The organism is Lysinibacillus sp. RU7, assembly GCF_057837305.1.
Genome location: NZ_JBYQFK010000023.1, coordinates 1 through 57,671 on the forward strand (window position 1 = coordinate 1; position 57,671 = coordinate 57,671).

Genomic DNA, 57,671 nt, shown 5'->3' on the forward strand with positions numbered 1-57,671 from the left:
TTGATGTCCAAAATTTTGTTTCTTATTCAGAAACATTTATTGTTAACGTTTTGCTTGTTCAGTTTTCAAAGTTCATGTTCGCCTCGTTTTTATCGGCGACTGTTTTATACTTTAACATTGTTATTTTCGTTTGTCAACAACTTTGTTGAAGTTTTTTGTTTCGTTGTTTTGTTGTTTTCGTTTGTTTCGTAACAACGTTTTTAACTATACACCCCCTCTCCCTATTTTGGCAACCCTTTATTTAAAATAAAATTATTCTGACTCTTTATACAAAAGTACTCACTTATTTAATATCGAGTTTCTTCCTATTAATATGCTCCTTCAAAAACTCGTAAAGCTTTTTTACTTGTCACAACTAATAATCCGGCTATATTAACTAAGGAACACGATTAGATTATTAATTTGATAACGTTTCATTCAACTATAACGATTCCATTGAGGCATTAAATTCCTCCGAACAAACTCGAAAAAAAACAACCTCGTCGAATGATAGACGAGGTTGCTTACTGATTTTATAAGAAGATAAAGTAACAAAGGAAGATCACGAACAGACCATACATAATTGGATGAATTTCTTTTCCGCGACCTGCTACAAGCATTGTAACTGGGTAGAATAAGAAACCAATCGCAATCCCTGTTGCGATCGAGTAGCCAAGTGGCATACAAAGGACAACAAGGAATGCCGGGATAGCAATTTCGATTTTATCCCACTCAATCAGTTTCAGTGAAGAGACCATTAACGCCCCTACAATGATTAATACTGGCGCTGTCACGGCTGACGTAACAACGGCAAGTACCGGCGAGAAGAATAGCGCTAGTAAGAATAATACTCCTGTTACAACGGAAGCAAAACCAGTACGAGCACCGGCTGCCACACCTGCTGTCGATTCAATATAAGAAGTCGTTGTGGATGTACCGAAGATAGCACCTGTTACTGTTGCTAATGCATCTGCAAGTAACGCTTTCCCTGCACGAGGTAATTTATTGTCTTTCACTAAACCTGCTTGCCCTGCCACAGCCATTAATGTACCGGCTGTATCAAAGAAGTCAACGAATAAAAATGTTAACACAACGATTAAGAAATCTGTATTGAAAATTAACTCCATATTTCCAAACGCTTCGAACGCTTTCCCAAATGTCGGGGATACGTCTGGAATAGATGAAACGATCTTTTCCGGTAAATCGACTAAACCAAAAATCATACCCGTTACAGCTGTAATAATCATACCGTAGAAAATGCCACCGTTAATTTTCTTCGCCATAAAGATCGCTGTAACAAATACACCAAATACCGCAAGCAATGCATTACCAGATGTTACATCACCAAGTTTTACTAACGTTGCATCATCATTGACGATAATGCCTGAACCTTGGAAGCCTACAAATGTAATAAATAAACCAATCCCTGCACCGACTGCATATTTCAATTGTGCTGGAATCGCATTAATCACCGTTTCACGGAAACCTGTTAGAGAAAGGATAATGAAAATAAGCCCTGAGAATAATACACCTGTTAACGCCGTTTCCCAAGCCATCCCCATGCCAATGACTACCGAGAAGGCAAAGAATGCATTAAGCCCCATACCAGGCGCTAAAGCGATTGGGTATTTTGCAATTAACCCCATAAATAAACTGCCGACAGCCGCTGCTAATGCTGTTGCTACGAATACGGCATTTGCATCCATACCTGCTGCTGCAAGCATCCCTGGATTAACTGCTAAAATATAAGCCATTGACAAGAACGTTGTTAATCCACCGAGAATCTCGCGCTTATAATTCGTGCCGAGTTCATCAAACTGGAAATATTTTTTCATGCTGAAATGTTCCTCCGTTTATCGTCTGTACGGATGTCTATTGGACATTGGTTTCAAATAAAAAAGCACGCGATTAGTATTGGTCGCATGCTTCGTTTCATTCGTTAACAGAAAATACGATATTACTAGATTTATAGCAATAACGATTTTCCATCTCGTAGTCAAATCATTTACGGTGATTTGGTAGAAACTTACGGGCCCTATTCCCGACATTATACGACGACATATTTAATTATTTTACGCTTTGTACTATATCACTTCATTTTTTACATTTCAAGCTATTTCCGAACATTCATGCAGAAAAAATAAATAAAGTTCGTAAAATTTCCAACAAATTATATTAATGTAACGTTTTTAATACAAAATGTATCTGTTGTTCTTCACACCAGCACTGCACTACTTCTGCAAATAACAGAGGATTTTCATAGCTCCATGCATGTCCTACACTCGGTACAACAGCTGCTTTACTGTGCGCTACGTAGGAAAGAATATTATATTGGGAATTTTTCACTAACCCATTTTCTTTTCCTCCTGATAGGGCTAACAACGGCACTTGATTCAAAATCGGTAGTTGCACTTTAGACAGCAACGTATACATCCCACGTACTTGTTCGACACTAGCAGATTTGGTAGCCTGCTGAATATCCTTCTGAAATCGCGGTGGTATGTTAAAGCCTTTCATCGTTAACGTTGTCATCCATTCAGGCTTCAACAAACGATACATAGGAGCTATATATTTATTGAGGCGCGTCGTATTCTTCTCACTTAATAGCGTCGTCGTGCCGCTAATAACCGCGCTCTTTATGAATTGCGGGAAGCGGGATAAGGCGGTTAATACAATCGCTCCACCTAGTGATAGTCCGACAAGATGTACTCGCCCGTATTGCCGACATACATCTTCTAATCTATGTAATACCCCATCCATCGTTAATGGGATATGTGTACTTTGGCCGTGCATCGGTAAATCTACTGCCACACAATGAAATTCGTGCGATAAATGATGCATCACTTCTTTCCATTGTGTATGATCCAGTCCACCTCCATGTAAAAACAAGATCGTTTCATTCATCGGATTCCCCACTTCTACTTTAAACATGTCCATCACTCCTTTGCCTTATTGTAATTGGTTAATTTTAGAAAAACCAAATAAAAATACGCAAACCTATGATTTGCGTATTTCCTAACAATTATTTATAAAAAATAGCTGTACCATCTGCGAATAGATCATATTTGTTCCCTTGCTTTTGTACTTGTTGTAATGGCGGTAGCATTAGCTGCGCATCTTCCTGACCATTTAAAAATGCAAATACCTCTTCTGCGATGCCAAATTGTGCACGCTTAAATTGTTTATCCCACCCCTGTATCGTCTTAAAGAACAGGGAATTCTTTGTATCTAATACATAATACGTTTGTTTTTTGATAGTGGTCTTTTTTTTCGGTTTTTTTAGCATCATCGGTTCTCCATTTGCTAAACGCTCCGCTACCTCTTGGAAGCCAAGCAGCATAAACCAGCTCGCATAGTGCTTATAAATAAGCGGGCGACTATCATTTATACTCCGTTCCCCCTTGTGTAACGTGCACGTATAATGGATGGCCGCTGGGTAATCTGCATCTGCTTTTGGAATCGAAACAAATACCCCATAAAAATCTTCCGCCGTATAATCCATCAGTGTTGCGGCATTTTCACTTTGACATAAGGCATCCCGTAACTTCCCCTTATTGCGCATATCTTTTGACCCCTTCGATTCGATAAAGGACCATTCTCCGGTCGGTGAAGAGACGATTAAATCAGGGGCTGCTCCTTTCGCTGACTCATCCGTTAATAAGCTCGCAAAATCGACAACGAACGGTTTATTTAACTGTTCCTGCGCAAACAAATACCCTATCGCTGGTGCAAGCTCACCTGTGCGAGTAGATAAAATATAATCACGAATTTTGAAGTCGACATCTGCTTTGAAGCGGAACTCTTGATCGTCACTTATCAGCGGATAAAGCGCACTGTAAGAGCTAATCGCTTGGTACACTAACTCCCCATCTTTCGGGTTCATGGATATAATCGTTCTTGCAAGTGCTACAATGAGTTTCTGTGCTGAAAATAAAACACTTTGTACATCCCCTGCTTCTGTCAGTCGCACCCCTGCTTTTTTTACTGAATCTGGTACATACTCGATAATTTGAATTTCCTTTTTTCCTTTCAACATAGCCTCTCCCCCTTCATTTTATGTATGATACATAGTAGGAGCGATATACCTTTTTCCGTAAAACAAAATAGCGTAAAACGTCATTTCTTCTTTTCACCTCACGTTTTATATTGATAAAGCATCTATTATGCCCCCTTATAACACCCCTATCGAAAAGCAAAATAATAGACAAACGAAAATTACCTTTATACACTTAGTGACATATTGTAAGTTTTTTTTAAGAATCACGTGAGAAGATATATATAAGCGTGTTATGTATAAAAATTTAGATTTACCATCCCCTTCTGATATACCATCCAAATAGCTAGTGACATTATATGTAATATAAGAGGGACCATTTCGGTGTAGAAAGCAACACCATCAAGTAGCTACATCATTCAATAAAATAAAGGATTAAATGGTGATGAAAATGCAAAAGAAACTAGACATTTTACTTAATAAACTACAACTTATCTCGCGAAATGAGGGAGAAAATTTAAGTGTGGTCGGCCCTGTTCGTCTACCTGTGAAACAAGGTGATTTTGAAGCGGTGTTTCAATGGTACTCCTGGTTACCTGTCAGCAATACGCTATCAAAAGAGGAAGTCATTGATCACATTCCTTCTATGAACTTAGCATTTGGTCAGCAGTCTTCTGTTTTAGTATACGGAGATTTTGCTCATGCAGATGACGCACTCATTCGTATGCATAGCATTTGTCATACAGGAGATATTTTCGGTAGCCAACGCTGTGATTGTGGCTATCAATTGCACGAATCCATGAAAATGATTGTGGAGCATGGCTGTGGGGCTATCTTTTATTTAGCGGATCATGAAGGGCGCGGGATTGGGTTATTCTCAAAATCGCTTGCTTATTTATTACAAGAAGAAGGCTTAGATACAGTCGAGGCCAATCATGCACTCGGCTTTGAGGATGATACACGTTCCTATGAGGATGCCATTAAAGTATTAGCAACACTACGCGACAAGCCTGTCACACTCATTACGAATAACCCGAATAAACTCGTGGCACTAGAAGCACATGGTTTACTAGCTGATGGACATATCCCGCTATGGGGTGGTGTCACAGAGACGAACCGCTTCTACTTACAAACGAAAGTCGAAAAAGCGGGACATATTGTCAATGGAGGAACAGGTAATGAAGAACGATCAGTACTATATGCAACTCGCGCTTGATTTAGCGGCAAGTGCAACAGGTAAAACAAACCCGAACCCACTTGTAGGCTCCGTGATCGTGAAAGACGGCGCCATCGTTGGTACCGGGCTTCATCGAAAAGCTGGGGAGCCCCATGCGGAAGTACACGCCGTGCGGATGGCTGGGGACCATGCAAAAGATGCAACGATTTATGTCACACTTGAACCTTGCTCACATTTCGGGAAAACACCCCCTTGCGCTAATTTAGTAAAAGAAGCGCGAGTCAAACGAGTGGTCATCGCGATGGAAGACCCGAATCCAGCGGTGGCAGGGCGCGGCATTCAGCTGCTACGTGACGCAGGCATTGAAGTAGAAGTGGGGGTATTAGAAGCAGAGGCGCGTCGTTTAAATGAGCGCTTTATTCACAACATGCTCACGGCTCGCCCATTTGTCATCTCAAAGTTCGCGATGACACTAGATGGAAAAATCGCGGCATATAACGGACATTCGCAGTGGATTACAGGGGAAGAAGCCCGCGCAGATGTGCACGAACTACGAGATCAAGTAGACGCTATTTTAGTTGGCATTGGTACGGTGTTAACAGACAACCCGTCTCTCACAACACGTCTCCGTGACCGTGTCGGAAAAAATCCGATCCGCATCGTACTAGACCGTCAATTACGGACGCCACTGGATGCGACGATTTGTCAAACAGCTACAGCTAGAACAATCATTGTGACAGCAGAAGAACAGCAACATAAAGCCCCCGCATTTGAAAAATTAGGGGTAGAACTACTGTATGTCCCTGTCGTCAATGAAAAGCTCGATTTAAATACGATGCTAGATGAACTGTATAAACGCGGGATTACCGATATTTTAGTAGAGGGCGGCGGCGAGGTGAACGCTTCCTTCCTACGTGCTGGGTTGATTCAAAAGTTCCTTGTGTATGTCGCGCCAAAAGTACTTGGTGGTCGCAACTCCATTACACCTTTTACGGGCACAGATGTGGAAACCGTTGAGGCAGCGATGCTTCTTGATTTTGCAGAAGTTGAAAAAGTCGGGGCAGATTTACGCATTACAGCCTATCCGAAAGAAGGGTAATGTACATGCATCAAAAAGTAGATGTTTGCATTGTTGGCGCGGGTCCTGGCGGGGCATTACTCGCTTATTTATTAGCCCAGAAAAACATTGCGGTCTTGCTACTCGAACGAACAAATCAAATAGCCAAAGCATTTCGCGGGGAGCATATTAACGAAGAAGGCGAAGCGATTTTAAAAAAGTACGGCTTATTTGATACAGTCGAGGCACTGGGCATGTTGAAAATGGAACGTCTTGAATACTGGTTGGATGGTCAGCAAACAAAAACCATCCTGCCAGATGTGGCTGTTGGTCATTTAGGCATTCACGTACCACAAGCTCATTTACTACAAGCCATTTTAGAGGCAGCCACGCCTTATGACACCTTTCAATACTGCTTAAATTCAAGGGTGACAGAGCTTTTACAAGATGAAGATGGGCGTTATTGTAGTGTTCGAGTAATACGTGACGGGGAAGAATTCGTCATTGACTGTAGGCTAATCGTTGGGGCGGATGGTCGCTATTCGACTGTTCGTAAAAATGCGCACATTGAGACATCTATTCACAAACACGGATATGACCTACTATGGGCGCGTATTCCTACCCCAGACAATTGGTCTCCTGTCATTAAAATGGCCCTTGTGGATGGCATGCAAATTTCCCTATTCACACAAGTAAAAGGCTTTGTGCAAATTGGTTGGCATATTGCACAAGGCAGCTACCCTACTTTACGTAAGCAGCCTTTTGAGCCGTTTATCGAGAAGCTCATCAAAGCATTTCCTGAGTTAACAAAGACCGTGCAACAAAACATTACCTCCTGGCAAGATTTTGTGCTACTCGATGTATTTAGTAGCCAAACAGAAGATTGGGGACGTAATGGACTAGCACTGATTGGCGATGCCGTACACGCGATGACACCGACAGGAGCATTCGGCTTAAACAGTGCCATGAAAGATGCAGATGTACTAGCCTCATTGATTGAGCAACAAACGATTGAAACACTAGACTATTTAACATGTGCGACAAAGCGTAAACAAGAAATCGAAAAAATTCAAGCGCTGCAAATCGAAAAAGAACAAAGCTTTGCTTCACAATTTACTTTAATCGTCTAATGGAGGACTTTATGAAATTTGGCTTTGATATCGACGACACGCTCATTAACTTACGTGAGCATGCATTTCATTTATACAATAAAAAGTTAAACAAAGATTTAGGCATCGATGTATTTCAAACCATTCCGACTGTAGAAATCCATGCCCCGTTCGGCTTAACGAAAGAACAAGGGGGACAAATGTGGATCGAGTCGATGGAGGACATTTATTTTACAGACTGCCCCGCTTACGCAGATGCTATCGAAACATTGCAGGCGCTCGTTGCAGAAGGGCACGATGTTTTTTATATTACCTCTCGCCCGAAGCACTACTGCCGGCAAACACGCGACTGGGTAAAAGTACAAGGCTTCCCCGTCAAAGACGAACACTTCTTTTGCGGTATGGCCGATCACGAAAAAATCGACATTATCCAATCGCTGCATCTCGATTACTATGTCGATGACAAACCTGCCGTCTTGCAAACATTAGCGGACATCGGCACAAAAGTGATTGTAAAGGATCAATCATATAACAAAGACGTCAATCTCCCACGCTTAGTGAACTGGGCAGAGTTTAGACGTTTGCTGTAGTATTCGAAACGATAAAACTTAAAAACGCAACTCCTTCTTTCCAAGAGTTGCGTTTTATTATTCAAACTTTACTGGCAATACATAGGTTGCTTGACCTTGCGGGTAATAAGCGACAATTTCAATCGCCACGGGCTGTTCCCCTACGATATACTGTAAATGACTAAATAACTTGGATGACCCCTCCTCGTACCAGCCAAAAACGCGATAACGATCTGGCTGTACCTCAAACTGTAGCTCCATTTGTGCATCTTTTGCTAACGTGATCAGTCCCCGTTTTAGCGACTCATTCGGCGCCTCTGCATCAGCGATCGCTGTTTCCTGTCGCCCAAAAGCACGCTTAATCGTCCACTCATATCCACCGCGCTGCATCGTATACGTCGTTTCATCTGCTACCAACTGTACATTGGGCGGTTCTTTTAGTTGACCAGCTGGCTCTTTAGCCGTTTCACCTGCTACTAAATCCACATTAGGCAGTTTTTCAGAGGGCTCTCTCTCCGCACAAGCCGTCAATACTACGATGATCATAGCCAATAAAAACAAACGCACACCCTTCACCCCATATCCCCCCTTATAAGATTAGACGGATCTATATGGAAATTGTTTCAATATTTTGGTTGCGAATATGTCCCTTTTTTGAACTTCCATTTGGATAGTAGTAGTAAAAGGAGGATGATATACGGCTAAGTATAAAACGAGTAAAGTTGGCATGATGCAAAGCATATTTCACCAACAGATAAATGAATATGTTACAATCGGGACACTACTAGTGAAAAAAGATAGGAGGGAAACTATGCAGCCATTGTTTTATATAAGTGTCATAATAGCTGGACTGATTACCACTTTCGCATTTTTCTTTACAAACTTACTTACCGTATCATTTGATCCTGCTAATGATATGCTCGGTGGTGGTAACGGTAACCCTGGTCTCTTTTTCGTTGTTGCTCCTTGTTTGATTATTTTATATTTCTATTTTTCTATGCTCTTTGTGTTTAAACAATTCCATCAAAGATTCACCTTCAAGCAACAAAAGTGGTTAAAATATAGCTATTTGTTTGTTTTTCTTCTCTTGACCCTTTACACGTTTTATCGAGCAACAATGTACCGAAATTATATCAATGCAAACCATCCGTATATGGAGGTGGGCTTGTTAAGTCAGTTTTCAAATCATCTATTTTTTAATGTGTGGACATTTATTGCTCTACTATGCCTTATCGCATTTTTATCGTTTTTTGTGCAAAAGAAGGCGTAGTTTTAACAATATAAAAACGCCCTTCTTATGTAATCGAAAGGCGTTTGGATTTTACCTTCTAATTTAGCAAATGTGATTGCATCAAAAAAACACACAAACCTTTTCAGATTCATGTGTTTACTATACTTAATTCATTTGAATAATTTCGTCAACCTTATCGGATATATCACTAGCTGTTGTTTGCAATGTTGTTGCCAGTTCTTCATATAAAATGGCGGTCACATTTTGTAAAATTTGCGTATCTTGAGCAGGCAATTTTTTATCGATTGCTTCTAATTCTATCTTCTTTCGCAGTAACGTATTCGTCATTTGCGCAATCTCTAAATGACCTGCTGTTTTGATGATGGATTGATACGACTGATGACGTGTCGTCGTGCGATCGTTCCACGAATCAGCTGCATTTTCAAAGCACTGTAAAACTGCCTGTGCTTTTTCTTTTGTCATGAGTTTTTTGAGCTTAGAATTCACGGCATTTACAGGATAGTATAAAGTAAGACTCGTGCTATGATGCGAACGCAATATATAATAAGACTGCGCTTCACCACCAAATTTTTGCTCTTGAATATCCTCAATGGAACAAATTCCATGCGCACCGTAGAAAACTGTATCCCCTATTGAAAACAATATTTCACCCCCTAAGGTCAACATAGTTTACCATAATCCATTGTACCCTATAAAAGTTTTTCGGTCAACTCAATTGACCTTGAAGATCAAATTGTATATAGTGGATGGCAAAGGAGGCTTTATGAGCGAGACGATTGAATTATTACACAAACATTACAAGCAATTGCGGGATGCAGTCGCTTCTACGTGGAATCGCCAAAACACTATCCAAATTACGACTTCCGAATGGTATATTCTAAATTGTATATTCGAAGGCGCATCAACGATTCCAGATATATTAAAGAAAGTAGAGATTTCCAAACAAGCTGTACATAAATTTGTGAAAGCATTGGAAGAAAAACAATTAGTACAAACAGAGCTAGTGAAAGCACCTAAAACCCAAAAACGAGTAGAGCTGACACCTTTAGGAGAAGAAATATATTACAACAGCTTAGAAATCAAAAAAGAAATCGACAAAACCATTGAACAAAATATAGGGTCCGAAAATTTCAAGCAGCTACAAGCAATCTTGCAAATGAAATGGATGTAATATATGTAAGACATCCACCGGCGTCACAAACGCGGGTGGACGTCTTTTGTTTGTATATTTGACCGGCTCATGCTGGGGGTTTTGACCGGATACGGCGATGTTTTGCTCGGATACCGTAGCTTTTTGACCGGATACCATGGGGTTTTGCTCGGATACGGTACGGTTTTGCTCGGACCGGGGGGTTTTGACCGGATACGGCGATGTTTTACTCGGATACCGTAGCTTTTTGACCGGATACCACAGGCTTTTGCTCGGATACGGTACGGTTTTGCTCGTGCCGGGGGGTTTTGACCAGAGACAGGGACGTTGATATATTCCCCTGCATTTTAGCTAAAAAAGCTCGTTTTCATTGGAAAATAGACCGCTCTATTAACAACAAAAAGAGAAATTTACTAAAAAAATAGTGAGCATGCATCCTATTTTTTAAACAAACAAGCGCCGATTCGCCTAAAAAGCGAAGAAAAATGAATACTTTTTAGAAAAATAAAACGCCACCACAAACGGTTGATCTATGTCTTTCACATATCATGATTCATAAAAACAATAATTTCTTATCCATTATGATAAATAAAAATCCTACTCGCTATTTTTTTAACATGGAATAATAAAACGTTCATTTCAAAATTGAAAAAATCTTCCCTGCTCGATTTTGTTATACAACTTAAATAAAAATAAGCGCAAATTAGGTAAATAGAATTACTTTGACACTTATTGATAAATAAGTTGTATATCGATTTCAACATATGTCATCATCTCAGCATTAAAAATTATCGATTCCAATACAATAAAGTAAAAAACTTCCCTCTCTTCGAAACGTACGTGTTCGCTTTTTAGGCACACCGCAAAATCTTTTTACCAATACATCGATTGTGGGAGAAGTATAAGAAAAGCACCCCCTTCGTACTAGGAGATGCTGATCGCGAATATGCATTATTTGATTATAGGGTTATGATATTCCTGCTAATTTCCCTTCATTAGCGGATTGTGAAATTCATTTTAACGGATTTCTTTAACCCTTCTCCGTTTGTGCTTGTAATTTCTTTGCCAATATAAAGTGTGTATTGTGCACCAGCTTTGTAGGCTTGTGTCGGCGTAATGATGATTGATTTCTTCTGTGCATTATACGTCATCGTTGTTTCGACTAGGTTCTGTTGCTCATCATACACAACGACCGTTAGCTCAGATAACGCCTTTTCATCCAGGTGTTTGTTGAACTGGACTGTCCATTCTTTTTTAGGGTCTTTTGCTTCTTTTGCTGGCTTTACTTCAATCGCATGATCGTTTTTAATTTTTTCAATTACTTGATCTTGCACTTGCGTAATTTTAGCAACCGCTGCATCCAACTTTTCTTGAAGGGCAACTACTCGGTCATAACGTTCAGTTAGTAGCGCAGCATCTACCCCTTTTTTATTCAGCGCGTCTAATTGATGAACGACAGCGTTCAATCTGTTATGTAAAGCTTTAAACTTGCCAAGGTAATCATTATATTCTTCCACAGCCTCTTCAATTTCTTCTTCGAGGTCTTCTGTTGCATCTTCAGTAGCATCATCTTCCGTTACTTCCGTTTCCTCTTCAGCACCGTCTTCTTCTGTTGCTTCTGTTTCTTCTTCAGTACCTTCTTCTGTTGCTTCTGTTGCTTCTGTTTCTTCAGCGTTAGCGTTTTCCTCATTCACTTCTTCGGAATCTGCTTCCCCTGTATTTTCATTCGGATTGTTAGTAGGCTCCTGGTCGTCTTCCTTTATTTCATCCTCATCGTTGTCATCCAGGTCAGCAAACTTCTCATCATATTTTGTAATTTTTTCTTCTATCTTGTTTAACTGCTTATCAATGGATTCAAGCTTTTTCTCTTGACCTTTTAGATTTTTTTCATGCTCTTTTTGTTTCTTTTCCTCTAACTTTTTATCGTGCTCGATTTTCTTTTCAAGTTCTTGGTGTTTCTTTGAATTGTGCTGCTCTGCATTTTGACCAACATTTACTTCCTTATGTACATTGTCATTTGGCGCAGCAAAAGATGTATTGACTAAAATGGTACTCGATGCAAAAAGTGCTGCGATTGTGGCTGTGCTTTTCTTTAACATATTTCTTCCTCCCTCAACATTTAAATACCAATACTAAAAACCTATGTACTTACAATGAAATTTTATAGCTAATAGTCCTACACAACAATAGGGAGGATGAACGATTTACTAATAGTGATAATATTCACATTAATTACTTGTAGTTATAATTGGTGCTTAGCTTTCGGTGCAAAAATTAATGAAAACACAACATTAGAAGAATTAATGGAATATGCAAAAGCAGAGGTAGCTAATGTCTCCACTGATGTGAAATAATTCAATATAAGTGACTTATTTAAAGGATATGAGTGGAAACGTATACCCATTGGAAATTACACTAAATTAGGTGGACGCTTTTACGATTATGCAACAAAACAAGTGACAGACATTGCATCAAGAGGCAAAACACCACAAAATCAGCAAAAACATAAAGAAGTATAATAGCCAATCAGAGAGAGGTACCGTCAGGAAAATGCGGATTGACGTTTGCGCTTCCTGCATAAAGAGCTGTATAAATAATGTTCATAGGAAAAGCCACGAAACTGTTGGTTTTCACAACATTCGTAGCTTTTTGGTGTAGTTCCAAACTGTCATGTCATTTGGAAACGTTATTAGGTTTAGTTATGTATACGTTATAAATCCTTGTTTCACTAATGCACTCAAAAGAATTTTAAAAAAACTCATTTGTTCCAAGGAAGTAACTCTACCTTTACCTTCAATTTTATATCACTAGGAGGCTCTTCCTCTTCTACTAGGTAAGAGATGACATAAGCGCCTTCAGGGAATCCGTCAAATACCTTCTCATAACTTTCATTACTTTTTAAAATACCATTTGTTATAAGTATTTCTTTATCATCTACATTTTGAATTTTGAATACAAAGCTTTCAGTACCGGTATTTAATAAAGATATTTTAAATGGCACATCTCCAGGATAATGATAAGAAAAATAAGATTCACTTGCACCAATTCGAGACGCGATCTCTTCATCAATTAGAAGGGGCTTAAAACCTCCCATTTGGTCTTGATAATTTTCCATATACGTGTTGACATCTAAGATAACAGGTTCCTTTTTTACAACTTCTGACACTTCTTTTGAAGATGGTTCTTCTGTTGCAGCTGAAAATACATTACACCCTGATAAGAGTATAATAAATGCACCTATATAAGCTAATTTATAAATTTCCATGACTTCTCCCATCTAAAATTACTAATAGCGGTAATTGTACCATAAAGTGAAAAATGTCCAAAGCGTCGTTAGGGAACATAACAATCATTAGCAACCAAAATAACCCCTCATTCTTGAATGGGCGAGTATTACCTAACTTTTGTTTGGGAAGGCTTTAAGTATATATGTATATTTTTTATTCAATAATTTTTGTTTGGTTGTTTAATTTATATGAGCGAATAAAACTTACTGCGTACTTTGCTAAACACATTCCTAATACTCCGCCCAAAACATTAAATAATAAATAGATAATATCCGTATAACCAAAGTTACCTAGCGTAAAACCAGCCCACCCAAGTAAAAGACGAGCGACACCTATCACTAAACAACTTAAAATAACTATAGAAATGGCTATTTTGTCATTCTTCAAATTGAAAAGGAGTAATAAAAAAATACCTAATGGTAAAAATAAAATTACATTATAAATTAAAGCTGAATAACTCCAAATAGAGATATTTCGGTTCATCGTATCAAAGATCCCAAACCAGTCATTTGTTGAAATAAAGCTTCTACTAGGGTCTGCCGGATTTTGAAAAATTGTGAATCCACCAAATTTAATTTGAATTAAACTTATTAAGTAAAAGATAAAGCCATATAAAATAATTCGTTTCTTATTACTTTTTTTCGCTTTTCTAAAATAATCAAGAAATACATCAATAAAAATATATATCAGCAAAATTAAGAATGTTAAGGGAACAATATTGTAAAGAACGTATGTTGATTGCATTATTAGCACCTCTCTCTGTTTATAACATGTTATAGTTGTTATTTATTTAACTTATTTTTACAGTAACAAAACGAATGTAATTTGTTTTCTTACCTAACTTTCATTTGGAAATGTTTATTGATTTAATTTTGTTTACATTATAAAGTAATTAATTAGTTTCCAACCATAATTACACGTTGTTCTATTTCCTATTCAATACAATAGCCTCAGATTTTCCATTCCATTCAAGTACAGCTTCTAGTTTAGTATCTTCTTCTATTCTTACATTACAACTTTTACTGTTAATTGGAGGACCTGTACATTCACTATTACCTGAATTAATATTTTTATTTGGATGATTAAATTTTTCTTCCTTACTTGATATTTCAAACCAGTGACTTTTCAGATTATATCCAAACGTACTAGGTGGAGGTTCTTCGCCAATATATTCAAAGGAAATGTCTGACCACCCTGTACTTTCACTTATTTCAGTTTCGTACTTAACAACCCAGTTATTACTTGTTCCAGAAAAATTATATTCTTTTTCATCTGTCGAACAGACACTTAGGGTTAACGATAAAAAAATAAATATAACGCCTAATATCATATTTAATTTCATTGTTACTCCCCAAAATAATATATAACCTAATATTACCATTTAAATAAACTTTATGTAGTTATAGTTTGAGTGAACTGCCATGATATTTGAAAACCAAAGCATGGTTTGAGGACATACTGATTATAAGCAGCTAAAAGCAATCGCCCACTCAAATTGAATGGGCGATTATTACCTAACTTTTGTTCGTGAACGTTTTTAAATTGTTTTTTATACTTTATACAATGGTGAAAATCTGTTTAGAGTACTTAGGTTTTCTAACTAATTGCACCATTTTCATTACAGTGAAATTCTATTTCTATAATATGTGAAGAAATAATACCACTTTGCGAGTATTTGCCTCCCACTGCAATATTATATACAGTAGCACCATCAACTAACGATTCATCATAGTCTAGTTGAGTCCAACTTCCATTAGCGTCCTCAGCTTCCGAAGAAATTCCGTTAAATACTGAAAATAGTTGTCTTCCCTTTGGTGTATTTTCGTTTATTTGTGTATCAAAAGATCCTTTAAAAATAATGTTCGCTTTTTTCGAACCCATTTTTAACGTCACTGTCTTTGGTACTTCCGCTGGATGATAGCGTTCCTTATTTTCTAAAACAATAATTGACGCATTGGCTCTTTCTTTTGCTAGCTTTTCAAATTCATCTACTTCAATCCAATGTTCATCTAGAAGAGCTGTGATAGGCTCCAATTCTAAGTCTTCATCGCTTACTGCATTTACATTTTCTATGATAGCTACATATTTTTGATAATATTCTTCTTTTTGCTCTTGCGTTAAGTTTAAAGAAACCGGCGCTGCTTCTGCTTTCTTTATAGTATTAGCCTCGTTATTAATATCTATTGATTGCTCGGTATTCAATGATTCTTCTGTAACTTCTTTGTTATCAGCTTCATCATCAGTGCAAGCTGATAAAGCAAATGCCCCTAGTAACATGCTTACGTAAAAATATTTTTTCAACATTCACACCCCATTTAGTATTATGAAATAACTCACTTCAACAATACCACATATGGTTTTTATTGGATATTTTTATTCCGAAGCAGTTTTATTACCTAACCTTCATGTAGGAACGTCATTTTAATTGTAAGTAAATATTTATACACCAATTAAATTTGTCTTTTTTAAAATTTCATTATTGCTTTTCTAATAGCCTTTCTGCTTTCTCTAGCTCTATATTATAAACCTTGTAAAATTCCTCTCTTTTCCCCGCTTCTAACGGTGTTTCCATATAGTACCAAACTCCTCTTGAAGTGTGCATTACACATTGGCCACCCATATTAATCTCATAGTCTTGCCCGTAACCAGTTGTATGAGCTGTAGTGACTGTTCCAGTTTTGCTTTTAAAGCTATCTAGTTGATCTAAATCACACATGATATCGACGAGTGTGAAAAATAAAGGATATTTCAGTTCCTTTTGCTCCTGCTCCATTCGTTGAATCTCTTTCTCAGCTTGCTTGTATAAAGCTTTTCTGTCTGGCGAAACATCTGAAACATATTGGGTAGATAACAATTGTTTAATTCGCGCTATGCTGTCAGATTGCTCATAGTTGTTTGTATGCCTCATCATAGCTTCACGCTGCGCTACACTTTTGATTTGTTCGAGCATTTCTTCATTCGATAACGTTCGCCCACCTTTTGTAGGAATCGTTCGCCACTCTGGCTCAGGTATAGAACCAAATGCTGAATAGCTCCTTACTATCGGACTTTTTACTTCTTTCATTGAATAGCTCCACAAATCGCTTTTACCTGAAGAAGGAATAAATTCGACTGTTTTAGTAGTTGGCTGTGCCGTATTTTTAACTGTATTTCTTTGCTGCGTATGTTCCAAAAAATTACTAGATGTTTGACCTACTTTCCCTATCATTTTGTAACCACCTTTTCGCCTTTATTGATTTATCGGAGAAAAGGTAAATATTTGAATTCCTTAAAGCCCCTAAAGCATTGTTTCGGGACTTATAAGCAGCTAAAAGCACACCCCTGTTAGTTCAATAACTATTCCCCTTGCTTCTCTTTGTTCTTTTTTAGAGTTATCAGTTTTGACATAACAAAGTGAACGACTGCAATAGTAATTAGTAAATCTCTATAAGGTTCAATTGTTCCAGTAAACCACGATGTAATAGCATAAAAAATCCAAATGAAATTAAGAGTAGGATTGTAACATAATGTTCAATGTATAACTCCATTTAATTCTCTCCCCCTCTGTATTTCTATTCAGTTCTATATTTCTACAAGAAAAGTCCAATCTTCAACTTTACTGCTTCGTTAGTAAAAAAGCATCCCACACTCTCGATTGAATGAGGGATTATTACCTAACTTTTGTTTGGGAACGCTTTTTTGTATAACTATATGTGATTAATACAATTAAATAATTATATATTTTTAAAACGAATAAATATTATATTAAACCAAGTGATAATTGGTATAAAAAATAATAAAGTCATAATCCCTAAACTACTAAATATACCATCATTATTTTTATGAAATTCTTGTGGGTCTATTGAGTACAATACGAAAGAACTGAATGAGAAAAAAATAAAATTAAATATAAATGCGTATAGAATCATTCGCTTGTTGCTTATCTTATTTTCGAAAAAAATACATAACCAAGTTGATAAAAGTAAACCTGTTAATAGAATTATAAAATATACTATATTCAAAGACTCCCCCCTTTTTATCAATTTCTTTAATACACATTATTTCAAGTTTAAAGTACCCAAAGCGTAGTTCGGGGATATACTATTCTTAAGCAACTAAAAATAAACACCTCATTCTGAATGGGGTGTTTTGTTACCTAACTTGATTTGGGAACGTTTTTTAATAAACATTATACATCTATATACACCTGACAAGAACCTTATAAGAGGATTAACTACTTTTTAAGAAACTACTCTAAAGATGTTCTTGTATATTATAAATCCTATAAAACAACTTAGTAGATTTAGAATAATGTCATCTATATCAAAATTGCCTAAAAATAAGATTAGTTGAAGGATTTCTACAATGAGTATGAGTAAAAAGCAAGAAATCATCGTTTTGATTATATTTCTTTGAGAGGGAAAAGCCATTGGTATTAGAAATCCCATTGGTATAAAAGGAATGATATTACCTAAAATATTTCTAAAAGCTATTCCAAAATTCAAATCACTTATATAAGTTTCAATTGTCCTAAAAGGAACTAAGTTTGCAAATGATTCTCCTTGGTTTCTACGCTCCATATTCGATTGTATGGTATTGATAACGTCTTGTATGTTTCCATTGAACTTAATCACTATAAAATTTAGCACTAATAATATGTATATAGAAAAAAGAAACTTCCAAATATTGTTAAACATACTTAGAAACCACCTCAATTCGGAATTTGATTAGCTTGTTACGGCGATTTGTCTGATTTTATTATTTTGATATATAAATTGATGGTTCTTTTAATTACGTTCCCAAACGTAGATAGGGAATTTTTATTGAATAAGTAACCAAAGCAAACACCCTCCTCACAAATAGGGTGTATTGTTACCTAACTTTTATTTAGGAACGTTATTAAGTTTATTTATGTATACGTTATAAATCCTTGTTGCCACTAAAGCACCCTTTGGTTGAAATAACATTTTATTTTTTCTTCCAATGATTCCACCCTTTTTATTCTACATTAACATCAAAAACAAAAGTTTGTTTTCCTTCAAACCATATTGTTTTAAGTTGATAAATATAATATCCACTTTCCGATGGCATCGTAATTTCATTATCTTTCATTTCAACAATATCAGTTGTGCCATCTTCATTCAGTTTAGCCACCGTAATTAAAGAAGGATTTTTATCAATTTCAAATTTTAATGTATGGTCTTTTTCAACTTCTATTGTATCGAAAAGTTCAGCTAATTCGCTTATATCGGGAGAACTTAGTGTTCTAATTTCAACTTTGTCTTCTTTCCACTCATAATTACTTTGAATCATTGTATATTGTTCCCCATTAACAATCACTTTACCTTCTGGTTGAGTAAGAGTACCATTGCATCCAGTCAAAATAAGAACAATCAATATGGCTAAAATTAATTTATTCATTTCATTATTCACCTCACTTTTTCATTTTAACATATATATCCAAATTATCTGTTAGATGTTGCTAAAGTAAACTACTTTCATTAGTTCAATAAAAAAAGTACCCAAAACGTGGTGGGGGATATTATTACCTAACTTTCGCTTGGGAACATTATTTAAATAATGGGTGCATGCTGGATGGTGAGTATTGATTAACAAAGTTATGCACCAAAATGAATCATCCATTTATTTTCTTTTATTGCTTCATCAATTTTTTTCATCAAATTTTCAAGTTGTTCTGATTTGTAATCGTCGTTTGCTTCACGCACAATATTTAAAAAGTACGCATGAGAACTCGGTGGTATCAATGTTATTCCGAAATAGCAAAGATTGTTATAGGGTCTATTTATGCTGTGTGCGAATGTTTTTAGATTGTCTATTTTTTTACCAAAATCCGTAGTAGATAGTTCGTCAATAAAGTCGCCATCTACGGTTACGCAACCATATTTTTCAGGTTCATAATGAATATCATCTTTAACCTCTTCTATACAAGCAATTATTCCAAACTCGTGAACATAAGGCATATTAACAGCTCCCTCGTTTTATCTTAATATATATCTATTATCTTAGAGTCCACTGAATATTTATATTAAAGTTACCAAAGCGAGGTTTAGTAAATCTTTTTATGGATTTGTATAAAACAAATAAATTTAATCACTAAATTCTTTAAAAAGGATTTCTAATTCACTAACATCGTACATATCTTTATCGCTAATAAATTTTTCAATTTCAACAGAACCGTCGTCGAAAAATTCAATCTCCCATCGTTGACCTGGAACAACTACTGCCACCATAATGGTGTCAGTTCTAATTTTATTTAGCTTATAAAAAATCTCCTTTTCCTCTAACTTATTTAGAAAGGCGTTAAATTCTTTTAATTCCATAAAATAAACTTCCTCCTTTTTCGCTAAGTATCTCAAGTGTAATAAATCTTCCTAAAGCGAGATTTTGGGGACGTTATCTAGATTTGATTATTGTATATCAGGAGAGATTTCTCCAGACCACCCACAACTAATACACTCAACTCCCCACCCTTTAGCGGGCACTGTTATTTCATCTTTTTCTTTGGGATTAAAGATAAGTGCAGTAAACGCCTTTACCAACGAAGCGTCAGTAAATTTCATTCCACAGTTGGGACAATAGTTTGGTTTTTTCATAGGGATCTCCTTCTTCTATGTAATCATGATCCGCTCGTAGAATAACACACCAGACCATACCCCTGAATTTTTTAGCCATCTTATAAAGCAACTGTACTTTTAAGGTTGTTTGTATCCTTTAAGAACTTCTCCGGTAATATTTCTCAATGTTTATTGTTATATTTTCTTCGCTAATTGCTATGTTTTCTGTTGCATAAACATTTTTAATAGCATCTTCAACGATTTGTTGAATCATCGTATCATCAACTTTTGCATCATTTGGGAAACTTACTGATACATTAATAATTCCTTTAAAAGGACTACCACCTAATATTATTTTTATGTACTTACTATCAAGTTCCGTTTGTTCTGTAATAGATACTCTTATTTTATCTCCTAATTCTGATAATAAATTTGATTCTTCTGATGATAAATTTGCATCATTTCCCCCGTTTTTCGGAGCAACTGCTATTTCCTGCTCACTTTCTATTACCTCAGTCATTTTTGTTTGAACTTGTTCTTCTTTCTGCTCTCCATTACACCCAACTAACAAAATTGAACTAAATACAATTCCTGAAATTATAGCTTGTTTCATTATTTCTAAATTCCCCTTTCAAAAATAAAGTGCACATTCCACAACAATTCTCCATCCGTAATTTTGACGGTATATATTGGTAAAAGTTTCAATTTTAAATATACCCTTCTTCAACTAACCTACTTCGTTAGTTGAAGCATCTATTTCACAACTCGCATCTCGTTAACTTATACTCGGTCTATAATTTGTCTACTAAACAAATGTTCTACCATTGGCTTTTTCACGTTGCTATTCATATTGTCCCTCTCTCATTACAAGATCCTTGTTTTTCCATTTTAATAATATTCATCTTGGTATCACAAAATAAAAAAGCTCGGCGAACCTTATTTGGCGCTCCAAGCTTTTTCTCATTGCTATTTAATTGTGCGTCTGTCGTGAAAAATTTCTCTGGTGCAGTGGCTTAGAAGTAATGTCATACAGCACGTTCACCAACCATTGATACATAAGGGTTTTAATCAAAACAGAAAAATCCGTTCAATTCATGTAATTTTTGTCCTCAATTGTAGCAGGCGCCCCCTATTTACAACGTTATTTTTTTGAATAATGGTTATGTCGTTTCAATGTCAAAATCAATAAAAAAAGAACTTCGAATAAGAAGGGGCTGTCCGAAAAGTGTTACTTTTACGGACAGTGCTTCGTTCGTATGTTAAATATCCGCTGCAGGCGGTGCTTCTGCGGTGGTAGAAATATAATTTCCACCATCCTCGGCGCAAAGGGAGTATCCCAGAATTACTTCTCGGACACTCCCTTCATTCATATTATTTATCTGTTTGTTCTTGCTTTTTTTTCAAATACTCTGCACGTATTTTTTCAAGTTGCTGCTTTTTATCAAATTGGGCAGGCTTGTTTTTTTCATGATACTTTGTCACAGCCATCTTACCCTTGGTATCCAATTGATATTTCCCCACTTTGTTCACCTACTTTTCTTGTCTTTAAAGAGAATTTATTCAACAACTATAATATACCCTATTTTACTGAAGCAAATCTTTTTACTTTATTAGTGTACTGCCTAACCTTGCATATGTCCGTAAAAACTTAGTAAAAAAATTCATAGCCAAACTTCTCTTTACGACCTTAAATTTACTGATTCATTTTCAAGACATCAATTAAGTCGCTAATTTCAACTGAAAAAATACTCCAGTTATTTGTTATAAATAACTCAAAGAGCGTTTAATTTTTAAATTATGATACTTAACGAAGCTGTTATAGTCTGCTGTAATTTTTATAAACATAAAAAAAGTCCATTCCCAGTTTGAGAATTAACTCTAATTATTTCCATTCTTTTATAGTGCCTAATTCTTTAATGGAGATATGGGTTGTTAATTACGAATTAATCGCCTTCTTAAATAACAAATTCAAAACCTGTTGGCTTTTGGAACGGCATTTTATATTCTTTAAAGACTAATTTATATGTAGAGATATCATCGGGTAAAGCAGGTGAAACAATGAAAGTAAAGGTTTCATGACCAACAGTTCCTCCTCCCCCTTCATTCCGACAATCATAATGAGTTTCTTCGCCTTCTACGGAGAGTTCAAAATGGGTATGTTCTTTTTGATGCCATTCAGACACGTCACTAGTAGAAATACTATCAATATTCAAATGAACTACACTTGCGTTTTCGAATTGACGAATAAAGGTTACCGAATAAAATATATCATTATTTTCAAATGACTTTAATATCGGTATATTTTTAAGATATCCTATTGGCTCTACAACAGGTTTATACATATCTTCATTTAAGAAATGCGCAAAAACACCATTTAGAAAATCCTCATAAAAATTATATTTTATTGACCAATCCGTTATAAGTTGTTTAGTAGGGAAGCCGGGATTATTATCCGAGAGTTCTTTCCGTTTTTTGATTAAATCACATATTTGTTCATCTATTTCTTCCATATGCTTATTATAATGTTCTGTTGGCGGTTCAAATGGCATTCGCTTCATATTTTTCACTCCCCAAGGTAATAATAGGATTATTTTAACATAAAGGGGTACAGGCAGAAAAATGCGTATTTACAACGCTAAGAAATATGCACAATTTTATGCACACTAAACGGTAAGCTATACACGTGTAAATATTGATATATCAAGTATTTGCGCTTCTTGCATAAAAAGCTGTATAAAGAATGTTCATACAAAAAGCCACGAAAACCGTTTATTGTAACAACTGTGAACTGCACCCCAAATTTTGATTACAACTGTATAGTGTCAGGTTAACGAAAGAATGATTAAAATTGTTGATAGGGTTAGTATTTAAATGACTCTGTTATAGGAAATGTTTGATTTTATATTTAAAGAGATATTCTCCTTTATATTAAGAAAAAATTACTAGATAATATTATGTTAAAATGATTGAGAGACTATGAACTTATAGGAGGATACTATGGCTTTAAAATATAAATGTTTAATCTTGGACCACGACGATACGGCAGTAAAAAGTACACCAAAAATACATTATCCATCTTTTGTTGAAGCCCTAAAAAAAATACGACCAAATGAGAGGGTTATTACACTTGATAAATTTGTTGGATACTGTTTCAATCCAGGGTTCGTTTCTCTATGTAAAGACATAATTAAATTTACAGACGAAGAATTGCAACATCAGCAAGAAATTTGGAGGAAATATACCGAATCAACTGTACCAGATTTTTATGAGATGTTTCCTGAAACAATTAAAGAATTTAAAAAACAAGGTGGAATTGTGACAGTTATTTCTCATTCTGAAAAAAGCCGAATTGAAAGAGATTATTCTATCCATTGTGGTTTTATACCAGATGCAACTTTTGGGTGGGAACTTCCTGAACATCAAAGAAAGCCACATCCTTACCCTATAAAGGAAATTTTGAAACGCTTTAATCTTCAAGAAACTGAGGCATTAATGTTAGATGACCTTAAACCTGGACTGGAGATGGCAAGAAGTTGCAATGTAGATTTTGCCGCTGCTGGATGGTCTCACATAATTCCTGAAATCAAGGAACAAATGAAAAGGGAATCTAAATATTACTTTGAAACAGTAGAAGAATTCAATCAACTAATATTTAGTAAATAAATATGTGCCATTTATTAACGGGCGCTATCCTTAAATGAGGATAAGCGCTTATTTTCATTTAAGGGGCATTTACCGGATTAAAGACCGAGAAAAATGGACTGAAACAGTCTGTTTTTATACAAAATAATACCTATTTTTTAACTACCGTGTAGGAAAGGAGATATACATAAAAAAAGCGCAATTTGAAATATCTCAAATTGCACTCTTTGTTTTATAAGAAGTTTTTTTCTTACTGCTAATAGAAATGACGACAGTAATGAATGATAAAATTATGAATATTCCACCTCCAAATGGATTTACTTCGACTGAAAGTGTATCTACAATTCCAGCCCCAATCACTGAACCAACAGCAACACCTAAATGAAGAGCTGAATTATTCAAGCTTTGTTGAATTTCTGATGATTCAGGTGCTATTTCAATTAAATAAGATTGCATAGCCGGTGCAATCGCCCAACTGAGAATTCCCCAAATGATAATGACTATGAGAAATACTGGAAACAAATCTGTTGAATATGGAAATATAAAGAATAAAGCACTAAAAACGACTAGAGCAATAATCATTGTTTTTCTTGATCCCAATAAATCTGCCATTACACCGCCAAGCCCTCCACCAACTACAGCAGAAAAACCGAAAATGAAATAGATGACACTTATCCAAGTTGCATTAAAATCAGAGGTTGCTTCTAAATAAGGCTTAAAATAGGCATACATAATCGTATGGCCTGTCATATAGAGGAATGTCGTTGTTAGCCCTAATGTAGTTTTGTAATTTTTAAATGCTGCAAGCTGCTTCCTCAACGGAATTTGAGGTTTCGGTTGTATCCTTCCCATTAATACATGAACGCCGATAATTGACAATGCTGTTAAAATAGTTATAAGTACGAATGGTGCTCTCCAGCCAAAATTATCTCCTATGATAAGCCCAAGCGGTACCCCTAAAACTAACGAAGCACTTACTCCCACAGAGACAATCCCGATAGCCCTACCTCTATACTGTTCTCCTACTAAACTAGGAGCCATAACTAAACACAGTATGATTAATAGCGCTCCACTTAATGCTAAAATAATTCTTCCTATAAATAAAATAGAAAAAGTAGGTGCAAATACTGTTACGATACAACCAATTAAAAAAATGTACAAGCAAACTAAAGTTAGTCTTTTTCTTTCTATTTTAGCTGTCATGACAAGTAAAATTGGCGATGTAACTGCAAAAATGACAGCAAAAACAGTGATAAGCAAACCTGCTTGGCCGATGCTTACATGTAAATCCTCTGCAATCAAATCTAAAATCCCGCTAATGATCAGTTCAACTAGACCTATTATAAAGGATAGGATCATTAAAAAATAAATACGCTTATCCATGTTGTCTCCTTCCTAATTATATCCCAAACTATATACTAGCTTTTGATGAGTGTTTACTCAAGAATAAGATAATAATGTCACAATGGCATAATTAAATAAATCTGAAAGGACTGGAGAATATATGTAATTTAATTTGTCAGAAAGAATGAAATAAATATGGATGATAACGGAAAAAGTGGTATTCCTATATATTGGATTATCTCCTTATTTACGCTATATAGATAAAAATGGTGTTGCTCAACAATCGGGCGCGCTTGTTGAATAAGCGTCTCTATTCTTATTATACTAACAGGTGCTTTAGTAAAAGAAGAAAGGGTTCTACATATTAAATATATCTAATATGTAGAACCCTTTAATTTTTCTATCTTTTTTAAATTTAGGTCTTGATAATTAAATCAGTACTTGTCGCTTTTTGAAATGTTAACACGCTTTGATTTGGGGACGTTATTCTTATTAGATATGTATACTTAATACAAATTTCAGTTTTTCTTACTAAATTTATTTCTTTGTAAATTTAGTAATTAAACTTACGATAATTGAAAGTATTGTATAAATTATTACCCAAAAAAAGAATGTTTCATTGAAAAGGGTAAACGTAATAATAGTAAATACAATAAAAGTTACTATAGGTGTTACAAACCATTTTTTGACTAGGGAATAACCGATAATTGATGCAATAATAACAGCAATTGGGCATATAAGTAGTACGAGTATAAATTCCATTACTATAACACTTCCACTTCATTTTTATCATAAAGTATACCAAAATACATTATATGGTTAAGTGCAAACCTTTCCAAAGCGTGGTTTGAGGACATACTGATTATAAGCAGCTAAAAGCAAGCCCCTGTTAGTTCAATAACTATTCCCCTTGCTTCTCTTTGTTCTTTTTTAGAGTTATCAGTTTTGACATAACAAAGTGAACGACTGCAATAGTAATTAGTAAATCTCTATAAGGTTCAATTGTTCCAGTAAACCACGATGTAATAGCATAAAAAATCCAAATGAAATTAAGAGTAGGATTGTAACATAATGTTCAATGTATAACTCCATTTAATTCTCTCCCCCTCTGTATTTCTATCCAGTTCTATATTTCTACAAGGAAAGTCCAATAATCTTCAACTTTACTGCTTCGTTAGTAAAAAAGCATCCCACACTCTCGATTGAATGAGGGATTATTACCTAACCTTTGTTTGGGAACGCTTATTAGATTCATTTATGTATACGTTATAAATCTTTTTTGCACTAAAGCCCTCTGAATCTCGATAAACATTTTAAGAAGGATTTTTTTTCATTTTAGTTTTAATGAATGATAGACTTTGCATTACTTTGTATGTAATCCATAAAGATACCATCACTATAGCGGCTGATACTACAGAGCGAACATATGGTGATAATTCAGATAATGGATACGGATTTTTATACAACTGGTCCGAGTTTGACACTATAACATAATAAATCATTCCACGTTCCGCAATAATAATAGCTAATGCAATCATTATAAAAAATACAAGAACCTTAAATATTTTCATCATTTTCACTCCAGTAACAATTTTCCATTTCTAAGAGTAACGAAATCAATTGGTATAAGTTCCCAAAAAATCCTATTCATCAATTTTATTAGCTGGCATTAATAGTTAGTACTAAAAAATTCTTCTTTAACTAAACTGTGACGCTAGTTGAATAAAAAACTTACCTAAAGCGTTCTTTGGGAACATTTCATTGAGAGTCTATTTATATGTTACAGCCATTCAGAACAAGTGGATTGAACAGTCTTATTTAAAATTATTTTTCTCAGCGTCTCAGAGTGTTATTTTCTATAAAAAACAGCGACAAGCACTGATTTAACAGTACTTGTCGCTGTTTGAAATGTTACCAAGCTTTGATTTGGGAACGTTATTTGAATACAACTTGTATAAATTAGAACTGTTATTCATTAGACGATTCGACTCTAGAAATCACCCCACTATACGTAACTTTCCAGCTACCGTCTTCCTGCTTAACGCCTCGATATAATCTTAGAGTACCTTTATACAAATGCCCATCAATTTCTTTTGTAAATTCGATAAACTCGTGTTCTTGTACTTCATGGAAATGGGCATAAATTACTTCAGTTTCTTCAGTTACTTCAGTTTCTTTTGTAGTTAAATAGGACACATCTTGGGAATCTAAAACTGTTAGAGTTTGAACCCCCGTAGAATGATTGTCGTCTTTTAATTCTTTCATCTGATTGACTGCATAAGAATTATTTGAAAATGTAAAAATACCACAAGCCAATATTGTTAATAGTAAAAATACACTTAATTTCTTTTTCATCTATATCTCCTTTCCAATAATTGTATATACCTATATTATACTTAGTTTTACTGAATAATCAATTAATAATAAGTCTTAAAGTAAGACTTATATAGATTCAAAAACATTCCCAAAGCGTCGTTGGGGACTTTTCTTTGCTTACCGTTGTAAATCCGCATAAATCTGACGGGACACCTCGTTGAAGAAGAACCCATTCTACAACTCTCATACCATTAAGTTAGAACACCAACCATTATTTACTCTACTATTCCTTGTTTCAGTCTTTTATTCTTTAGTATCTAATTCATCATAAGTTAGTGTATAAGTCTTCTCTATATAATCGTTACATAGATCCGCTACTTCTTTAAAAAAGAAATTTTGTGGCCGGTTTCCTAGCTCATCTTTCATAAACTCCTGCCACCTTGTCAGCCGCCAAATACACATCTCTACATACTTCGGTTTCCTTCCTTGAATTTGCTGATTGAGCTTTAAATCGTCTATTAGCTCTAAAATTTTTGTCACAAAAAAAGACCCCCTTCATTCACAAATAGTGTGAATAAAAGAGAGTCTTATTTTGAAATAAAGTTGTTGCAGGTGAACAAGTAAATGATCACTCAGACAACCTTCAAACCCTTGATACAACCAGAATTGCTCGTTACTACTTAATTGTACATCTATCGTGAAAAATTTTTCTTGCCCTCGATACTCCGCCTATTTTAAACACAAAAACCACTCGATTGCTCGAGTGGTTCCTATCTACGTGTGTGCTCCTGCGCTGCTTACGCTGCTCGTCGCAAACGCCCGCTTTGCTGCGCAAAAAATTTCTGCGGTGCTAAAGCTCCTCGAAATTTGGCGAGCGTTTATTCCCACTCAATCGTCGCTGGTGGCTTCGAAGTAATATCATACAGCACGCGGTTTACGTGTTTTACTTCGTTAACGATACGTACTGAGATTTTTTCTAATACGTCGTAAGGGATACGTGCCCAGTCAGAAGTCATGCCGTCGATTGATGTTACGCCGCGGATACCGATTGCGTAGTCGTACGTACGGCCATCGCCCATGACGCCTACTGAACGGATATCTGGTAATACACAGAAGTATTGCCAAATGTCGCGCTCTAGACCTGCGTTTTTGATTTCTTCACGTAGGATTGCATCTGCTTCACGTACGATGTCTAATTTTTCTTCTGTTACTTCACCAAGTACACGGATACCAAGACCAGGACCTGGGAATGGTTGACGCCATACGACTGCTTCTGGTAAACCAAGCTCTAAACCTAGAGCACGTACTTCGTCTTTGAATAATGTGTTTAGTGGCTCGATTAATTCGAACTTCATATCTTCTGGTAATCCACCTACGTTGTGGTGAGATTTAATTGTTTGCGCTGTTGCTGTACCTGATTCGATGATGTCTGTGTAAAGAGTACCTTGAGCTAAGAAGTCCATGTTCTCTAATTTTGCAGATTCTTCGTCGAATACGTAAATGAATTCGTTCCCGATGATTTTACGTTTTTGCTCTGGATCAGACACACCTTTTAGCTTGTTCATGAAACGTTCACGTGCATCGATTTTGATTACTTTCATATCGAAGTCTTCTGTGAAAGTTTTCATCACTTGCTCTACTTCACCTTTACGGTTTAAGTTGTGGTCTACGAACATACAAGTTAATTGGTCGCCGATTGCTTTGTGGATTAATACCGCTACTACAGATGAATCTACGCCACCTGATAGGGCACAAAGAACTTGCTTGTCTCCAACTTGCTCGCGGATTTTAGCGATTTCGATTTCGATGAAGTTAGCCATTGACCAGTCGCCTTTTGCCTCACATACATTGAATACGAAGTTTTTCAGTAAGTCATTTCCGTATACAGAGTGACGTACTTCTGGGTGGAATTGTACTGCATAGAATTTTTTCTCTGCATTCGCCATTGCTGCGATTTCACAAGATGCGCTTGTTGCGATCACTTCAAAGCCAGCTGGTACTTCTGTTACGTGGTCACCATGGCTCATCCATACAACTTGCTCTTTTGGTAGGTCGCCGAATAGTAAGTTATCTGTTGTCACTGTTAATTCAGCTTTCCCGTATTCACGCGTTGCTGCGCTTTCTACTTTTCCGCCATTTGTATGAGCCATTAACTGCATACCATAGCAAATACCTAAAATCGGTAAACCTAGTTCGAAAATCGCTGGGTCTACTTTAAATGCGTTGTCATCGTACACTGAGTTTGGGCCGCCTGAGAAGACGATTCCGACAGCGTTCATTTCTTTAATTTCATCTGCTGTAATTGTGTGTGGGTGTAATTCTGAGAATACACCAAATTCACGAATACGACGTGTGATTAATTGGTTAAATTGGCTACCAAAATCAAGCACGACCACTTTTTGTTGCTCTTTTAATAAAGGAGTTGACACGTTTTCCACCTCTTCTAATATTGATTGCCTCATGTATAAAAGCTTGTTTAATTTGGCTAATAGCTTCCATCTATTCCTTTAGATTTCACCGTTTAGCTTATTGTGTGCTGCATCGCACAATTAAACACTTTATTATAAAAAAACGCGAAAGAATACATCCCCGCGTTCATCTACAAGTATATAAAGGTAGGCTGTCCATTTAGTCCATGCGACAGCCTACCGTCATAGATAAGTTATTTAAGGTAACTTAGTAGAAACATCCGAACCGTATTATCGGACTTATATGAAGGCACAGTGATTATTGATTTTCTCTAAATTTTACTCTTTAATCCCTGTAAAATCAACCGGTTGTGCGATTGATTAAATATTCCCAACTTTCTTTAATTTCATCAAAATTAAAGTGCGTCATGTCTTTACTGTAAATCGTTTTTTCATGTAAGTCTGTAATTTTAGACATATCGTCCGTACCGAAATAGTCGTCTACACGTACAGCAAAAGCTTGTAGCGTTTCACTAGACCCTCGTTTGAGTCCAACGCTTTCTAGTTGTTTTAACAACACTTTATACGATTTTTGGAGCGTTGTCGCGTTAGTCGGTTGTCGGCGCTGCCTGCTGACATGCATTTTCACTAACCACTTCCGTCGATTCCTAAATAATAGATAACCGACGCCTGCTAATGCGAGTAGTGCGAGCACAAGCCACTTCCAATCAATGCTGATGCTTTGTTGCTTTTTGGCTTTTTCTTGTTGTACCGCTTGTTCCTCGACTTGTTGTTCCTTCAGCTCTTGTTGCTCTTTCTCTTGTTCGAGTAATAATTCCTCTGACTCTGTTGTTTCCATGTCAAAGTTAATATCCGCCTGATTCACAAAGCCAATTGTTGGTTCAAATGGCATCCAGCCCACGCCGTCGATATACGCCTCTACCCAAGAGTGTGCGTCATTATTTTCAATTTCAAAAACACGTAACTCCTCGTCAAAGCGCCCTTTTTCTGTCCCATTGGCAAAACCTTTTACCCAGCGTGCCGGGATGCCGATAGAGCGAAGCATGACGACCATTGATGTAGAGAAGTTATCGCAATAACCAATTTTCGTTTCAAATAAAAACTGATCGACATAGTCTTGCGCTTCGGTTGGGATAGCGACATCTTTTATGTCATACGTAAAGCCGTTTCGTTTGAAATACTGCTCAATTGCCCGTGCTTTATCGTAGCCCGTTTGATGTTTTTGTGTAATATCAAAGGCTAATTGGCGTACACGTTCTGGCAATTCAGCTGGTAACTGTAAATAACGCTCGTCCACAGTCACTAGTTCCGACGCTGTCACCGGCGTTTTCAGCTCAGTATAGCTATATTCTGGCGTACTATACCACAAATCATAGGTCTCTACAGGTGTATCAGTACTGCCTAATTTTGTTGTTAGACGTTCCGTTATGCGATTGAACTGCAGTGTAATATCACTCTTTCTAGTATGAACACTTCTAATGCCATACGGTTGTAATATATAAGCCTTATCAACGACTGCCGGAAATACCTCTGCGCGTTTCACGTCCCCTTGCTCATTATAGCCGACCGAATTCATAACATTGCCATCTGTAATTTCAAACAACGAATATAAATCGGACGTCGACTCCCAGCCTTTCCCCGTGTATAAATCTTTCGTTTCCACACGCCAATATTGACGCTCTGGTGCGTGTACGTAAAATACGACCGTATCATCGCCCTCAAACGACCCGCCAAGACGGCTATCATCTTCCCCAAGTCCAACCTTGGAAATAGACGTACCACCAGAACCAGCAGTACCGGATAAACTTTTAATATACGGTACTGGGTCTGGCCATTGCGGTGCTGCTTTCGGTAGTAAAATAGCGACCATCCCTACCACACCAATGGCCAAGGTAATCGGTAAAATGTAGCGCATGTATTTATAAAATGCAAAGGAAGTCCCTGTTTCAACGATCAAACGTTTCATATACAGGAAAGCTGTCATAATAAGACCTAACAGCACGACTTTCACAATCGCCGCTGCACCGTTATACGATGTAAACGTATCGAGTGTCGCAATGAAAAATACCGTTAAAACGAAGAAATAAAATATCGTCATACGGACGGTTAGCCAATGATGGATTAAATAAATGAGCATCCACATGAGCAAGAAAAAGAGCACAGAGCGAAGTGGATCAGTCACACCCTCCCATTGCCCCGCGAATAATACTTCTACGTTACGCTTTATATCGATCTGTAAAAATTGTAAGCCTGCCGCGCTCCATAGCTTTTCCTCACTATAGACATGCACAATAAACCAAGCAATATACGTAAACTTTGCGAGCCACGATACAACAATCGGTGCCTGGAATAGATTTAACACAAACGCTAGAACAATAAATAATAATAAGAGATTTAAATGTCCTGTTGATGTTAATTCAACAACTGGTACTAACCATTCACGTAAAATAAAAAATAGAATGACATAGTACAAACTTAACTCCACATAATGCATCACATCTTTTTTCACGGCTTATTCACCTCCGCGAAGGCATGATTGAACATCTCTTTCGTTACATACACAACTTTCGCATTCATAAAGCGTGGCGCTGCGCCTTTTTGTGCTTTATATTGTTCCGTCGATACGACAACAAAGCATACAACAGCACGCGCATATTTTGAGCTATTCATTAAAAATGTTTTCAGCTCATCCGTTATGTGCCCTGTGATCAAAAGAAGAATCGAGTGATTTAATTGGCGTTCATTGCGAAGTAGCATGTCCATGGAAGATTCTGTATTCGGGGTAACTTTCGCTAAATGCTGCATTACATTTTCGAATTGGGCTTCCGTTCGTACCGCCGGGTAAAATACACACCGCTCTGCTTCAGACAAGAAGGCGACATCGCCATGCCTTTTCACAATCGCCTTTAACATCGAGGCAGTCAATTCGACCACTTCCTCAAAATGCTGTGTTGTAGCACAATCCATATACAGAAATAAGCTTTGCGATTGTCGATCCTCAAACTCTTTCGTACGAAGCTCCCCATTTTTCGCAAATGACTTCCAATGAATCCAAGAGAAACGATCCCCTGGTTGATAATCACGAACCCCTGTCACCATCGTCGTATCCTTTACAATAGCATATTTCGTTGCGACAGCACCTTGGTCGTACTGCATTTGCAACGACGTATACGGCATATCGACCGTTTTCGGATACACGAGCAAACGGTCTCGTTGTTCAATGACTTTTTTTCGAACAACCCAACCAAAAAAATCTGTGAACGTCAGCTCTAAAGCTGAAAACATATGCTCCCCGCGTTGCAAGTTTTCTAGCTCATATGTCCACTCGAAGTGTCGCTTCCAGCCGACTAAAAATAAGTTACTCGAACGCCCGCCCGCAATATGGTAAAATCGCTCATCCATATCGAGTTCCCGTACGACAAGGAAAACAAACGGGAAAAGCGACTTATTGTCAAAACGGACGGTAATCGTAGCAGTATCGCCGCGCTCGCGTGTTGCTGGTGTAATATCACGTATTACATTGTCAATGCGTAGCGGGATGATCGCAAGCACGAGCGAGTACAGCAAGAAAGGCAACACCGTAAAGAAAATAAACCAACTAACAAAGCCACCTTGGAACATTGCAAAACAAAATGTTAACACAAGTAAACCGATGACCGTAAAAAAACGGCCAGTTTGCCGCATCATTTTTACTGCTGTTTTCATGAATCCGTAAACCTTTTCACCGGCACAAAAATTTGCTCGATCACTTGCGCTAGTACTTGTTCCGGCTGGATTCCTTCGTAGCGGGCTTCAGGCGTTAAAATTAAACGATGGCTAAACACAAATGGCGCTAAATACTTAATGTCGTCTGGCTTGACGAAGTCACGGTTTTGCATAAACGCATACGCTTGCGCTGCCTTCATGAGCGCAATCGATGCACGTGGACTCACCCCTAAATACACTCTTGGATGCTGACGTGTCGCTCTTGCAATATCGATAATATAGCTTTTCACACCATCTTCTATATACACTTGCTGTACAGCGTGTTGTAGCTCACGTAGTTCATCAATCGTCATCACCGATGTAATTTCTTGAATCGGCTTTTTATTTTCTGCACGGCGTAGGATTTCAATCTCTTGCTGTGCTGTTGGATACCCCATTCTCACTTTCAGTAAAAAGCGGTCTAGCTGTGCTTCCGGTAGCGGATACGTCCCTTCATATTCAATCGGGTTTTGTGTTGCCATCACGAAAAATGGCTTCGGAATTTCGAGCGTTTCCCCATCAATTGTGACTGACGCTTCTTCCATCGCCTCTAGTAATGCCGCTTGTGTTTTTGGGGATGTCCGATTAATTTCATCCGCTAAAATAATATTCCCGACAATCGGACCTGGTCGAAATTCAAATTGTAATGTCTTCGGGTTATAAATCGACACACCGACTACATCTGATGGCAGTAAGTCTGGCGTAAATTGAATCCGTTTAAAATCCGCCCCAACGGACTTTGCGAGCGACCGCACCATCATTGTTTTTCCGACACCAGGTACGTCTTCTAATAGGACATGTCCCCCTGCTAATAACGCGACAATACTGAGTTCTGCAATGTCACGTTTTCCAATCATGACTTTTTCTATATTGTGAATGACAGCCTGTATTTGTTGCTGCATCGATAAACCTCCTCAGCGATAAATAACATTTTTTTGCATTTTTCAAACTAATGTAAGCATAACGAAAACACTTGTGGAATACAACTTATACCCCGTCGTATACATGCCCCTCCTTCTTATCATATAGAAGTTGCTTAGCAGATGGGAGTCGGAAACCGTTGGGCAAATACGCAGTTTACAGGGAAAGAGGGGGGTTTTTGTAACTTTTAGGTGAGTCATTTAAAAAAGGTGTTCAGACAGATTTCCCTTTCTGAACACCCCTTTAAGGCATATACAATTCCATACAACGCTTACCTCTAAACGCTATTGTTACAAATAAACGCATCGATCTCGTTATTTAATGTAGTCGCTGCCTTTGTCGGAATTTGATGATGTACTGTTAAAAAAACCAACTCATTAGATGGTAGCTTTTCATGTAACATACGGGCATACGGATGAAACGCTTTATCTTTTGTCCCATAGACAAGCAAAATAGGTACCCGAATGTTTTGAAGCTCGCTCGTACAACGATACTTCACAATATACTCATAATATTGCCTAATATTCGGCGCATGACCACAGATCGCTTCTCCGTGCAGTTGCCTAAACATTTGTCGATTATTCGCATTGCTCCGTGCAATGACACGTGATAAAAAAGGCAGTGTCTTACGATTCGCTAATGTTACCGCCACCGATATACGTTGCCTTAGCCGGACATCCTTCACCTCTGACAGCCCACTAATGACAATGCCTCCCAATGCCCTATCCGCATGTGCCAATAAAAATGCGAGCGTAATCGTGCCACCTGTTGAATAACCACCGATAAACGCTTTCTCGATTTGTAACGCATCTAATAAGCAAATCATATCTTCTACAATGAGCGAATAGGTGAGCGGTTGTTTGGAATAGACACTTCTGCCGTGCCCTCTAATATCAAATGTAATGACTTTATACTTTTTCGATAACTGTTCTACTTGATACATGAAATTGGCGCTTGTCAGTAACGGTGGATGGATCAACACAATCGGTATCCCCTCACCCTTGACCGTATAATACATATGACTTCCTTTTATATCTAACATTGGCATAGAATCGTTCACCTCAAAGCCTAGTATGGATTGTATAGGTGAAAATTATTGGTGTGGTTGTACTTCACTTAACCCAATTTTCGATAACCATAATTGTTCTAACTCCGTGAAGCCATGTTCTTGTAATAATTGTTGCAGCTCCCCTGCTACGAGCACCGAGCCTTCATGTAAAACGATGACATCATCCGCTAGTTGCTCCGCAAACGACAGCATATGTGTAGAAAAAATAATCGTACTCCCGCGTTCTTTTTCTGACCGAATAATATTTTTGAGTTCTGCAATCCAGTACGGATCCAGTCCATTCGTCGGTTCATCCATAATGAGTAAACCGTCCCCGCCAAGTAAACTTTGCGCTAAGTTGAGACGTTGGCGCATCCCTTTTGAAAAGTGGCGTACTGTTTGTTTTTGTACTTCAAATAACCCCACTCGTTTCAAGACATGGTGTTGCTCTTCTTTTTTTGCTTTCTTTAACGAGGCTAATAGCTTCAACACTTCTGCCGCTGTTAATGTATTCGGAAAGTCGACATCGTCCGGCATATAGCGAATCGGTTTCGCTTCATGCCAAATGAGCTGCCCTTGCTGCGGCATTTCTTGCTTTGTCAGCATGCGAATGAGCGTGCTTTTCCCTGCCCCGTTACCACCTGCCAGTGCAATAATACGCCCTTTTGGAATATCAAATGTCGCTTCATGTAGACCGCGCCCATTCCCGTATACTTGCTTCAATCCTTGCGCTTGTACAATCATTTCTTCACCCCATTTTTCCGTAGCACATACATGCTAGCCATAAGCGGTACGACGACCCATGCGACGGTCACGACAGTAAAGACAACTATCCCTAGCCCTGATTCATAAAATGCGATGATATCGTAATACGTTGGGCCAAGTACTGCTGCTTGATCAGCTAACACAAAGTAGGCAAAGCGGAGCCATTCCACTGGATTAATATGCATCATCACAATCGTGAGCTTTTGCAATACATGCCCAGCAACAATCGTGCCAACCGCCATTAACATATACGATAGGAGGAGCAATAATAATGCCCACACGACAAGCGAAATCGCCAGCGCATATAACCGGTTTTTCGCGACACTCCCGATAAAAATCGATAATGCCGAACTAATGACGATTAAACAAAGAGCTAACACAACAAAAGCGAGCGGTAAACGTACGCCGCCTAACACACCACCAAGTAACAGCACCACACCAAACGCAAACGCAATAATAAAGAAGAATGCACCACATAGGGCAATAAATTTCCCGATAATATATTGTGAAAGTGTGAGCGGATATGTTTTTAATAACGAAAACCAGCCCGATTCAATATCCCCCGCGATGCTCATACTACCGATTGTTAGTGCAAAAAGCGGCAGTAAAAATAATAATAAGTTTAAAAAGGATGCCGTTTGACGTGTAAATCCTTCCACATCAGGTAACGCCATTTGCTGAATCATCACGATGGCCACAAAGACAACTGCGAATAAAAGTGCGACGAGTAACAGCCATTTACTACGAAGCATTTGTCGCCATTCAAGTGTGATGAACATACGTTGAATCAATGATGAACGCCCCAATTAAATGTTTTCAACTCATCAAACGCTAGCATTTCCCCGTCGCCTTCACTCGCCATATATTGCTCTGCTTCTTCTTTCGTTTTAAACGCTAGCACACCGTAGTTCATCGGTGTCCAGTAATCTTTTGAGTAAATATATGTAGCTGTTTTGACATCCACCCATTTGTTGTTCGTCATATCCTTCATAAACATCGCGCCCACTTCCGATTCTTCCGTACCTTCTAAAAACTCCATTAAACAACCAATATCATCAAACATTTCATAGTCTCCATTTTTAAACACAAGTTGCGCTGCGTAGTCCTCATGCGCAATACTCATATTACATACTTTACAAATATCGGTTTCTGGATTTACCTCTTTTGGCTCATACGCTTTTTCTGAGCACCCCACAAGTAACAATACTGCCGTTAAGATTAACCATTTCCACTTCATATTCTGACACTCCTTCTATATACGACTATACATCCAATAAGTAATAATAATCCGATCACAAGTTGCGGTAACTGCAGCTGTAACGATATTGTGTGTCCTTGATTTTTCATTGTTGCAGGCGATGCATCGACGAGCAACACTTTCGATGTGGTGTTCGTTTGTTTATCAATCGTATTGAGTAGCACGACACTCGGGGATTCAATGAAATATTGATACACCGGCTTTCGTACCATCCATTGCCCAAAGCTTTGCAACGCAACATATGCCTCGTCTCCTGTCCCATTATCGTCTAAGTCAATGCCGCTATAATCATCATAATAATTGTTTACTAAACGCAACCCTTGTTGATCCGACCGGACATTGACAAGATTGCCAATGAACTGATTTTGCATCGCTGTATTCGACTCTTCTGAACGGACCGATTCCAGTGCCGTTTGATTCATGTGAAACGTATTTTCCACTAGCGCTACATCTGTTGTTTTTTGCACACTTACCCCAATACGGTTGCCCTCAATGCGATTCGATTGGAGTACTGTATTTTTCGTATCATATAATGTAATCCCTGTCCCGTTAAAGCCATCCTGATAAGACACATCATTCTGTTTCACCTGGATATTTTCCGTCATCATCACCATGAGCCCCGTCACATTTTGTGTATACACGTTGTGACGAATATCACCGTTCTCACTATACATAAAATGCGTGCCATAACGACTATTCGTCACCGTATTTTCGTGAATCGTAATATGTTGTACACCTTCAATATAAAAGCCGTCTTGTACGGAATTGATCGTGTTTTCGAACAGTTCAATCGAGGCACTATTATAAATTCCAATTCCATTTCCCTTTTTCGCATAATGCTTCGTGTTTCCCTCAATCAGAAGAGAGCTGAATAGCAACTGTTGCGAATTATACACTTGAATCCCTGTATCCACACCGCGCATGTTAATGTTGGAAAGCTTGACCTCATTCGAGCGGCGCACTGTAATCCCTGCCCCGAGTGTTTCAATGTCGATACCGCGAACAGCGACATCACTGGCGTTTTCAATCAAAATAGCTGGGGTATCCGCATGTGCCTTAATAACGGTCCCGTTCTCCCCTTCTAAAAAGACGGATTTGGTGATGACAACATTTCCTTCGTATACACCTTTTTCAAGCTGGATGACACTTCCTTCTTCCGCTGCATCAATTCGCGATTGCAAATCTACGGCTTGCGCGGCTCCTGTCGATGCGCCTGTGATGCACAATAACAAAAGCAACCAAACGATTCTTTTCATGCCCTCACCTCACATAACGCCGAAAAGACTAGAAGAAATTCTTCTAGTCGCCTCGGATTAATTATTATTGCCTTCTTCCGTTGTTGAATGATCCATATGACCTTCATCTGAATGATTCATATCTGTTGAACCTTCTTCAGCCATTTTTTTCATCTTTTCTTCGCGGCGTTTTTTCGCCGCATCTTTGATTGTTTGTAGCTCTTCTACATGAGCTGTTGGATTTTCTTCGATGTATTTGTCCGCATCAGCCTTGTCCACGAAGTAGATGTAACCCCAGTTCATCGGTGATTTTATTTCTGTTTTCACGATTGTCACATCTTCTACTAAAGCCCAATCTAATGTGTTGTAGTCACGTACATATTTATCGTTTTCTTCATTGTTTGCGAGTTCAGCATTTAATAAACAACCGATATCATCATAGAAAGCAATCGAACCATCTGCTTTAATTGCTTGCGCTGAGAATACACCGAGTTCATGCTCTTTTGTGTACACTTTCATCTCACACATTTCGCAAATTGTATCCTCTGTTGGCTCTTGTAAGCGTGGGTCCACTAGTGATGCTACTTCTTCTTGTTTAACGATTGTCGATGCATCTTCTTCTACTTCTGTTTGTGGTGCTGCTGTCTCTTCTTCTTTGGAAACTTCTTCATTGCCACATGCAGCCAGCGCCATTACGATACCTGTTGCTACAAGTACATGTTTAAATCTTTTCATCTTTTAAACCCCTTTTCATTCATGTCCTATCTGCTTATTACTTTACTAGGTAATTGTGAAATAAAATGAAAGTTGATGTGAAATGTTTGAAAAACTTTTTATAAATATTTCCATTTTTTATCCTTTTTATGACCGGATACCCCTTCGTTTTGCTCGGATAGCCGGTCGTTTTGCTCGGATACGGCCGAGTTTTGACCGGATAGTATACCTTTTTGCTCGTTTAACATTAAAAATAAAAAAAATCACCTAAACACAAATGGTCCAGGTGATTATATAGACGTACGGTACGTATGATGACGACGTTTCATATTGTTAAGGTAGCTAACGTTGAGCGATTGGTGCAATAAGTGATTACGTACTATCGTCACTGTATCTGCATCAAATTGAATCCCTTTAATTAATACATGCTGTTTTTTATTGACGAGCACGGGTTTAGCGGCCGGTGTTTTTTTCTGCTTCTTTTGCTTTTTTTGCTGTTGCTCATTAAAATGCTCAAGTGAACTGCCATCATTAAATAGCGTAAACGCTTCTTCCGTTTCTAAATAGCGTTTCGCATTGCGATAGGTGCTTGATGCGGCCATACTGACACGTGATGTTCTCATTGTACCACCCCTCCATTCTCCATTGTTCTTAGGTATTTGTATCGACAAATATTCCTATAAATGAAGAAAACCGCACTAGATTTTTTCTAGCACGGCAAAAAGTCATTATTTATTTCCAAAAATCATCAAATATAGTAATCGGTAAGTGGCGCTTATGCTGCGAACGTACATAATGCCCCTCTAACACTTCACGTGCTTCTTTTGGGATTTCTTTTCCTTCTAAATAATCATCAATTTGTTCATACGTGACCCCAAGCGCCGCTTCATCTGGTAAGGATGGTCGTTCTTCCTCTAAGTCGGCTGTCGGTATTTTCAAATAAAGATGTTCAGGACAGTTGAGGTGCGCTAAAATTTGTCTGCCCTGGCGTTTATTTAAACGGAAAATCGGCATTAAATCCGCGCCTCCATCCCCAAACTTTGTGAAGAACCCTGTAATTGCTTCTGCTGCATGGTCTGTTCCAAGGACAACAGCACTATTCATCGCTGCAATCGAGAACTGTACCTTCATGCGTTCTCGCGCCTTTTCATTCCCTTTAGCAAAGTCGCTTAGCACAACACCCGCGTCTGCTAACGCACGAACACTCGCATCGACCGCGTCTTTAATATTCACGGTATAAATTTGATCAGGCTGAATGAAATCAAGCGCATCTTGGCAGTCTTGTTCATCCGCTTGCTCGCCATACGGGAGACGTACGGCCATAAATGCATATTTCTTTTCGCCCGCTTCTTCGTTTAGTTCATTCACCGCTAATTGGGCAAGCTTGCCTGTTAAAGTGGAATCTTGTCCACCACTAATACCTAATACAAAGCCTTTTACGAAGCTATGTTTTTTTGCATATGCCTTCATAAAATCAATGGATTTACGTATTTCTTCTTCTACATTAATTTTCGGTAATACATGTAACTCTTCGATAATTCGCTTTTGTAGATTCGACATCACACACCGCTCCTTTTTATTCAAATTATCGTTTTTCCATCACTTCAACCATTTCACGTACTTCTTGAATATTAAGCATTTTGTTGTCCCAGCATTTTTGACTTAAATCAACCGGGTACTCTTCCGGGTTGAGTGAACGTTTATATTCGTCCCATAATAATTCTAAATTATCAAATGCATACTGGCGCATTTCCCACAGCGATGGATTGTCATACACAATGTTACCGTCTTTAATGACTTCAACATGCAAATCTTTCGCTTCAAAGTTTGTCACAAATTTCGAGACAAATGTATGCACAGGGTGGAACATTTTTAAATGTTCTTCTGCCTGCGGATTTTCATCTGCCATCGCGATATAATCGCCTTCTGATTTGCCATTTGTTTTGTTAATAATACGGTAAACACGCTTCAATCCTGGTGTCGTTACTTTTTCAGCATTGGCAGAAATTTTAATCGTATCTTCCATTTCACCTTTTTCATTTTCAATCGACACCATTTTATATACAGCCCCTAAAGCTGGCTGATCGTAAGCGGTAATCAACTTTGTCCCAATGCCCCACATATCGACGCGCGCGCCCTGTGCTTTTAAGTTTAAAATCGTATACTCATCTAAATCATTTGAGACGATAATTTTGGCATCATGGAATCCTGCTTCATCTAACATACGACGGGCTTCTTTGGATAAGAAGGCAATATCGCCACTATCTAAACGAACCCCGATAAAATTGATTTGATCCCCTAATTCCTTCGCTACTTGAATCGCAGTTGGCACACCCGATTTTAATGTGTTGTATGTGTCGACTAAAAATACGCAATCACGGTGACGTTTGGCATACGAATGGAACGCATCATAATCATTTTTGTATGCTTGGACAAGTGCATGGGCATGTGTACCGGCTACTGGTATACCGAAACGTTTCCCTGCTCGAACATTCGACGTCGATTCAAAGCCACCAATTACGGCTGCACGTGCTCCCCAAAGCGCTGCATCCATCTCCTGTGCACGACGCGTACCAAACTCCATCGCTACCTCATCTTTTACAATTTGTTTAATACGGCTCGCTTTTGTAGCGATTAACGTTTGGAAATTAACAATATTCAACAAGGCCGTCTCCACTAGCTGCGCTTCCACTAACGGCGCCTCAATACGGGCAATCGGCTCATTCGCAAAGACCAGCTCTCCCTCTACCATCGAGTACATCGAGCCCGTAAAACGAACATCTTTTAAATAATTTAAAAAATCTTCTTTGTAACCTAGTTCTTCACGTAAATAAGCGATATCCGATGCTGTAAAGCGGAAGTTTTTTAAATAGTCGAGCATACGCTCCAGTCCTGCAAATACCGCATAGCCATTCCCGAATGGCAATTTACGAAAATACAGCTCAAATACCGCTTTCCGATTATGGATACCTTCCGCCCAGTAACTTTCCGCCATATTGATTTGATACAAATCTGTGTGCAGTGTTAAGCTATCGTCTTCATATCTTGCTTTCATTAAAAAAAGTCCCTTCTTCCGAAACATAATTAGTCCTAGTATACACCATTTAATCCGTTACGAGGCATGAAACATCTCAGCCCACTTCCGATTGTAAGTTTTTGTTACATGCTCGTAATGAGCAAAAATACATCCTAAAAATACCATTAGGGCAATAAAAGATATTAAGCTAAAGTGGTATCGTAGCCTCCGCGCTTTGCCACAGCCTTCACAGGAGCTAAAACAGGCGCGGCCTGTTTGGATCTCCTGTTCCGGCTCCTGTGGCTATGGCGCGCTACGGCAAAAGTGAATACTTCTCGATGTTGCTAGCAAAATATTTCTCTTCTCTAAAAGAAATCATTTTCTTTCCATTTGCACATATTGTCCCCTAGCCCCTGTAATCTATGAGGTTTTTTATTGTTTTTTAGCAACTTACTTTTTATAAAACACTAGTTGCTTGTAGCGGAGGCACGAGACTCCTACGGGAAAAGCGAGACAATCAAGACCCCGCAGGAGCGAGGTACGAACGACGAGGAGGCTTGATCTCGCCCGTGGAAAGCGAGTGCCGGAGCGGAAAGCAACGGTTACAGAAATGGTAATATGTATTTTTACATTTGCTCATTATGAGTTACATATTTTCATGTAAACATCCATTCACTACGACTCCCTCTACCTACATTTCCTTTTTCATCCTCATGCCATCAACATTTGATCGCTATATCTCACAATGCGATAAATCCCATCGAAAATATATGTTAGTTTTTATTACATACAACTATTGATTTCCACATCCATACCCTTTAACATGTTAATTAACCTAACACAAGGAGTTGTTGAGCATGAAGAAAATTGAAGCCATTATCCGTCCGGAAGTTTTCGCTGCGGTACGTGAAGGCTTAGCACAAGAAGGCATCGACGGACTAAGTATTTCTGAAATCGCAGGCTGTGGTCGTCAAGAAGGACGCACAGCACTATTCCGCGGTAATCAATATTCAATGGAATTTTCACAAAAGCTAAAACTCGAAATGATAGTAGATAACGCAAAAGTGCAAGCAATTGTAGACGTGATTTTACGGGACGCCTGCACAGGTCAAGTCGGCGACGGTAAAATTTTCATTTACCCCGTCGAGCAGGCCATTCGTATTCGTACAAAAGAAGTTGGCTCTGTGGCCATTGATTAAAGGAGGAGATTAATATGACAGTGGAAGCGTTAGAACTTTCAATTAACTTAGTTTGGGTAATGCTTGGTGCTATTTTAGTATTCTTTATGCATGCTGGGTTCGCCATGGTCGAAGCAGGCTTTACACGTTCGAAAAACGCCATCAATATTTTAATGAAAAATATACTGACCATTTCAATTGGCGGTATCGTTTATTTCCTAGCAGGCTATGCGATCATGTTCGGTGATACGGCTGGTGGATTTATCGGTACTTCTGGTTTCGCCTTACAAGGTGTAGATGATATCGCCCTCTTCGTCTTCCAAGCTATGTTTGCCGCAACATGTGCAACCATCATTTCTGGCGCTGTTGCAGAACGCGCAAATATCTCCGCTTATATCGTCATCGTTGTCATTATGACTTTATTTATCTATCCTGTTGTTGGTCACTGGGTGTGGCAAGGTGACGGCTGGCTAACAGCATTAGGCTTTATCGATTTTGCCGGTTCAACGGTCGTTCACTTAACAGGGGCAGTCGGTGCATTAGTAGCAGCCGCGATGATCGGTCCACGTTTAGGGAAATACGCAGGCAAACAAATCAATGTTATTCCCGGTCACTCCATTCCTCTCGGTGCATTAGGCGTCTTTATTCTCTGGTTAGGGTGGTTTGGATTTAACGGCGCTTCCACATTAGCAGCCGATCCAGCACTCGTCCCTAGCGTTATCGCCAACACATTTTTATCTGCTTCAGCTGGCATTGTTGCAACAGCTTTTTATACAAAATTCCGCTATGGGCAAATGGATGGTTCCCTCACATTAAACGGGGCATTAGCTGGGCTTGTTGGTATTACAGCAGGTGCTGCGAACTTAAGCTTAGTAGGTGCCATCATTACTGGTTTACTAGCGGGGGTCATTTTAGTAGAAGGTGTGCGCTTCATTGAATGGAAGCTAAAAGTGGACGATCCAGTTGGTGCAGTAGCCGTTCACGGGCTGTGCGGTATTTGGGGTACGTTAGCTGTCGGTCTATTTGACGTCGCGGGTGGCGGCGGTTTACTATACGGCGGCGGTGCAACACTGTTAGGCGTGCAAGCAATCGGTGTTTTAGCTGTGAGCGCATGGACGGCTGTTACAGTAGCCGTGAGCTTAAGCATGATTAAATTATTTGTCCCATTACGCGTCACACGCGAAGAGGAAATTGAAGGCCTAGATATAGCTGAACACGGCTCACACGCCTACGAATTCCAACAAGATGTATTCCGCGGTCTGAGTGGTAAAAGCGATACATTTGCCCAACGCTTAACAACACTCGGGACACACGTAAAAGAAAAACAAGTGTAGCTTTTTCATTACCCGAAAACTTGATCCCCTCATCAAGTTGTCAAGAGCAGGCGAAGTTCCCCTAAGCTTCGTCTGCACTTTTTTGGGTTATAATGAAAAAAAAGATTAAGGGAGACTTCATTAGCATGACAGAACAAGCAATCGAACTAAAGAATCTTTCCTTTTCGGTGAAAGACCGGGTGATTTTGCAAAACATTACCGGTACCTTTAATAAAGGACGCATTACAACACTTGTCGGGCCTTCCGGTGCTGGCAAAACAACCCTACTCAAAATGTGCAACGGTCTTCTTGCGCCTACAGTCGGAGAGCTTATCATCGAAGGGCAAGCCATTCATACATACGAACCGACACATTTACGGCGAAAAGTGGGCATCGTACTGCAAAGCTCCCCTATTATTCGAGCGAGCGTCTATGAAAATTTAGCACTACCACGAAAATTACAACAAAAGACGTTGCCCCAAGAGGAAGCCATCTCTTTTTTAGAGGACGTCTATTTAGATGCCTCTTTTTTAACACGCGAGGCAACAGAACTATCAGGTGGACAGAAGCAACGTCTCTCCATCGCGCGCACACTTGTGAATCAATCTGATATTTTATTGCTCGATGAAATTACATCTGCACTTGATCCTACTTCCACTAGAGAAATTGAAGAGCTCATTTTACATATTAATCGTAAATATGGTGTCACAATTGTGTGGATTACACATAATCTTGAACAAGCGCGGACACTTAGCGATTTCACCTGGATTATGCAAGACGGCAAACTTATCGCAAGTGGGGATGTGTCTATTCTGGAGCATTCCGATATTCCTGCGATTCAGCAGTTTTTACGTGGAGGTGCACGATGACGTACAGTACACTTTCGCTGACTTTGATTTTTGTCCTCATTCCATTTGTCTTATCGAAAACATTGAAGCTCGGTCTCGAAAAAGATATTACAGTTGCCACTGTGCGCTCCATTATTCAGCTACTCGCCATCGGTTATGTATTGCATTTTATTTTTGCAACAGATAGTCTCATCTATATTTTGCTGATGATTACGGTGATGATTGTCGTCGCTACGTTAAATGCCCGAAAAAAAGGCGTGGGCATTCCCGGTATTACATGGAAAATCGCCATCACATTAATCACGGTCGAACTTGTCACACAAGGTGTACTACTTGGACTGAAGATTGTCCCTGCCACACCGCAGTACATTATCCCAATTAGCGGAATGATGATCGGCAACGCCATGGTGCTTTCGGTATTATTTTTGAACCGCTTTCGTGCAGAGCTTGAATCAAATGAAGATGAAATCGAACTGATTTTATCGCTTGGTGGTACACCCAAACAAGCGGTACATCGTCATGTAATGGGCGCGATTAAGGCGAGCATGATTCCAACGATTGAAGCACAAAAAACAATTGGGCTTGTTCAGCTCCCTGGTATGATGAGTGGTCAAATTATCGGGGGTGCCGATCCCGTACAAGCGGTACAATTCCAAATTTTAATTATCTTTGCGTTATTAACATGCGCAACATTAGCAAGTGTGATTTTAGGCTTCCTCGTCTATCCAACATTATTTAACGAGCGTATGCAGCGAATCGATGTGTTGAAAAAATAGCAGGCGCTATACCTTAATATGTTATAATTTAGGGAAAGAAAGCGAGGGGTTCTAGATGGTATTACGGGATGTATTTATGAACTTATCGGAAAACGAACTGCTCAACACAGCGGCTCAAAAATACGGCTTAAAGTTAGGCGCACAAAGTATTGTAGCAGGGACAAACGTACAAGAAATGATTGATAGCGTCAAAAAATTAAACGCAAGTGGCATTGAAGCAACGATTGATCGACTTGGTGAATTCGTTGTTGATGAAACCGTTGCAACAAAAGCAAAAGATGAAATTTTAGACGTCATTGACGCCATTCACACATACGGATTACATGCACATATTTCAGTAAAACCGTCTCAAGTAGGCTTAGATATCGACATCGATTTTTGCTATGACAATTTACGCGAAATCGTGGAGTATGCCGAGCAGTATCATATTTTCGTCAATTTAGATATGGAAAATTACGAGCGACTCCAACCAACACTCGATATGTTAAAAGAATTAAACAAAATATTCGATAATGTCGGAACGGTCATTCAAGCGTATTTGTTCCGTTCCAAAGAAGACATCGAGCAGTTGAAAGACTGTCGCCTTCGCATCGTCAAAGGCGCTTATCAGGAATCCGAAGAAGTGGCGTACCAAGATAAACTAGATATCGATATCAATTTCTTAGAGTTAATCGAATACCACTTATTACATGGTAAGTTCACTTCCATTGCGACACATGACCACAATATTATTCACCATGTGAAACAATTCGTAGCTGACCACAACATTCCAAACGATCAGTTTGAATTCCAAATGCTCTACGGTTTCCGTACAGACATGCAAAAAGAACTTGCTAACCACTATCGTTTCTGTACGTATGTACCGTTCGGTGAAGATTGGTACGGCTACTTTATGCGCCGTCTTGCAGAGCGTCCGCAAAATATCAACCTTGTCACAAAACAAGTGTTTAACAAAAAAACAAACACATTACTCGCAGTGGCAGCAGGCGCCTTCCTTTTAGGCCGCTTATCCAAACGCAAATAACAATAAAACCAATGAAGGTTATCCGAAAATTTCGGAAGCCTTCATTTTTTGTTATTTTTAGAAAACTGAATTTTCCAACAATATAACTCTTTCTTAGTGTACAATAGTTGGTAATTCATTACGTCGACGCATCAAAGCATTGAAGCGTTAAAGGAGAAAAGAAACGATGACAATTAAATTTTATTCTGGCGAAACGATCCCATTAGAAATGCACAAAGTACGTATCGTACAAAAATTAAACTTACCACCTGTGGAAGAGCGCGTAAAAGCGATGAAAGAAGCGGGTTATAATACGTTTTTATTAAAAAATGAAGACGTTTACATGGATATGCTAACAGATAGCGGTGTCAATGCGATGTCTGACCGTCAACAAGCCGCGATGCTAGAAGCAGACGATAGCTATGCTGGTTCAGCGACATTCACAAAATTAGAAAGCAAAGTCCAAGAAATTTTCGGGACAAAGTATTTCTTACCAACACACCAAGGTCGTGCTTGTGAAAACATCATCTCACAAGTGTACGTCAAACCAGGCACAACAGTGCCGATGAACTACCACTTCACAACATCGAAAGTACACGTAACATTAAACGGCGGTGCGGTAGAAGAAGTATTTAAAGATGAAGCATTAAACTTAGTATCCGAAGATCCATTTAAAGGAGATATGGATATCGAAAAGTTAACAACGTTAATCGAAGAGCGCGGTGCAGATAAAATCGCCTTTATCCGTGTGGAGTCAGGCACGAACTTAATTGGGGGACAACCACACTCACTTGAAAACTTAAAGCAAGTACGTGCGGTATGTAATAAGTACAATCTGAAACTTGTATACGATATTAGTTTATTAGCAGATAACTTACACTTCATTAAAGAGCGTGAAGAATCTTGCAAGGACAAATCCATCCGTGAAATCACACGTGAACTAGCCGATCAAGCAGATATTCTGTATTTCTCTGCACGTAAATTAGGTTTCGCTCGTGGTGGTGGTATTTGTACAAATAGCGAAGAAGATTACTTATTAATGCGCGAGTACATCACATTATACGAAGGTTTCTTAACATACGGTGGGATGTCGGTACGTGAAATGGAAGCGATCGCAGTAGGTCTTGAAGAAACAATGGATGAGCAATACATTTCACAAGGTCCTCAATTTATCGCCTATATGTCAGAGGAATTACAGAAAAAAGGTGTACCTGTTGTTACGCCTGCTGGTGGTTTAGGCTGTCATATCGACGCTTCTAGATTCTTACCACACGTGCCACAAACAGCATATCCAGCTGGTGCTTTAGCGGCTGCTATTTATATCGCAAGTGGCGCACGCGGGATGGAGCGCGGGACGATGTCTGAGCAACGCGATGAAAACGGTAACGAAACATTATCTCATATGGAATTAGTACGTATGGCAATGCCGCGCCGCGTATTCACATTATCGCAAGTAAAATACGCTGTAGACCGCATCGCTTGGCTATATGACAACCGCGAGTTAATCGGCGGGATGGCATTCGTAGAAGAACCATCTGTGTTACGCTTCTTCTTCGGTAAATTAGATGCTGTCACAGATTGGCCAGAACAACTAGCCGCAAAATTCCGCGAAGATTTCGGCGATAGCCTATAATTGAACAGTAAACGGTAGAGAGGTGTTCTCTACCGTTTTTTTGTTTTGACTGGATCACTTTGTATGTTGCTCGGATACGGGGACCTTTTGACCGGATATGGCTTTCTTTTGCTCGGATACGCACTCGTTTTGCTCGGATAACCTTGCGTTTTGCTCGCTCACCCTCGTTTTGACCGCATACACGCCTGTTTTGCTCGGATACAGGTACCTTTTGCTCGTTTACACAATCGTTTTGCTCGGATAACCTTGCGTTTTGCTCACTCACCCTCGTTTTCACCGCATACAAGCCTGTTTTGCTCGGATACGGGGACCTTTTGCTCGCTTACACTTCCTTTTTGACCGCATACACACTCGTTTTGCTCGCTCCCTCTTCAACACAAAGCCTAATAAAAAAACAGCAGGGGCATTATCCTCTGCTGTACTATTTATTCCACCCTTTATCTTTAAAGCGTTGAATGGCTTCAATTCGATTACCTACACCTAGTTTATCTAAAATTGTGGAAATGTAGTTGCGTACGGTCCCTGCTGATAAAAACAATTCCGCTGCGATTTCCTTCGTCGTCTTGCCTTCTGCGACAAGCTCCAACACTTGGCTCTCTCGTTCTGTTAACGGATTTTCGCTATCATCTTCATACACAAAGTCAACTAACTCTGGTGCATAAATACGACGCCCATCCACAATAATGCGAATGGCATTTACCAACTCTTCAATTGGGCTATCCTTTAATAAATAACCGCGCACACCTGCTTTTCGTGCACGTTCAAAATAACCTGGACGGGCAAATGTCGTTAAAATAATAATTTTGCATGTTTCATCTTTTAACGCTTCCGCTGCATCTAACCCTGTTTTGACCGGCATTTCGATATCCATAATACAAATATCAGGGCGCAATGTACGTACTTGTTCAATCGCCTCTTCACCGTTTCTCGCAAGGCCCACAACTTCCATATCCTCTTCCAAACTAAGTAGTGATTTCATAGCCCCGAGTAGCATGCCTTGATCTTCTGCTATGACAATTCGAATCATACTTCTTCACTTCCCTTTTGATGTGTAATCGTAACAGGTATACAAATCATGAGCTCTGTACCTTGAGCTTTTTTTATGTCTACCGATCCGTTTAAAAACTCAATTCGCTCGCGCATCCCCTTCAATCCACTGCCATTTAACGCGAATGTTTCCTCGTAGCCTACGCCATTGTCCTTGACAACCAGCATAAATACGTTTTCATTTCGCACAAGTTCAACAATGCATTTACTCGCGTGACTATGCTTGACGACATTCGTCACCGCTTCTTTTAAGCACATACTTATCACGTTTTCTGCTAGTACCGGCATTTGAATCGCTTGCGGATCGCCAATAAGCTCGAACTTGATTTCTGCTGCTCGTAAAATTTGTTCCACACGAAATAGCTCTTCTTCTAGTCTAACTGCTCGCATATCCGCGACTAATTCACGTACCTCTTTTAGCGCAATACTCGCGGTTTGACGAATATCTTTTATTTCACTAATCGCTTGTTGTGGGTTCTTTTCAACGAGCCGAGCCGCCAAGTCACTTTTTAAACCAATCATCGATAATTTTTGACCGAGTGTATCATGTAAATCTCGCGCAATTCGTTGACGTTCCTCGTGAATGATTAACTCTGAAATACGATCCTTCGCTGTTTCGAGCTCGCTTTCTAAATTTTCCTGCTTATTGCGTGTATATAATGTAAATGGCAGTAACACAACCCCGATGACCGCAATGATGATGAACGGTGTCTGCGATAAAAATAGTTCAAGAAAAATAAAATACCCCGCTACAATCGACAACACCGTAAAGCCAATATGAAGACCATACATAATATAAAAACCGACTGTTTGACGGATATTGCCGATGAAAAGCGCTGTAAATAACGATAAATAAATATAGCCGAATAGCAACGTCATCACGATATTGAGCACCATTTGAAAACTAAGCCACATGTACACAAGCCCATTTTTCGATTGAAACGAAAACTTATGACATAAAAAATAAAGCAAAATGAGCACAATGCCGAGCCCTACATAGAGCGGACTGAACGCTCGTACGATAAAGAAGAACGGCATAATACAAAAAATAATCCATATGTAAATACTAAGCCAAGGACTTTTCGGAATGATACTATACCAAGTTTGCATAAAATCCTCATTTCTTTTTCTTCTATTATAGCAAAATGGCATGTCTGAAAGTCTTTTCGGACATACCATTTTGGTAAAGAGAAACTTATGCAGCTTTTGATGACGATTTTTGGCGAGATTGAATAATCGCTTCCGCCTCTTTAAATGTCACAAACTTTTTGTTTTCAGGGTCATATAATTTGTAACGCACCGACTCTAAGCTTGTCGAAAGCGTAATTGTCGTCGCCTGTTGTAATGGCGGAATGGATTTATGCGCTTCCTCTAAATGATAGTTTGGTACACGTGGCGCTAAGTGGTGCACGTGGTGGAAACCGATATTTCCTGTAATCCATTGTAATAGTTTTGGTAATTTATAATATGAGCTTCCTTCTACAGCCGCTTTTACATAATCCCATTCTGTATCATACTCGAAATATGAATCTTCGTACGTATGCTGAATGTAGAATAACCAAATCCCTAATGAACCGGCGATAAATAATGTCACACCATATACAAGTAGTACAGCTTGTAAGCTTGTTAGCCAAGCAAGTGTGCCTAAAATAACAACCATTGTTAACGTCGTTAAATGTGTATTGATACGCTCTTTTTTCTTTGCATCGCTACGGTTAATACGATTTAAAACTAGTACCATTAAAAGTGGCCCTAAGCCAAACATCACAAGTGGATTACGGTATAAACGATATCCTAGGCGGCCTAATTTCGATTTTTCCATATATTCGTCCACTGTTAACATATCGATATCACCGATGCCACGCTTATCCAAGTTCGAGCTTGTCGCATGGTGGATCGTATGCTCACGTTTCCACTTTTCATACGGGAAGGAAGTTAATACCCCTGTGATAAAGCCAATCGAATCATTTGCTTTTTTACTTTTGAAAAATGAACCATGTGTACAGTCATGGAAAATGATGAATGTACGCACGACAAAACCGGCTGCTACCACACTACATGCCACTGTTAACCAAGGAGAATACTGTAGTAAATAAAACCCTAGTACCCATGCAGTTAATAATGGTGTCAGTGTATTAATTATTTGAAAAATACTTTTATTCGTTTCAGACTTGGCAAAAGGCGCTACATCTTTGCGCAGCTTTTTCGTTTTCTCTGCGTCTGTCATTGTAGTAGTCATATTTATTCCCTTCTTTCATTGCATTCGCTAATACTAGAATAAAAAGAAACTGGTATGACCACTAGACGCAAACATCATAATTTTCATATGACAAATGTCATATTGATAGGTTTTTTACACCACATAGCGGGTAAAATGTCAAATAATAGAATAGGCACGCGTGACAATGCTCTTATAATCGTTCATAAATTGATGAAACGGGATTGGTTTACCGACATAATATCCTTGAATCTTATTACAGCCAACCTTCTCTAAATACTTAAACTGCTCCAGTGTTTCAATTCCTTCTGCCACAACTTCTACATGCAAATGCTCCGCCATCGTTAAAATCGTTGTAACAATAGCCTCTCCTTTAGCAGAAATCCCAATTTTATTGACAAATGACCGGTCAATCTTTAAGCAATCAAACGGAAAATCAGTTAAATACGCAAGCGACGAATAGCCTGTCCCAAAATCATCAATGGCAATCCCGATCCCCATTTTTTTTAATTCACTTAAAATAGATATGAGTTGTGTGGCTTCAAATGTCATACTTTCTGTAATCTCTAGCTGTAAATAGTGCGGATCAAATTGGGTTTCCGCCAAGACTTTCCGTATCTCATCGATAAAATTTTCTTGGTATAACTGACTCAGCGATAAATTCACCGCTAACTTAATGGGTTTTTCATGCAGCTGCTGCCAACGCTTCATTTCATTACAAGCCATTTTCAAAATAGCTAATCCCATCGGAATGATGAGTCCACTCTCTTCAGCTATCGGAATAAAGCGATTCGGCGGGATTCTGCCCATCGTTGGATGTTGCCAACGAACAAGTGCTTCAACGGAACAAATCTCTCGTGTCCTCACATCCAATTGTGGCTGGTATTCTAAAAATAACTCCTCGTTTAATAATGCTTTCTCTAAATCATGTTCTAACTGGATTTGTTCCCGATTTTTCATCTCCATATCAGCTGTATAAAATTGCGGATAACCTACCATAGAACACTTCGCCTTATTTAACGCTAAATGCGCACACTGAATAAGGCCTTCTGGATGATTGGCATCATTTGGATAGATGGCTACTCCTGTATGAAATTTCATGCGCAATGAATAATGCTTAATCTGAATAGGCGGTTCCAAACTTCGACGCATGCGTTCACAAATACGTTCCACCTCTTCTTGCTGAAAATGTTGCACATAAATGACGAACTGATTTTTCCCGAATTTCATCAGCTCTTGTTGTCCTGTTAAGGCTCGTTGAAAACGATCTGCTAAGGAACACATTAGTTCGTTTGTAGACTCTTGCCCTAATGAAATTTTAATCGCATCGAGCCGTTCTACTTCAATGAGTAAAATCGCCTGCTGTTTTTTTGCTCTAGGCAATTCTTTTTCTAATTTCTCTTCTAAATAGCGCTGATTAGGTAAGCCGACTACCTCATCGTAATACGCCATTTTTTGCATACGCATTTCAGACAGTGCTAAATCTTTATATGGACGTTCTACCGACGAGTAATAAATCGCATAAAATAACGTGATAAAGGAGCACACTTGCATGAGCTCGCCTACGACATAATAAGCGTCCGCATGTGAAGTCGATAACGTAAACAATACGTTCCCCATCATAAAATACAATGTCCCAATAGAAAAAAAGAAGCTTTTTCTATGCAGCATTCTCACATCTTTTATTAAAAGGCATAGCAATATAACTTGAAGCGTTAGCGCTGTTGTTTGTAAAATCACCTTTAAATTAAACTGAGCAAATAATGTATGAATGCTCGCTACATACGAAAAGCACCCGACAATAAAAGCTAGTGCAATCGTAATGGAAGCTGCAAACACCATTCTTCTATAGCGCATTGTAATATCCTTAGCAGGCATAAAAGAAATGACGATCATGCCAAGAGGCAATAAATTACGAATAATTAAATCGAATAATATAGAAAATTCACCATAATTGTAATAAAGATAATTGGGCATACCTGCAAATGAAATAATATGCGCGACTTGAAATAAGCCAATCGTAAAAAATAAAGCACCCATATGCACATTTTTATTGTCTAAATTAAAACGTGTTGAGAACCAAATTTGAATTCCTACTGACACAATGGCGACAAGCATAAACATTTGAATCATGATCGTTAAGGAGGCTAAATTGCTTTCCCCTACTATTGGATAGATGATGGGATAATTCAAAAACAGGAATAAACATACGACACTCACAATCAAAAAATTCCGTATATGTCGCCACATAAACGCTTTTTCTTCTGCTCGATTCAATTTGCACCCCTCCTCTCTATTTCCGTTTCTATTCTATGTTTATCATATCATCGGAAATAAAAGGAAGCACACATTTTTCTATTTTTTTCACAATTTTAACTGCATTAAACATAAATCCAACCATTTACCAAATTTGTAGCCTACCTCTTTCAACATGCCACCGTGTGTAAAGCCAAACTTTTCATGCATGCGAATACTGCCTTCATTGTCCGCATCGATACAGGCAATCATCGTGCGGTAGTTATCTGCTTTCGCTTCTTCAATTAAACGGTGCATTAATTGTTTCGCGATACCCATTCGTTGAAAATCTTCATGAACGTAAATAGAATGTTCAATTGTATATTGATAAGCCGCTTGCGGACGGAACTTTCCATATGTGGCATAGCCCGCCACACACCCGTCTACTTCATAAACAAGCACCGGCTCACCCGCTTGCACTTTGGCATCAAACCATGCAAGGCGCGCCTCCAACGTTTGTTCCTCATATAAGTAAATTGCTGTACTATGCACAATGTTGTAATTAAAAATCGCTAAAATTTGCGCTACATCTTCTCTTGTTGCCTTACGAATCATCATATTTCTCTCCTTACATTTCACTCATTTGTGCAAACATATAACATTTATCTAAAAAAGCCCCTGCAAAGGCAGGAGCTCTATTTCATTTCATTATACATTAAAATATCGTGCATCTGGATGGGCGAAGACGATGGCGGATACGCTCGCTTCTGGTTCCATCATAAAGCCTTCTGTTAAGTTAACACCGATATCTTCTGGTTTTAATACCTTAAATAATTTTTCTTGGTCTTCTAAGTTTGGACATGCTGGGTAACCAAAGCTGAAGCGTTGGCCTTGATATTTCGCTGCAAAACGATCGCGCATTGTGAAATCCACACCGTCCGGGAAGCCCCATTGGTCACGAATTTCTTGGTGAATACGTTCTGCAAAGCCTTCCGCTAATTCTAATGCTGTCGCTTGTAGCGCATGACTTTCTAGGAACTTACCAGCATCTTTCAATTCACGTGCAGCAGCTGATACGCCGCGACCTGCTGTGACGACCATTAAAGCAATATAGTCCATCTCGCCCGATTCTTTCGTTTTTAGGAAGTCCGCTAAACATAGGAACGGTGCTTTGGACTGGCGCGGGAATGTGAAGCGTTCGATTTCTGTGACGCCGTCTTCCGCATAAACAACGACATCATCCCCGTCTGCTTGTGCTTTAAAGAATTGATACATTCCTGATGGCTTTAATGTTTCGTCGTTTAAATAACTATCAACAAGCTCTTTTAATTGCACCGCGCGCTCTTCGCCTTCCGCAATCGCCTTTTCAACATTTGCCTTAAAGCCAAGATGATGCCCGATTAATGTACGCATATTCACATATGGATATAAATGTGATACTGCATAATCACGCTTCACGTGACGCACTAAATCTTTCGGTGTAAATACAGGTGCATCCGCGATTGTGCGCACTGGTTTTTCTGCTACTGCCACTGGACGCTCTGCACGCTTGCTATCGGCTTCCGCGCGTTTTTCAATCGACGCTCTTAGCTCCTGTTCTAGCTTTGGACGCTCTTGCGGATTCATTAAACGATTCGCCACATCTAAGCCTTCCATCGCATCTTTCGAATAAATGACAGGACCATCATAATTTGGCGCAATTTTTGTTTCCGTAAAGCGACGTGAAAGCGCAGCACCACCGACCATAATTGGCACATCAATCCCCGCCTCTTTAAAGTCTTGTGCTGTTAATACCATTTGCTGTGCAGATTTTACAAGCAAGCCTGATAATCCGACAAAGTCTGGTTCCTCACGACGAATCGCTTCAATTAGTTCAGCCGGTGTTACTTTAATGCCTAAGTCTACTACTTTAAAGCCATTGTTCGATAAAATGATATCTACTAAGTTTTTGCCGATATCATGTACGTCCCCTTTAACTGTTGCCAGGACCATTTTTCCTTTGCTTGCGGATTCATCGTTTTTCTCCATAAATTGCTCCAGATGTGCAACGGCAGCTTTCATCACCCCTGCTGATTGCAATACTTCGGCAACGATAAGTTGGTTTGTATTAAATAAACGCCCAACTTCCGCCATCCCGTCCATTAAAGGTCCGTTAATAATATCAAGCGGTGAGTCAAATAGCTCAAGTGCTTGATCTAAGTCATCAATTAACCCTTCTTTTGTACCTTCTAAAATATAGTAAGCTAAACGCCCTTCCACTGTTTCAGGTAGGCTCGCTGCTGTTTTTTCCTTCTTTTTGTCCCGATAAAATTCTGTAAAGGCAGCTAATGTTTCATCGTTAGTACGGAAGATTAAATCATTCGCTAGCTTGATTTCCTCTTCTGGAATCGATGCATAACGCTCTAGCTTTTCTGTATTCACGATGGCATAGTCTAAGCCCGCTTGTGTACAGTGGTATAAATACACTGCATTTAATACTTCACGACCAACTGGCGGTAAACCAAATGAAATATTACTTACACCTAGTACCGTTAACACACCCGGTAGTTGCTCCTTAATGAGACGAATGCCTTCAATTGTCTCTTCCGCAGCACCGATATATTGTTCATCCCCTGTACCAACTGGGAACATGAGTGGGTCAAAAATAATATCCTCCGGTGAAATGCCCCATTTTTGTGTCAATAAATCATGTGAACGTTTCGCTACCTCTAATTTTTTCTCACGTGTTACAGCCATACCAATTTCATCAATTGTACCGACAACGACCGAAGCCCCGTACTTTTTCACAAGCGGCATCACGGCATCAAAACGCTCTTCGCCGTCCTCTAAGTTAATGGAGTTAATAATCGCTTTCCCTTGG

57 protein-coding genes and 2 riboswitches (1 of these 59 running past the window's edge) are annotated in these 57,671 nt (G+C 38.6%); of the genes, 15 read left to right on the top strand and 42 right to left on the bottom strand.

From position 1 onward, the window contains the following. Positions 1-512: 512 nt before the first annotated feature. The 3 genes from AC3II9_RS15735 to AC3II9_RS15745 form a co-directional block, all read right to left on the bottom strand. The gene (locus tag AC3II9_RS15735) at positions 513-1,814 is read right to left on the bottom strand and encodes an NCS2 family permease (protein WP_489156941.1); all 1,302 of its coding nucleotides are present in this window, start codon (positions 1,812-1,814) and stop codon (positions 513-515) included. A gap of 138 nt (positions 1,815-1,952) precedes the next feature. Continuing rightward, positions 1,953-2,054: riboswitch (purine riboswitch) on the bottom strand. Between the two features lie 100 nt (positions 2,055-2,154). Beyond that, positions 2,155-2,910: an alpha/beta fold hydrolase gene (locus tag AC3II9_RS15740; protein WP_489156943.1), complete on the bottom strand. Its 756-nt coding sequence runs from the start codon at positions 2,908-2,910 to the stop codon at positions 2,155-2,157. A gap of 91 nt (positions 2,911-3,001) precedes the next feature. Continuing rightward, the gene (locus AC3II9_RS15745; RefSeq protein ID WP_489156945.1) at positions 3,002-4,015 is read right to left on the bottom strand and encodes a hypothetical protein; all 1,014 of its coding nucleotides are present in this window, start codon (positions 4,013-4,015) and stop codon (positions 3,002-3,004) included. 409 nt (positions 4,016-4,424) lie between these two features. On the opposite strand from AC3II9_RS15745, the gene AC3II9_RS15750 reads away from it, so the two are divergent. Genes AC3II9_RS15750 through AC3II9_RS15765 form a run of 4 tightly spaced genes read left to right on the top strand, consistent with a single transcriptional unit; the run spans position 4,425 to position 7,906 of the window. Continuing rightward, the gene (locus tag AC3II9_RS15750) at positions 4,425-5,189 is read left to right on the top strand and encodes a GTP cyclohydrolase II (protein WP_489157054.1); all 765 of its coding nucleotides are present in this window, start codon (positions 4,425-4,427) and stop codon (positions 5,187-5,189) included. Then, positions 5,152-6,249 carry a bifunctional diaminohydroxyphosphoribosylaminopyrimidine deaminase/5-amino-6-(5-phosphoribosylamino)uracil reductase RibD gene (gene ribD, locus AC3II9_RS15755; RefSeq protein WP_489156947.1) on the top strand — a complete coding sequence of 366 codons (1,098 nt, stop codon included), beginning with the start codon at positions 5,152-5,154 and terminating at the stop codon, positions 6,247-6,249. Before AC3II9_RS15750 ends, ribD begins: the two co-directional genes overlap by 38 nt. A 5-nt stretch (positions 6,250-6,254) precedes the next feature. After that, positions 6,255-7,337, top strand: coding sequence for an FAD-dependent monooxygenase (locus AC3II9_RS15760; protein ID WP_489156949.1), 1,083 nt, complete (start codon positions 6,255-6,257; stop codon positions 7,335-7,337). A gap of 11 nt (positions 7,338-7,348) precedes the next feature. Continuing rightward, the gene (locus tag AC3II9_RS15765; protein ID WP_489156951.1) at positions 7,349-7,906 is read left to right on the top strand and encodes a 5' nucleotidase, NT5C type; all 558 of its coding nucleotides are present in this window, start codon (positions 7,349-7,351) and stop codon (positions 7,904-7,906) included. Positions 7,907-7,963: 57 nt separating this feature from the next. Here AC3II9_RS15765 and AC3II9_RS15770 read toward each other — a convergent pair whose 3' ends face one another. Continuing rightward, on the bottom strand, positions 7,964-8,461 hold the full coding sequence (locus AC3II9_RS15770; RefSeq protein ID WP_489156953.1) for a hypothetical protein: 498 nt from the start codon (positions 8,459-8,461) through the stop codon (positions 7,964-7,966). Positions 8,462-8,696: 235 nt separating this feature from the next. On the opposite strand from AC3II9_RS15770, the gene AC3II9_RS15775 reads away from it, so the two are divergent. After that, complete coding sequence (locus AC3II9_RS15775) at positions 8,697-9,155, top strand: hypothetical protein (RefSeq protein WP_489156955.1); 459 nt, start codon at positions 8,697-8,699, stop codon at positions 9,153-9,155. Positions 9,156-9,281: 126 nt separating this feature from the next. Here AC3II9_RS15775 and AC3II9_RS15780 read toward each other — a convergent pair whose 3' ends face one another. Beyond that, positions 9,282-9,779: a CarD family transcriptional regulator gene (locus AC3II9_RS15780; RefSeq protein ID WP_489156957.1), complete on the bottom strand. Its 498-nt coding sequence runs from the start codon at positions 9,777-9,779 to the stop codon at positions 9,282-9,284. A gap of 121 nt (positions 9,780-9,900) precedes the next feature. On the opposite strand from AC3II9_RS15780, the gene AC3II9_RS15785 reads away from it, so the two are divergent. Continuing rightward, the gene (locus AC3II9_RS15785) at positions 9,901-10,308 is read left to right on the top strand and encodes a MarR family winged helix-turn-helix transcriptional regulator (RefSeq protein ID WP_391375262.1); all 408 of its coding nucleotides are present in this window, start codon (positions 9,901-9,903) and stop codon (positions 10,306-10,308) included. 974 nt (positions 10,309-11,282) lie between these two features. On the opposite strand, the gene AC3II9_RS15790 is transcribed toward AC3II9_RS15785, so the two are convergent. Then, positions 11,283-12,386: an Ig-like domain-containing domain gene (locus AC3II9_RS15790; RefSeq protein WP_489156959.1), complete on the bottom strand. Its 1,104-nt coding sequence runs from the start codon at positions 12,384-12,386 to the stop codon at positions 11,283-11,285. 96 nt (positions 12,387-12,482) lie between these two features. Here AC3II9_RS15790 and AC3II9_RS15795 point away from each other — a divergent pair, with 96 nt between their 5' ends. Together AC3II9_RS15795 and AC3II9_RS15800 are read left to right on the top strand one after the other, a co-directional pair. After that, positions 12,483-12,641: a hypothetical protein gene (locus AC3II9_RS15795; RefSeq protein WP_489156960.1), complete on the top strand. Its 159-nt coding sequence runs from the start codon at positions 12,483-12,485 to the stop codon at positions 12,639-12,641. Between the two features lie 6 nt (positions 12,642-12,647). Next, positions 12,648-12,806, top strand: coding sequence for a DUF1413 domain-containing protein (locus tag AC3II9_RS15800; protein ID WP_489157055.1), 159 nt, complete (start codon positions 12,648-12,650; stop codon positions 12,804-12,806). A 239-nt stretch (positions 12,807-13,045) separates the two neighbouring features. Here AC3II9_RS15800 and AC3II9_RS15805 read toward each other — a convergent pair whose 3' ends face one another. The 13 genes from AC3II9_RS15805 to AC3II9_RS15865 all read right to left on the bottom strand — a co-directional run bounded on the left by AC3II9_RS15805 (position 13,046) and on the right by AC3II9_RS15865 (position 22,686). Further along, positions 13,046-13,552, bottom strand: coding sequence for a hypothetical protein (locus tag AC3II9_RS15805; protein WP_489156962.1), 507 nt, complete (start codon positions 13,550-13,552; stop codon positions 13,046-13,048). A 175-nt stretch (positions 13,553-13,727) separates the two neighbouring features. Then, a complete protein-coding gene (locus AC3II9_RS15810; RefSeq protein ID WP_489156964.1) occupies positions 13,728-14,318 on the bottom strand; it encodes a hypothetical protein in 591 nt (196 codons plus the stop codon). A gap of 181 nt (positions 14,319-14,499) precedes the next feature. Then, entirely contained in the window at positions 14,500-14,916 is a 417-nt protein-coding gene (locus AC3II9_RS15815) for a hypothetical protein (RefSeq protein ID WP_489156966.1), read from the bottom strand. 254 nt (positions 14,917-15,170) lie between these two features. Beyond that, positions 15,171-15,875, bottom strand: a complete 705-nt coding sequence (locus AC3II9_RS15820) for a hypothetical protein (protein ID WP_489156968.1) — start codon at positions 15,873-15,875, stop codon at positions 15,171-15,173. A gap of 175 nt (positions 15,876-16,050) precedes the next feature. Continuing rightward, positions 16,051-16,782 (bottom strand): hypothetical protein, encoded by a 732-nt coding sequence (locus AC3II9_RS15825; protein ID WP_489156969.1) that lies wholly within the window; start codon positions 16,780-16,782, stop codon positions 16,051-16,053. Between the two features lie 1,012 nt (positions 16,783-17,794). Further along, a complete protein-coding gene (locus tag AC3II9_RS15830) occupies positions 17,795-18,250 on the bottom strand; it encodes a VanZ family protein (protein WP_489156971.1) in 456 nt (151 codons plus the stop codon). Positions 18,251-18,551: 301 nt separating this feature from the next. After that, a complete protein-coding gene (locus AC3II9_RS15835; RefSeq protein ID WP_489156973.1) occupies positions 18,552-18,974 on the bottom strand; it encodes a lipoprotein in 423 nt (140 codons plus the stop codon). 197 nt (positions 18,975-19,171) lie between these two features. Then, entirely contained in the window at positions 19,172-19,534 is a 363-nt protein-coding gene (locus AC3II9_RS15840; RefSeq protein WP_489156975.1) for a hypothetical protein, read from the bottom strand. A 126-nt stretch (positions 19,535-19,660) separates the two neighbouring features. Then, on the bottom strand, positions 19,661-19,894 hold the full coding sequence (locus AC3II9_RS15845) for a hypothetical protein (RefSeq protein ID WP_489156977.1): 234 nt from the start codon (positions 19,892-19,894) through the stop codon (positions 19,661-19,663). Between the two features lie 87 nt (positions 19,895-19,981). After that, positions 19,982-20,167 (bottom strand): hypothetical protein, encoded by a 186-nt coding sequence (locus AC3II9_RS15850; RefSeq protein ID WP_489156979.1) that lies wholly within the window; start codon positions 20,165-20,167, stop codon positions 19,982-19,984. A gap of 118 nt (positions 20,168-20,285) precedes the next feature. After that, entirely contained in the window at positions 20,286-20,741 is a 456-nt protein-coding gene (locus AC3II9_RS15855; RefSeq protein WP_489156981.1) for a topoisomerase, read from the bottom strand. A gap of 758 nt (positions 20,742-21,499) precedes the next feature. Beyond that, the gene (locus tag AC3II9_RS15860; protein ID WP_489156983.1) at positions 21,500-21,649 is read right to left on the bottom strand and encodes a hypothetical protein; all 150 of its coding nucleotides are present in this window, start codon (positions 21,647-21,649) and stop codon (positions 21,500-21,502) included. 434 nt (positions 21,650-22,083) lie between these two features. After that, positions 22,084-22,686, bottom strand: coding sequence for a hypothetical protein (locus tag AC3II9_RS15865; protein ID WP_489156985.1), 603 nt, complete (start codon positions 22,684-22,686; stop codon positions 22,084-22,086). 439 nt (positions 22,687-23,125) lie between these two features. Between AC3II9_RS15865 and AC3II9_RS15870 the strand changes: the two genes are divergently transcribed. After that, a complete protein-coding gene (locus tag AC3II9_RS15870; RefSeq protein WP_489156987.1) occupies positions 23,126-23,791 on the top strand; it encodes an HAD family hydrolase in 666 nt (221 codons plus the stop codon). 192 nt (positions 23,792-23,983) lie between these two features. On the opposite strand, the gene AC3II9_RS15875 is transcribed toward AC3II9_RS15870, so the two are convergent. From AC3II9_RS15875 to AC3II9_RS15955, 17 genes are all read right to left on the bottom strand, one after another. Beyond that, on the bottom strand, positions 23,984-25,153 hold the full coding sequence (locus tag AC3II9_RS15875; RefSeq protein WP_489156989.1) for an MFS transporter: 1,170 nt from the start codon (positions 25,151-25,153) through the stop codon (positions 23,984-23,986). 498 nt (positions 25,154-25,651) lie between these two features. Then, positions 25,652-25,876, bottom strand: a complete 225-nt coding sequence (locus tag AC3II9_RS15880; protein WP_489156991.1) for a DUF2651 family protein — start codon at positions 25,874-25,876, stop codon at positions 25,652-25,654. A 1,206-nt stretch (positions 25,877-27,082) separates the two neighbouring features. Further along, complete coding sequence (locus AC3II9_RS15885; protein WP_489156993.1) at positions 27,083-27,469, bottom strand: hypothetical protein; 387 nt, start codon at positions 27,467-27,469, stop codon at positions 27,083-27,085. 264 nt (positions 27,470-27,733) lie between these two features. Continuing rightward, on the bottom strand, positions 27,734-27,970 hold the full coding sequence (locus AC3II9_RS15890) for a hypothetical protein (protein WP_489156994.1): 237 nt from the start codon (positions 27,968-27,970) through the stop codon (positions 27,734-27,736). A 338-nt stretch (positions 27,971-28,308) separates the two neighbouring features. Next, on the bottom strand, positions 28,309-29,892 hold the full coding sequence (guaA, locus tag AC3II9_RS15895; RefSeq protein WP_489156996.1) for a glutamine-hydrolyzing GMP synthase: 1,584 nt from the start codon (positions 29,890-29,892) through the stop codon (positions 28,309-28,311). A gap of 172 nt (positions 29,893-30,064) precedes the next feature. Next, positions 30,065-30,166, bottom strand: a riboswitch (purine riboswitch). Positions 30,167-30,199: 33 nt separating this feature from the next. Further along, positions 30,200-32,368, bottom strand: a complete 2,169-nt coding sequence (locus AC3II9_RS15900) for a transglutaminase TgpA family protein (protein ID WP_489156998.1) — start codon at positions 32,366-32,368, stop codon at positions 30,200-30,202. Next, the gene (locus AC3II9_RS15905; RefSeq protein WP_489156999.1) at positions 32,365-33,564 is read right to left on the bottom strand and encodes a DUF58 domain-containing protein; all 1,200 of its coding nucleotides are present in this window, start codon (positions 33,562-33,564) and stop codon (positions 32,365-32,367) included. The genes AC3II9_RS15900 and AC3II9_RS15905 overlap by 4 nt, the downstream gene beginning before the upstream one ends. Then, positions 33,561-34,505 carry an AAA family ATPase gene (locus tag AC3II9_RS15910; protein ID WP_489157000.1) on the bottom strand — a complete coding sequence of 315 codons (945 nt, stop codon included), beginning with the start codon at positions 34,503-34,505 and terminating at the stop codon, positions 33,561-33,563. The genes AC3II9_RS15905 and AC3II9_RS15910 overlap by 4 nt, the downstream gene beginning before the upstream one ends. Positions 34,506-34,801: 296 nt before the next feature. Continuing rightward, positions 34,802-35,572, bottom strand: coding sequence for an alpha/beta fold hydrolase (locus AC3II9_RS15915; RefSeq protein WP_489157002.1), 771 nt, complete (start codon positions 35,570-35,572; stop codon positions 34,802-34,804). Positions 35,573-35,617: 45 nt separating this feature from the next. Then, entirely contained in the window at positions 35,618-36,316 is a 699-nt protein-coding gene (locus AC3II9_RS15920) for an ABC transporter ATP-binding protein (RefSeq protein WP_489157004.1), read from the bottom strand. Continuing rightward, positions 36,313-37,128: an ABC transporter permease subunit gene (locus AC3II9_RS15925; protein WP_489157006.1), complete on the bottom strand. Its 816-nt coding sequence runs from the start codon at positions 37,126-37,128 to the stop codon at positions 36,313-36,315. Before AC3II9_RS15925 ends, AC3II9_RS15920 begins: the two co-directional genes overlap by 4 nt. Further along, positions 37,125-37,574, bottom strand: a complete 450-nt coding sequence (locus AC3II9_RS15930; RefSeq protein WP_489157008.1) for a nitrous oxide reductase accessory protein NosL — start codon at positions 37,572-37,574, stop codon at positions 37,125-37,127. The genes AC3II9_RS15925 and AC3II9_RS15930 overlap by 4 nt, the downstream gene beginning before the upstream one ends. Beyond that, positions 37,571-38,851 carry a right-handed parallel beta-helix repeat-containing protein gene (locus AC3II9_RS15935; RefSeq protein ID WP_489157009.1) on the bottom strand — a complete coding sequence of 427 codons (1,281 nt, stop codon included), beginning with the start codon at positions 38,849-38,851 and terminating at the stop codon, positions 37,571-37,573. Before AC3II9_RS15935 ends, AC3II9_RS15930 begins: the two co-directional genes overlap by 4 nt. Positions 38,852-38,908: 57 nt before the next feature. After that, the gene (locus AC3II9_RS15940; protein WP_489157011.1) at positions 38,909-39,565 is read right to left on the bottom strand and encodes a nitrous oxide reductase accessory protein NosL; all 657 of its coding nucleotides are present in this window, start codon (positions 39,563-39,565) and stop codon (positions 38,909-38,911) included. 269 nt (positions 39,566-39,834) lie between these two features. Beyond that, entirely contained in the window at positions 39,835-40,167 is a 333-nt protein-coding gene (locus tag AC3II9_RS15945; RefSeq protein ID WP_489157013.1) for a hypothetical protein, read from the bottom strand. A 109-nt stretch (positions 40,168-40,276) separates the two neighbouring features. Further along, the gene (nadE, locus tag AC3II9_RS15950; RefSeq protein WP_489157014.1) at positions 40,277-41,104 is read right to left on the bottom strand and encodes an NAD(+) synthase; all 828 of its coding nucleotides are present in this window, start codon (positions 41,102-41,104) and stop codon (positions 40,277-40,279) included. Between the two features lie 25 nt (positions 41,105-41,129). Further along, on the bottom strand, positions 41,130-42,599 hold the full coding sequence (locus AC3II9_RS15955; protein ID WP_489157016.1) for a nicotinate phosphoribosyltransferase: 1,470 nt from the start codon (positions 42,597-42,599) through the stop codon (positions 41,130-41,132). 818 nt (positions 42,600-43,417) lie between these two features. On the opposite strand from AC3II9_RS15955, the gene AC3II9_RS15960 reads away from it, so the two are divergent. The 6 genes from AC3II9_RS15960 to AC3II9_RS15985 all read left to right on the top strand — a co-directional run bounded on the left by AC3II9_RS15960 (position 43,418) and on the right by AC3II9_RS15985 (position 49,311). Further along, positions 43,418-43,759, top strand: coding sequence for a P-II family nitrogen regulator (locus tag AC3II9_RS15960; RefSeq protein ID WP_489157018.1), 342 nt, complete (start codon positions 43,418-43,420; stop codon positions 43,757-43,759). 14 nt (positions 43,760-43,773) lie between these two features. Next, positions 43,774-45,072 carry an ammonium transporter gene (locus AC3II9_RS15965; protein WP_489157020.1) on the top strand — a complete coding sequence of 433 codons (1,299 nt, stop codon included), beginning with the start codon at positions 43,774-43,776 and terminating at the stop codon, positions 45,070-45,072. Positions 45,073-45,197: 125 nt separating this feature from the next. Beyond that, positions 45,198-45,920, top strand: coding sequence for an ABC transporter ATP-binding protein (locus AC3II9_RS15970; protein ID WP_489157021.1), 723 nt, complete (start codon positions 45,198-45,200; stop codon positions 45,918-45,920). Then, positions 45,917-46,675 carry an ABC transporter permease gene (locus tag AC3II9_RS15975; protein WP_489157023.1) on the top strand — a complete coding sequence of 253 codons (759 nt, stop codon included), beginning with the start codon at positions 45,917-45,919 and terminating at the stop codon, positions 46,673-46,675. Before AC3II9_RS15970 ends, AC3II9_RS15975 begins: the two co-directional genes overlap by 4 nt. A 55-nt stretch (positions 46,676-46,730) precedes the next feature. Next, positions 46,731-47,699, top strand: a complete 969-nt coding sequence (locus AC3II9_RS15980) for a proline dehydrogenase family protein (protein ID WP_489157024.1) — start codon at positions 46,731-46,733, stop codon at positions 47,697-47,699. Between the two features lie 166 nt (positions 47,700-47,865). Then, positions 47,866-49,311, top strand: coding sequence for a tryptophanase (locus tag AC3II9_RS15985; RefSeq protein WP_489157026.1), 1,446 nt, complete (start codon positions 47,866-47,868; stop codon positions 49,309-49,311). Positions 49,312-49,732: 421 nt separating this feature from the next. On the opposite strand, the gene AC3II9_RS15990 is transcribed toward AC3II9_RS15985, so the two are convergent. From AC3II9_RS15990 to metH, 6 genes are all read right to left on the bottom strand, one after another. Further along, positions 49,733-50,338, bottom strand: coding sequence for a response regulator (locus tag AC3II9_RS15990; protein WP_489157028.1), 606 nt, complete (start codon positions 50,336-50,338; stop codon positions 49,733-49,735). Continuing rightward, positions 50,335-51,468 (bottom strand): sensor histidine kinase, encoded by a 1,134-nt coding sequence (locus tag AC3II9_RS15995; RefSeq protein ID WP_489157030.1) that lies wholly within the window; start codon positions 51,466-51,468, stop codon positions 50,335-50,337. The genes AC3II9_RS15990 and AC3II9_RS15995 overlap by 4 nt, the downstream gene beginning before the upstream one ends. 85 nt (positions 51,469-51,553) lie before the next feature. Beyond that, a complete protein-coding gene (gene desA, locus AC3II9_RS16000) occupies positions 51,554-52,597 on the bottom strand; it encodes a Delta(5) desaturase DesA (RefSeq protein ID WP_489157032.1) in 1,044 nt (347 codons plus the stop codon). Positions 52,598-52,735: 138 nt separating this feature from the next. Beyond that, positions 52,736-54,853: a bifunctional diguanylate cyclase/phosphodiesterase gene (locus AC3II9_RS16005; RefSeq protein WP_489157034.1), complete on the bottom strand. Its 2,118-nt coding sequence runs from the start codon at positions 54,851-54,853 to the stop codon at positions 52,736-52,738. A gap of 87 nt (positions 54,854-54,940) precedes the next feature. Continuing rightward, positions 54,941-55,426, bottom strand: coding sequence for a GNAT family N-acetyltransferase (locus AC3II9_RS16010; protein ID WP_489157056.1), 486 nt, complete (start codon positions 55,424-55,426; stop codon positions 54,941-54,943). Between the two features lie 93 nt (positions 55,427-55,519). Continuing rightward, positions 55,520-57,671 carry the 3' portion of a methionine synthase gene (gene metH, locus AC3II9_RS16015; protein ID WP_489157036.1) on the bottom strand. The gene runs 1,274 nt beyond the window's last position, so the window shows 2,152 of its 3,426 coding nt (coding positions 1,275-3,426); the start codon falls outside the window, past its right edge; it ends in the stop codon at positions 55,520-55,522.

What these genes read in the sequence shown, in the direction of transcription:
- AC3II9_RS15740 (WP_489156943.1), bottom strand. Translation starts at nt 2,910, where the DNA reads ATGTTTAAAGTAGAAGTGGGGAATCCGATGAATGAAACGATCTTGTTT.
- AC3II9_RS15850 (WP_489156979.1), bottom strand. Translation starts at nt 20,167, where the DNA reads ATGAAAAAACCAAACTATTGTCCCAACTGTGGAATGAAATTTACTGAC.
- AC3II9_RS15745 (WP_489156945.1), bottom strand. Translation starts at nt 4,015, where the DNA reads ATGTTGAAAGGAAAAAAGGAAATTCAAATTATCGAGTATGTACCAGAT.
- nadE (WP_489157014.1), bottom strand. Translation starts at nt 41,104, where the DNA reads ATGTCGAATCTACAAAAGCGAATTATCGAAGAGTTACATGTATTACCG.
- AC3II9_RS15870 (WP_489156987.1), top strand. Translation starts at nt 23,126, where the DNA reads ATGGCTTTAAAATATAAATGTTTAATCTTGGACCACGACGATACGGCA.
- AC3II9_RS15865 (WP_489156985.1), bottom strand. Translation starts at nt 22,686, where the DNA reads ATGAAGCGAATGCCATTTGAACCGCCAACAGAACATTATAATAAGCAT.
- AC3II9_RS15960 (WP_489157018.1), top strand. Translation starts at nt 43,418, where the DNA reads ATGAAGAAAATTGAAGCCATTATCCGTCCGGAAGTTTTCGCTGCGGTA.
- AC3II9_RS15750 (WP_489157054.1), top strand. Translation starts at nt 4,425, where the DNA reads ATGCAAAAGAAACTAGACATTTTACTTAATAAACTACAACTTATCTCG.
- AC3II9_RS15955 (WP_489157016.1), bottom strand. Translation starts at nt 42,599, where the DNA reads ATGAAAGCAAGATATGAAGACGATAGCTTAACACTGCACACAGATTTG.
- AC3II9_RS16010 (WP_489157056.1), bottom strand. Translation starts at nt 55,426, where the DNA reads ATGATTCGTAAGGCAACAAGAGAAGATGTAGCGCAAATTTTAGCGATT.
- ribD (WP_489156947.1), top strand. Translation starts at nt 5,152, where the DNA reads ATGAAGAACGATCAGTACTATATGCAACTCGCGCTTGATTTAGCGGCA.
- AC3II9_RS15970 (WP_489157021.1), top strand. Translation starts at nt 45,198, where the DNA reads ATGACAGAACAAGCAATCGAACTAAAGAATCTTTCCTTTTCGGTGAAA.
- AC3II9_RS15775 (WP_489156955.1), top strand. Translation starts at nt 8,697, where the DNA reads ATGCAGCCATTGTTTTATATAAGTGTCATAATAGCTGGACTGATTACC.
- AC3II9_RS15980 (WP_489157024.1), top strand. Translation starts at nt 46,731, where the DNA reads ATGGTATTACGGGATGTATTTATGAACTTATCGGAAAACGAACTGCTC.
- AC3II9_RS15875 (WP_489156989.1), bottom strand. Translation starts at nt 25,153, where the DNA reads ATGGATAAGCGTATTTATTTTTTAATGATCCTATCCTTTATAATAGGT.
- AC3II9_RS15815 (WP_489156966.1), bottom strand. Translation starts at nt 14,916, where the DNA reads ATGAAATTAAATATGATATTAGGCGTTATATTTATTTTTTTATCGTTA.
- AC3II9_RS15930 (WP_489157008.1), bottom strand. Translation starts at nt 37,574, where the DNA reads ATGAAGTGGAAATGGTTAATCTTAACGGCAGTATTGTTACTTGTGGGG.
- AC3II9_RS15835 (WP_489156973.1), bottom strand. Translation starts at nt 18,974, where the DNA reads ATGAATAAATTAATTTTAGCCATATTGATTGTTCTTATTTTGACTGGA.
- AC3II9_RS15920 (WP_489157004.1), bottom strand. Translation starts at nt 36,316, where the DNA reads ATGATTGTACAAGCGCAAGGATTGAAGCAAGTATACGGGAATGGGCGC.
- AC3II9_RS15940 (WP_489157011.1), bottom strand. Translation starts at nt 39,565, where the DNA reads ATGAAAAGATTTAAACATGTACTTGTAGCAACAGGTATCGTAATGGCG.
- AC3II9_RS15965 (WP_489157020.1), top strand. Translation starts at nt 43,774, where the DNA reads ATGACAGTGGAAGCGTTAGAACTTTCAATTAACTTAGTTTGGGTAATG.
- AC3II9_RS15990 (WP_489157028.1), bottom strand. Translation starts at nt 50,338, where the DNA reads ATGATTCGAATTGTCATAGCAGAAGATCAAGGCATGCTACTCGGGGCT.
- AC3II9_RS15910 (WP_489157000.1), bottom strand. Translation starts at nt 34,505, where the DNA reads ATGCAGCAACAAATACAGGCTGTCATTCACAATATAGAAAAAGTCATG.
- AC3II9_RS15985 (WP_489157026.1), top strand. Translation starts at nt 47,866, where the DNA reads ATGACAATTAAATTTTATTCTGGCGAAACGATCCCATTAGAAATGCAC.
- AC3II9_RS15810 (WP_489156964.1), bottom strand. Translation starts at nt 14,318, where the DNA reads ATGCAATCAACATACGTTCTTTACAATATTGTTCCCTTAACATTCTTA.
- AC3II9_RS15975 (WP_489157023.1), top strand. Translation starts at nt 45,917, where the DNA reads ATGACGTACAGTACACTTTCGCTGACTTTGATTTTTGTCCTCATTCCA.
- AC3II9_RS15765 (WP_489156951.1), top strand. Translation starts at nt 7,349, where the DNA reads ATGAAATTTGGCTTTGATATCGACGACACGCTCATTAACTTACGTGAG.
- guaA (WP_489156996.1), bottom strand. Translation starts at nt 29,892, where the DNA reads ATGAGGCAATCAATATTAGAAGAGGTGGAAAACGTGTCAACTCCTTTA.
- AC3II9_RS15735 (WP_489156941.1), bottom strand. Translation starts at nt 1,814, where the DNA reads ATGAAAAAATATTTCCAGTTTGATGAACTCGGCACGAATTATAAGCGC.
- AC3II9_RS15805 (WP_489156962.1), bottom strand. Translation starts at nt 13,552, where the DNA reads ATGGAAATTTATAAATTAGCTTATATAGGTGCATTTATTATACTCTTA.
- AC3II9_RS15760 (WP_489156949.1), top strand. Translation starts at nt 6,255, where the DNA reads ATGCATCAAAAAGTAGATGTTTGCATTGTTGGCGCGGGTCCTGGCGGG.
- AC3II9_RS15845 (WP_489156977.1), bottom strand. Translation starts at nt 19,894, where the DNA reads ATGGAATTAAAAGAATTTAACGCCTTTCTAAATAAGTTAGAGGAAAAG.
- AC3II9_RS15995 (WP_489157030.1), bottom strand. Translation starts at nt 51,468, where the DNA reads ATGCAAACTTGGTATAGTATCATTCCGAAAAGTCCTTGGCTTAGTATT.
- AC3II9_RS15945 (WP_489157013.1), bottom strand. Translation starts at nt 40,167, where the DNA reads ATGAGAACATCACGTGTCAGTATGGCCGCATCAAGCACCTATCGCAAT.
- AC3II9_RS15905 (WP_489156999.1), bottom strand. Translation starts at nt 33,564, where the DNA reads ATGAAAACAGCAGTAAAAATGATGCGGCAAACTGGCCGTTTTTTTACG.
- AC3II9_RS15785 (WP_391375262.1), top strand. Translation starts at nt 9,901, where the DNA reads ATGAGCGAGACGATTGAATTATTACACAAACATTACAAGCAATTGCGG.
- AC3II9_RS15825 (WP_489156969.1), bottom strand. Translation starts at nt 16,782, where the DNA reads ATGATAGGGAAAGTAGGTCAAACATCTAGTAATTTTTTGGAACATACG.
- AC3II9_RS15795 (WP_489156960.1), top strand. Translation starts at nt 12,483, where the DNA reads ATGAACGATTTACTAATAGTGATAATATTCACATTAATTACTTGTAGT.
- AC3II9_RS15790 (WP_489156959.1), bottom strand. Translation starts at nt 12,386, where the DNA reads ATGTTAAAGAAAAGCACAGCCACAATCGCAGCACTTTTTGCATCGAGT.
- AC3II9_RS15885 (WP_489156993.1), bottom strand. Translation starts at nt 27,469, where the DNA reads ATGAAAAAGAAATTAAGTGTATTTTTACTATTAACAATATTGGCTTGT.
- desA (WP_489157032.1), bottom strand. Translation starts at nt 52,597, where the DNA reads ATGACTACTACAATGACAGACGCAGAGAAAACGAAAAAGCTGCGCAAA.
- AC3II9_RS15935 (WP_489157009.1), bottom strand. Translation starts at nt 38,851, where the DNA reads ATGAAAAGAATCGTTTGGTTGCTTTTGTTATTGTGCATCACAGGCGCA.
- AC3II9_RS15840 (WP_489156975.1), bottom strand. Translation starts at nt 19,534, where the DNA reads ATGCCTTATGTTCACGAGTTTGGAATAATTGCTTGTATAGAAGAGGTT.
- AC3II9_RS15855 (WP_489156981.1), bottom strand. Translation starts at nt 20,741, where the DNA reads ATGAAACAAGCTATAATTTCAGGAATTGTATTTAGTTCAATTTTGTTA.
- AC3II9_RS15915 (WP_489157002.1), bottom strand. Translation starts at nt 35,572, where the DNA reads ATGCCAATGTTAGATATAAAAGGAAGTCATATGTATTATACGGTCAAG.
- AC3II9_RS15830 (WP_489156971.1), bottom strand. Translation starts at nt 18,250, where the DNA reads ATGTTTAACAATATTTGGAAGTTTCTTTTTTCTATATACATATTATTA.
- AC3II9_RS15880 (WP_489156991.1), bottom strand. Translation starts at nt 25,876, where the DNA reads ATGGAATTTATACTCGTACTACTTATATGCCCAATTGCTGTTATTATT.